Here is a 57,671-nt window from a genome sequence, read left to right as displayed (position 1 = left end):
AAATGGTAAGCAACTAAGCAGTAAGAAACAAAAGCTTTATCATTATAATGAAGATGGTGGAGAATCAACTTGGGAATTACCAAAAGGTTGGAACAGTAAGCATTTAAAATTATACCAATTAACTGAGCATGGTCGCCAATATGTTGAAAATGTTCGTGTTAAAGATGGTAAAGTTACATTAAGCAATGTTAAAGCGAGTACACCATATGTATTGTATAAATCAAAACAACATAAAGAGAAAGTGAAATACGGAGAAAATATGCACATTAAAGATCCAGGATTTAATGCAGAAAATCTTAAAGATTGGAAAATTAATGGATCTAAAAAAGATGTTTCTATTACGAAATCAAACAGTAGCGACAATATGTTAACGATTAACAATCCGAAGAAAAATGTTGAATTGAAACAAAAATTAACAGATTTGAAACCAGGTAAACAATATGCTGTATATGTAGGTGTGGATAATCGAAGTGATCATAAAGCACGTATTAGTGTAGATGCAGATGGTACAACACATCCAAATTATACTACTAAATCCATCGCTAAAAATTATGTTAAAGCTAACGCTCATAATACAACTAAAGAATCAGCAACTAAAGGTAACGATAGTTACTTCCAAAATATGTATGTGCACTTTAAAGCACCTAAAAATGGTAAAGCAATTTTAACAATTTCTAGAGATAAAGGCGAAGGTCTCACTTATTTTGATGACATTCGAATTTTCGAAAATGATCAACAATTATATTCACAAGATAAAGTGTTTAAACAAAATTTCGAAAAAGTACCTCAAGGCATATTCCCATTTGTTGTGTCTGATATTGAAGGCGTAGAAGATAATAGAACACACTTATCTGAAAAACATGCCCCATATACACAACGCGAATGGAATAATAAACGTATAAGTGATGTTATCGACGGTACATGGTCATTAAAAATTAATGGTCAAGTAGAAAAGAATAAACTTGCTTATCAAACGATACCGCAAAACTTTAGATTTGAATCAAATAAGACATATGAAGTTTCGTTTGATTATGAAGCAGGATCTGATGACACATATGCTTTTGCTACAGGTAGCGACAGTATTGGTAATCAAAAATACAAAGAAACACCATTGAAAGGTACTGTAGAAAGTAAGAAACATCGTCAATTTAAAACAAAAATTAAAGGTCATAAAAATGGTCAAACATGGATTGGCATAGCATCAACAGATAAAAAGGCAGACAATAAAGGTGTTAAAAATGAAGGTCAAGTGAACTTTGAAGGGACTAAAGATTTCGTTTTAGATAATTTAGTCATTAAAGAAGTAAAAGAGGATTAAGTTAAAAACGGGTCTGGGACAGAAATGTTCTAGACTCTTTTTCATATTTTTAGAAATAGGATAGGAGAATATTGCAAGTGGGACGTGACAAGCAATGTTGAGGACCTTGTATTTATCAAGACTGACCAAACAAGATAAATAGCCGCTTCGTATTTATCAAGACTGACCAAACAAGATAAATAGCCGCTTCGTATTTATCAAGACTGACCAAACAAGATAAATAGGAGCTTCGAATTTATCAAGACTGACCAAACAAGATAAATAGGAGCTTCGAATTTATCAAGACTGGCAAAACAAGATAAATAGGCGCTCTGTATGTTGCAAGACACACCAAACAAGCAATATAGAACTCCCGTATATTGCAAGACGCCACAAACAAGCAACATAGCATCTCACGTTCACCTTGATTTTTCCATATAAAAAAGACTGGTACATTTTTTGTGCCAGTCTTTTACAGCTATTACATTTCAATTGGTTCTCGTTCTATTGTATAGTTCCATTGATGTATATCAGGAAGCTTACCTTGCTGAATAGATGTATAAGTTGTAAATAAATGTTGTGTAATAGGTCCGATTTTATTGTTATGAATTGTTAAAATATTGTCTTTATATTTGATTTCACAAACAGGAGTGATGTCATTCAATGTACTCGTACTAAATACTTCTGTTAATAATCCATCTTTATATGATTGAAGAACTTCTTCAATGCTAATTTGTCTTTCTTCTATTTGATAGCCTAATTCTTTTGCTAAATCAATAACTGATTGTCGAGTTACACCTGGTACTGTAATACCATCTAAAGCTGGCGTAATCAGTGTATGATTGATAACAAAGAAAATGTTCATATTATTTAATTCTTCTATATAAGATCTCTCTGTTCCATCTAGCCATAGTACATGATCGTATCCAAATTGAGCTGCTTTAGATTTTGCAGCGTAAGAAGCGGCGTAGTTACCACCAAATTGTGTAAAACCGGCACCACCTGTAACAGATTTAACATATTCATCTTCTACGTGTGCTTTTATAAGTTCTGATGTTTGGCAATTCATTGTTGTAGTTAATGGAGATAGAAAAGTAATGAGTTCATATGTATCAGATTTACTAACGCCTAATTTATTCTCTGATGCAAACATGACTGTTCTAATGTTAACAGGGTGTTGTTCATGTAAATCGAATAGTTGACGTTCTTGATTAATAAGCTGTTGGATACCGAAAAGTAATGCGCTTTTATTTATAGCTGGCATTTCGATTCGGTTCAATGATTGATTGAACTTTTCAAAGTGTTCGAAAGGTTTAAAGATATGAATATTGTCATTGATTTGATAGGCAATCATATCTTCAAAAACAGTTTGACCATAATGAAGACATTGTGCACTTGGAGAAATAGTGATAGGTGCATAATCTTTAATGATAGGAGAAGACCATCCTTTTGATGCTTGATACGACATTGTTAACATTTTGCTACCAAAAGTGGATCCACATTCGTCCTTTGTTTGACTACTTGATGATTGATATTCCATATAAATTGCCTCCTATATTTAAGTAAGTAATGTGAAATAGTATATCAGCTATATTGACCTAATTCAATATTTATTTTGAAAATTCTGAAAATAATTTTATGTGTATATTGTCGGTTATGATGATATACTTTGATTGTGAAAATAATAGGCTAGGAGGTGACGATGATGTTTGTTACGTTAGCATTTTTAATTTTATTTATAATTAGTTATATAGTGGATTTTAGACAATATAAAAATGTCTTCTTATTAGGACTGTTCATTATCAGTTTAATGAGTACGATATTGATTGAAATCATTGTGCCAGCATTGGATTTAAATCTAAATATTAATTATATAATCATAGCTAATATTATTTACTGTTTAATTGTTATTGTGGTAATGCTCTTAGCCTTATTAAATACTAGAAAACGAATAGCAAATGAAGGAAAAATTGTAACAAACATGATTGTCATTGGTTACGGTTCTTTCATCTTAATTAATTTTTTAATCATTATTTTTAAACCAGATCTATTAGTAGAATTATGGAACGGATTAATATTAATTGCCATTTCAACTTTGTTTTACTATTTAAATTTAATATTTATATTGCATAACTTATATGCTTGGATTGTAAGTGGTATTTCAAAAAGAAAGAAACAAGATTTTATTATCGTATTAGGTGCAGGGATTATAGGCGAAAGAGTAACACCACTTTTGAAAGCGAGATTAGATAAAGCGATTAAATTAAAACGAAAAAGTTTAGATACTAAAATGATTGTAAGTGGTGGTCAAGGTTCGGATGAAGCAATCAGTGAAGCTGAAGCGATGAGACGATATTTAGTGGAACAAGGTATACGTAATGAAGAAATTATAATGGAAGACAAATCTACTAACACAGAAGAAAATTTAGTGTTCTCTATGAAGAAAATTGACACTTATAAAAAACATGCAATTGCAACAATTGTTTCTAATCATTTTCATATTTTAAGAGCAGCATTTTTATCCAAGAAAGTTAAAATGAACGCAAGCGTTACAGGTGGATCATCGAAATCTTATTTCTATCCAAATGCATACATTAGAGAATATTTAGCAATCATTTATATGTTTAAAAAGACGCATGCACTAATCATAATTATATTATTATTGGCAGTTACTTCCTACACATTGTGGGGAATATAAAGTACTAAAAGTCCCGTAGAGCGTAGACTCTACGGGACTTTTAGTACTTTATTTATCTGGTGTCCATATAACAATATCTTCACCGGATTGATTTTGTTGCTCGATATCTTGGAAACCGTGATTTAAGAAGAAATCTTTGGATTGATTACGGGCAATACATTTGATAGGTAAATCGAAGCTTTTAGCATAATCTAATAATTGTTTGCCGTATCCTCTATCTTGATAATCTCTTAATACTTCTAATTTCCATAAAATGTGGTAATCATTAAATGCTGGGAAGTATGTTTTTTCTACTTCATCTTGTTTAAATAAACACATTCTTGCAACTAATTTGTCGCCAATATAAATACCGTAAAATGGTGAATCTGAACTAGCATCGATCATTTTTCCTTTTAATTCTTCAACCATATATAAACCTTCGTTTCCGAAGTTACGAAATTGTTCGAATGCCTCTTCAGTTTTGTAATTAATTTGTAAATGTTCTACTTTAGCCATGATAATCCCCCTTGTTCTTTCCTTAATTATACTTCATTTGAATAAAATTTTAAATTATAAGCCGTTAGATTGTTTTATTTATCTACAATCTTTATACTATTGATAGTAATTAATTTCGAAGGAGAAAGACTCGTATGGACTGTAAGAAGACTGTAATTGATCAACAAAATAGTTTTATAGAGAGATATACAAATCATAATACTGAAATTATAAACTTTTATGGATATAAACCAGGGGACCAATCTGAATTCGAAAAACGCTCGAATTTATCAGCTAATGGCAGAGAAAAAGCACTTTCAAAAGTCATATATAATTATATGTCTCAATTAAATTTAACAGATAACCAACTTGAAAATATTGAAAATTTAAAACATGGTCACAAAGTCATTATAGGTGGTCAACAAGCCGGACTCTTTACTGGTCCTTTATATACATTCCATAAAATCATTTCGATTATCGTTTTAGCAAACGAACAAAGTGAAAAATTAAATACGCCAGTTATTCCTGTTTTTTGGATAGCAGGCGAAGATCATGATTTTGATGAAGTGAATCATACATATGCGTATGATCGAATTTCAAGACAGTTAAATAAAGTAAAATATAGTACGTTAGAACCACCAGAAAAGAGTGTTTCTCATTATCATTTTGATAAAGCATTGATCAAAGATGCTTTAAACGACATGTTCAGTTCTATCGGGGAGACTGTTCACTCTAAAGATATTCAATTATTGATTCATAAAGCAATCGAGTCTTCTGAATCATGGAGTGAAATTTTTAAGGTTATGACACATGAAGTATTTAAAGAATATGGTTTGTTATTAATTGATGCAAATGATCCAGAACTAAGAACATTAGAAGTACCATTCTTCAAGGAAATTATTGAAAATCATGAAGCAGTAGATTCAGCATTTAGAACTACACAAGACCAATTTGCTGAAGTTATTAAGAAGCGCATGATTTTAACCGATGGCAATGTTCACTTATTCTATGAGTATGACGATAAAAGACAGCTCATTATGTGTGAAAATGAAAAGTTCTATTTAAATAAAGATACAGATGTAACATTTACAAAAGATGAATTGCTCAGTCTTGTAGAAGAACATCCTGAACGATTTTCTAATAATGTCGTAACAAGACCGCTAATGGAGGAATATTTATTTAATACATTAAGTTTCATTGGTGGGCCAAGCGAAATTGTTTATTGGGGTGAACTGAAAGGTGTATTCAATTTATTTAATATTGAAATGCCTATAGTTACACCTCGTATGCGAATTAGTTATTTAACGCAAGAAGCAAAAAAATGTATCGATAACTATAACTTAGATCTAGATACTGTTTTAGTAGATGGTATTCAAAACGATAAAGAAAAATTTATTAGAGCAAAAGCTTCTGATGAAGTCTTAAGAGAAATTGAAGAAATGAAAGAAAGCCAATCTCAATTTCATCAAAAACTGATTAAAGAAATTGGCGATGATTATCAAAACAGAAAATTAGTCGAAAAAAATAATCAAATACATCAGCACCAATATCAATATTTAATAGATAGATATTTGTTAAATGTCGAAAGAGAAAATGAAATTAGTATGAGACATTTTGAAATAGTGGAGCATACATTACATCCTCACCACGGATTACAAGAAAGAGTGTGGAGTCCTATTCAAGTGATGAATCAATTTGGGATTACTATGTTCAGTCCCTCCACTTATCCACCACTTCGTTACACTTTTAAACATATAACGCTTGAACTATAGTCATAACAAGGATTAACACCCAATTTACGAAATCGTAAATTGGGTGTTTTTTTTACTATTTACACAAATTTTAAGAAATCTTGTATAAATAGTGGAGGATTGTGGGGGAATGTGGTAAATTATAAATAAGGTGAGGTGAGATAAAATGTTCATGGGTGAATACCAACATCAATTGGATACTAAAGGGCGTATGATTGTGCCTTCTAAATTCAGATATGATTTGAACGAACGTTTTATTATCACTAGAGGCCTAGATAAATGTTTGTTTGGCTACACACTTGAAGAGTGGGCGCGCATCGAAGAAAAACTCAAAACCTTACCTATAACAAAAAAAGATGCCCGTAAATTCATGAGAATGTTCTTCTCAGGTGCGATTGAAGTAGAACTAGACAAACAAGGACGTATTAACATCCCTCAAAATTTAAGAAGTTACGCTAATTTAAGTAAAGAATGTACTGTTATTGGTGTTTCTAACCGAATTGAAATATGGGATCGTTCTACGTGGAATGATTTTTATGATGAATCTGAAGACAATTTTGAGGACATTGCGGAAGATCTCATTGACTTTGATTTTTAGGAGTGAATTAAATGTTTCATCACGTATCCGTACTATTGAAAGAAACAGTAGATAAATTAGACATAAAACCAGATGGTACTTACGTTGATTGTACATTAGGTGGAGCTGGTCATAGTTTGTACCTAGTTGAACAATTGAATGACCAAGGCCGACTTATAGCAATCGATCAAGATGAAACAGCGATTGAACATGCTAAAGGTATCTTAAATGACCATATGCATAAAGTAATTTTTGTACAAAACAACTTTAGAAATTTAGAACATATATTAGAAGAACTACATATTAGTAAAGTAGATGGTGTACTTTATGACCTTGGTGTATCCAGTCCACAACTTGACACACCAGAACGAGGATTTAGTTACCATTATGATGCTAAGTTAGACATGAGAATGGATCAATCACAATCTTTATCAGCTTATGAAGTGGTAAATGAATGGTCATATGAACAACTTGTCAAAATCTTTTTTAGATATGGTGAAGAGAAATTTTCAAAACAAATAGCTAGAAAGATTGAAGCAAGAAGAGAACAAGCACCTATAGAAACGACTTTCGAACTAGTGGATTTAATTAAAGAAGGTATTCCAGCAGCTAAACGTAGAAAGGGTGGACACCCTGCTAAACGTGTCTTTCAAGCGATTAGAATAGCAGTTAATGATGAATTAGGTGCATTTGAAACATCTATTGAAGCAGCAATACAACACGTTAAAGTTGGCGGAAGAATTTCAGTTATTACATTCCATTCTTTAGAGGATCGTTTGTGTAAACAAGTCTTTCAAGAATATGAAAAAGGCCCAGATGTACCAAGGGGATTGCCGGTTATACCGGAAGCGTACAAGCCGAAGCTAAAACGAGTAAACAAAAAACCAATTATTTCTGATGAACAAGAACTTGAGCATAACAATAGAGCGAGAAGTGCAAAGTTAAGAGTTGCGGAAATTTTGAAGTAAACAGAGGAGTGGCAATTGAATGGCAGTAGAAAGAGTATATCCGAATTATAGACCTAATGAGTGGCAAGAGCCACAATTCGAACCACAGAAGAAAAAAGTAAAAAAGACCAAGGTAGTAGGAATATCGAGGATCGAAAAAGTCGTATACATATCATTAATAACTATGATTGCGTTGATAAGTATTTATATGCTATCTTTAAAAATGGATGCGTATAATAACAAGACACAAATCGCAGAATTAGACAGTAAAATTGAGCAACAACAAACAACAAACAGTGATTTGAAGACGGAATCAATGAAACAATCGTCATACGAACGCATCTACGAAAAAGCTGAAGACTACGGTCTAAAGTTGAATAATGACAATGTAAAGGTAGTGCGTAGTGATGCCCAAAATTAAAATAAAGAAAAATAAAATAGGAGCAGTCCTCTTAGTAAGTTTTTTCGGACTGCTCTTTTTTATATTGGCCGTAAGATATTCGTATTTAATGATCAGTGGTCACTCAGCTGGTGAAGATTTAGCGTACAGGGCAAGTGAAAAATATTTAAGACAAACAGTCGCAGAACCTGAACGTGGGAAAATTTATGATCGTAATGGTAAAGTGCTTGCCGAAGATACAGATAGTTATAAATTAGTGGCAATATTAGATAAAAAAATGAGCGAAGGTAGCGATAAGCCTCGACACGTAAAAGACAAGAAAAAAACAGCTAAAGCATTAGCTAAAATTCTTGATATGGATGAAGATGATATTTTAAGTAAACTTAAAACTAAAAATGCCTTTCAAGTTGAGTTTGGTCAAAAAGGTAAAGATTTAACTTATAAACAAAAAACACAAATTGAAAAGCTTAAATTACCTGGACTGACTTTTGAAACGGAGAAAAAAAGATTTTATCCTAATGGTAACTTTGCATCTCATCTTATCGGTTTAGCAGATAAAGATCCAGATACAAACAAATTAAAAGGTGTATCAGGTGCTGAAAAAGTATTTGATAGCTATTTAAAAGGAAAAACGGGTAAAAACTCTTATAAACAAGATATATGGGGTATGCTCGTGCCGAATAGTGAAGATAGTATTAAAGCTCAAAATGGTGATGATGTACATCTTACATTAGACTCTAATATTCAAGTCTTTGTTGAAAATGCACTCGACGAAATGGTAGATCGCTATGAACCTAAAGATTTATTTGCGGTTGTCATGGATGCAAAAACTGGTGAAATACTAGGTTACAGTCAGAGACCTACGTTTAATCCTGATACGAAAAAAGACTTCGGGAAAAAATGGGCGAATGATTTATATCAAAATACTTACGAACCAGGTTCAACATTCAAAACATATGGTCTAGCTGCAGCAATTGAAGAAGGTAAATTCGAACCAAACAAGAAATTTAAATCTGGTCATAGAGAAATAGATGGATTTAAAATTTATGATTGGAACGATGATGGTTGGGGAAATATTCCTATGACAACTGGATTTACATATTCAGCCAATACATTAATGATGAAACTTCAAGACTTAGTTGGTGCTGATAAAGCAAAGGCATATTATGAGAAATTTGGTTTCGGTAAAAAAACAGGTGGCTTATTTGATAGTGAAGCACCAGGGAATATTGCGTTTGATAATGAACTTCAAAGAAAGACATCTTCATTCGGTCAGTCTACTACTGTAACACCAGTCCAAATGTTGCAAGCTGAAACAGCTATTTTAAACCAAGGTAATATGCTCGAACCTTATTATGTAAAATCGATTCAAAACAAAGAAAGTAACGAAACGATTAAAAAAGGCGAGAAAAAAGTAGTTGGCAATCCGATATCTAAAGATACAGCTAAGAAGACAATGACTGAATTAGATAAAGTAGTAAATAGTAAAGAAAGTCATGCTACAAACTATAAAATAGATGGCTACCGAGTTGCAGGTAAAACTGGTACAGCTCAAGTGCCAGATACTAAAAACGGTGGTTATGTAGATGGTGCAAATCCGTATTTCGTAAGCTTTATGGGCTATGCGCCTGCCAAAGATCCTGAAGTGGTTGTATATGCAGGTATGTCTCTTGCACAAAAACGTGATCTAGAGGCTTATGAATATGGTGTGTCAAGAGGTTTCAATCCGATTATGGAAAATACATTAAAATATTTAGATGTAGAAGAAACTGAAGGCAAAGCTAAAACGAATGCTTCAAATGTGCCAGATGTTGTCAATATGAGTACTCAAAAAGCAACTGATGCAATAAAAGGTAAAAAACTTGAACCAATTGTAATTGGTAAAGGTGATAAAATTAAGAAACAAATACCGCTTAAAGGTAAAAATGTCCAAGATAAAGAAAGAATTTTACTCGTTACAGACGGTGAAATGACGATGCCTGATACTGAAAACTGGACGAAACGAGACTTATTAAAATTACAAGAAGCGACAGGTATTGAAGTAGAATCAGAAGGTTCTGGTTACGTTTCTGAGCAATCTGTCAGTCAGAACCAAACAATTAAATCTGGTACTAAAGTTAAGTTTACGCTTTCTAACAATCATCCGAATGGTGATGATTCAATAGGACAAGTGCCAGATGATGAAGAAACATCTAAAGATGAAAGCAAAAGTAAAGATGTTAAAAAAGATAGTAAAGAAGAAAAAACATCTAGTGAATCATAAATCACAGGATGATAGATAATATACAATAGAAAAGGTGAACAATTATGAATTTTACGCTACCTGTCATTGCGTTTTTATTGACTTTGATACTTGTACCCGTTTTAATTCCAACACTTAAAAAATTAAAATTTGGGCAAAGTATTCGAGAAGAAGGACCTAAGAGTCATATGAAGAAAACAGGAACACCAACTATGGGTGGATTAACGTTCTTATTAGCAACAATCGTTGTAACAATAATCGCGTTATTCTATGTTGAGCAAGTAGGTCCGCTCATTCTGTTATTATTTGTAACATTAGGATTTGGACTTATTGGTTTTATAGACGATTATATTATTGTCGTTAAGAAAAACAACCAAGGTTTAACAAGTAAACAAAAATTCTTAGCTCAAATTGCGATAGCCGTTGTATTCTACATCGTAAGTGTCATATTACCGAACTATGAATTTGAAACAGCGATCAACATACCGTTTACAGATTGGTCATTACCATTGTCTGTTTTCTACATTATATTCATAGTATTTTGGCAAGTTGGATTCAGTAATGCTGTCAATTTAACTGATGGATTAGATGGTCTTTCAACTGGATTATCAATCATTGCATTTGGTTTTTACGCGACACTATCATTTATTCTTGATAAACCAGAGATTGGGTTATTCTGTTTAGTGATGCTTGCAAGTTTATTTGGATTTTTAATTTACAACAAGTACCCAGCAAAAGTGTTCATGGGAGATACTGGTAGCTTAGCGCTTGGCGGTATTTTCGCAACGATTTCAATCATGCTTAACCAAGAAATAACATTATTATTGATCGGTTTAGTATTTGTAATTGAAACATTATCAGTTATGTTACAAGTAACGTCATTCAAGCTTACAGGAAAAAGAATATTTAAAATGAGCCCATTGCACCACCATTTCGAGTTAGTTGGTTGGAGTGAATGGAAAATAGTATTAGTATTCTGGGCTACAGGTATCGTTACTGGTGCAATTGGTTTATGGATAGGGGTAATGTAGTATGAAAGCATATGATGCATTAAAAGAGAAACCTGTTCTAATTTTAGGCTTAGCTAAAAGTGGATATGAAAGTGCAAAGTTATGCCATAAATTAGGTGCTGATGTAACGGTTAATGATGGTAAAGATTTATCATCTGATCCGCATGCGCTTGAACTAGAGCAACAAGGGATACGTGTGATCAGTGGTGAACACCCACTGTCATTACTTGATAATAAACCGTTAATCGTAAAAAACCCTGGTATACCTTACAACATTCCACTATTGCAAGAAGCGATGAATCAAGGATTGGATATCATTACAGAAGTTGAATTAAGTTATTACATTTCAGAAGCACCAATTATTGGTATTACAGGTACAAATGGTAAAACAACAGTGACTTCTTTAATAGGGGATATGTTTGGTAATAGTAAAGTAAATGGTCAAGTTTCAGGTAATATTGGTGTAGTTGCATCAAAAGTTGCACAAGAGGTTACGAAAGACGATTATCTTATTACAGAACTTTCTTCATTCCAACTTTTAGGAACAATCCATTATCGTCCGCATATCGCGATTGTTACAAATATTTATTCTGCACATTTGGATTATCACGGTAGTTTAGAAGAATACCAGAATGCTAAGAAAAATATTTTTAAGAATCAAACCGAAGACGATTATTTAATTTTTAACTATGAACAAAGACATTTAATCAATACAGATGATATTAAATCTAAAATATTATATTTCTCAACTAATCAAAAAGTGAATGGCATTTATATTGAAGATGATTATGTCGTATATAACGGTATAAGAATTATCAATACGCACGATATTGTATTACCTGGTAAACATAATTTAGAAAATGTACTTGTAGCTGTATTAGCTGCTTTATTATCTGGCGTTGATGTGAAGTCAGTTGTGCATACTTTAACAACATTCTCAGGTATTAAACATAGACTTCAATATGTTGGGAATAATAGAGGCAATAAGTATTACAATGATTCTAAAGCAACGAATACTTTAGCAACACGATTTGCCTTAAGTTCATTTAATTCTCCAATCATTTGGTTATGTGGTGGATTAGATAGAGGGAATGACTTTGATGATTTAATACCTTATATGGATAATGTCCGTTTGATGGTTACATTTGGTGAAACAAAAGATAAATTAAAAACGTTAGGTGCAAGTCAAGGAAAAGAAGTCTTGCAAGCAAATGACGTTAAAGATGCCGTTAATTTGATTCAAGATTATATACAGTCTAATGATGTTGTCTTACTATCACCAGCATGTGCGAGCTGGGATCAATATGATACATTTGAAGCACGTGGCGACGAATTTATTGAAAGTTTCCAAAAACATTTACCAACATTTTAGAAATTGTGAAAAAAAGGAGTGACAACCGTGAATAAAAATTCTGATAACAATGATGATATATTGCAATTTGAAACGACTACGGAAGATGAACGATTAGAAATTTTAAAGAAGAAAAGAAAACGTAGACGTCAAATTCAATTAGGTGTATTCATAGGTGTTATACTCCTTGTTATCTTGATTTTACTGTACATGTTTACAGACATCAGTAAAGTTGATCAAGTGGATATTAAAGGTGAAGAAATCGTATCTAAAAACGATATTGAAAAAGCTTTAGATATCAAAAAAGATTCTAGAATATACAATATCCCTGTGAGTGATATGAAATCGAAAATCGAAGAAATTGAAGGCGTTAAAAGTGTTGAAATTAAACGTCATTTTCCAAATGACTTAACTGTTAATGTAAATGAGTATGAAACAATTGGGTTAGTTAAAGAGAAAAAACATTACGTACCGTTATTAGAAAATGGGAAAACAATTAAAAATTTATCAACAGATTTACCAATTGATGTTCCGATTTTGAATGACTTTAGTTCTAAAAAGTTAAATAAAATGATTCCTGAATTGAAAAAGGTTAAACCTAAAGTTAAATCAATGATATCGGAAATAAATTATAAACCTGGTGAGAACAATCAGAATAGAATCCAACTATTTATGACAGATAATGTGGAAGTTGTTGGAGATATTCAAACTTTTGCGAATAAAATCAACTATTATCCGAGTATTTCTGATAAATTAGAGAGAGACAATTCTGGAGCGCTTAAAACACCTGGATTTTTAGATTTACAAGTTGGTGTGACATTCTTACCGTATGAAACAGAAGAACAGCAAAAAGAGCGTTCAGAAAAAGAAACAAAACAAGATGAAAGTAATAAAACAGAACAGAAAAAATTAGACCAAGCATTACAAGATTTATCTAAAGAATTGGATAAATCTGGAGAAGAACCAAAATCAACTGAGAAATCAGAAGAATAAGTAAAAAAATCAATAAATAAACCTATAATTAGTTCACATTAAATCAAGTATCATGTAAACTAATAATAGTTTAAATTTGATTATCATGTGTTAGAGGAGGTGCCTATCGATGGAGGAACATTATTATATTAGTTTAGATATAGGTTCATCGAGTGTAAAAGTAATAGTAGGAGAAAAATTTCATAATGGCATTAACGTGATAGGTACAGGGCAAACTTATACGAATGGTATAAGAAATGGTTGTATAGATGATTTTGATATCGCTAAACAAGCAATTAAAGATACAATCAAAAAAGCAGCAATTGCATCTGGAATAGATATTAAAGAAGTATTTTTAAAAATGCCTATCGTGAATACAGAGATTTACGACGAAAAATTTGAAATACCTTTTGATGGTACAGAAACTGAAATAAGTGGCAGTCATATAGAATCAGTATTAGAGGGCATTAGGGAATTAAATGATGTTCCTGAAACTGAAGTCATTGGTGTATTCCCAATGAAATTTATTGTAGATGACTTACATGAAGTTTCTGATCCTAAAGAGATGGTTGCAACGCAATCATTAAAAGTAGAAGCAGGTGTTATCGCAACATCAAAATCATTATTAATCAACATCATTAAATGTGTTGAATCTTGTGGAGTAGATGTATTAGAAGTATTTTCTGATGCTTATAACTATCAATCTATATTATCTCCAACAGAAGTTGAACTTGGTGCTTGCGTCATTGATATTGGTGAAGATTTAACGCAAGTAGGTTTTTATGAAAGAGGCAATTTAGTTGATGCTGATACGATTGAAATGGCAGGTAGAAGCATAACAACAGATATTGCAAAATCATTAAATACTACATATGACAATGCCGAGAAGATTAAACAACAATATGGACATGCATTCTACGACTCTGCATCAGATCAAGATGTCTTTAGTGTTGAACAAATTAACGAAGATGGTCACGCACAATTCACTCAAAAAGAATTAAGTGAAATTATTGAATCAAGAGTAGAAGAAATTTTCTTTGAAATATTTGATTTATTACAAGATATGGGTATTACAAATGTTAACGGTGGATTCATCGTAACAGGTGGTACTTCAAACCTACTCGGTATTAAAGAATTATTACAAGATATGGTTAATGAAAAAGTACGTGTACATACACCATCTCAAATGGGTATACGTAAACCTGAGTTTACTTCTAGTATATCTACTATATCTAGTGGAATTAACTTTGATGAGCTACTAGATTATGTTACAATGAATAATTATGACGTTGATAATGTCGAAGAAGAAACATACGAAGAAGAAACTCAAGAAACTAAAGCTAAACCGTATGAACAATGGTTTAAAAAGAAATCAAACAAAAACAATGACGCAAAAGCTTCAAATTCTGATCATGACAGAGTCTCCGAAACAGAATATGATTCGGAAAGTCAAGAAGAGAAGCCAAGTGTATTAAAAAAATTAATGAAATCGTTATTTGATTGATGGGTCATAAAGATTAGGAGGATAATAAATGTTAGAATTTGAGCAAGGGTTTAATCATTTAGCTACTTTAAAAGTAATTGGTGTTGGTGGCGGCGGTAATAACGCTGTTAACCGTATGATAGATCATGGAATGAACAATGTAGAATTTATTTCTATTAATACAGATGGTCAAGCTTTAAACTTATCTAAAGCTTCATCTAAAATTCAAATTGGTGAAAAATTAACACGTGGATTAGGTGCAGGTGCAAACCCAGAAATCGGTAAAAAAGCTGCTGAAGAATCACGTGAACAAATAGAAGATGCTATTCAAGGCGCTGACATGGTATTCGTTACTGCTGGTATGGGTGGCGGAACTGGTACAGGTGCTGCACCAGTTGTTGCTAAAATCGCAAAAGAGATGGGTGCATTAACTGTTGGTGTTGTTACTCGTCCATTTAGCTTTGAAGGACGTAAACGTCAAACTCAAGCTGCTGCCGGTGTAGAATCTATGAAAGCTGCAGTAGATACATTAATCGTTATTCCTAATGATCGTCTTTTAGATATCGTTGATAAATCAACACCTATGATGGAAGCATTCAAAGAAGCAGATAATGTATTACGTCAAGGTGTACAAGGTATCTCAGACTTAATCGCTGTTTCTGGTGAAGTTAACTTAGACTTTGCTGACGTTAAGACTATTATGTCTAACCAAGGTTCAGCATTAATGGGTATCGGTGTATCTTCTGGTGAAAATAGAGCAATCGAAGCTGCTAAAAAAGCTATTTCTTCACCATTATTAGAAACTTCAATCGTTGGCGCACAAGGTGTCTTAATGAACATTACAGGTGGAGAGTCACTTTCACTATTTGAAGCTCAAGAAGCAGCAGATATTGTTCAAGATGCAGCAGACGAAGATGTTAATATGATATTTGGTACAGTTATTAACCCAGAATTACAAGACGAATTAGTCGTTACAGTAATTGCTACTGGATTTAATGACAAACCTTCTAATGCTCGTAAACCACAAGGTGGCGGAGCATTTGGTGGAACTACAGAAGAACCTGCTTCTAAAAGAGAAGAAGGAGAATCACTAGGAAGAAAAGCTTCATTTGAAAATAAATCAACAAATGAATCAACTGATGATAGTGATATTCCAAGTTTCATTCGAAATAGAGAAGATAGACGTTCTAGACGCTCTAGACGATAAATGAACTTAAAAAGTCATCAGGCTCAGTCCTGATGACTTTTTTTGTTAGGAGAGATGAAATGAAAGAGATTTTTAATCAACATAATCATTATTTATCATATGAAGTCGATGACAGAAATGATTTAACAATAGGTATTACAACTCGTCAAGGTGGATATAGCCCGTATCCAGAGAATGCCTTTAATATGGCGCGATACATCAATGACGATCCAGATAATATTTCAAAGCATCAGCAAATATTAGCCAATGAAATTAACTTCAGTTGTGCCAATTGGGTATTTCCAATTCAAACACATGAGAATAAAGTTCGAGAAGTATCTTCAAAGGATAAAGGTACAAATATCAATGCATTAACTGAAGAATTTCATGGAATAGATGGACTTTATACTTATGAGTCTGACCTATTATTAACGATGTGCTTTGCAGATTGTGTACCAATCTATTTATATGATACGCAAAATGGTTATATTGGTCTTTGTCATGCCGGATGGAGAGGTACGCATTCCCAAATTATTAAAGAGATGATTGAACAATATAACGGCGACGTTGCTAATTTGAGAGTTGTTATAGGACCATCCACATCTGACAGTTACGAAATTAACGAAGACATTTATCAAAAGTTCAAAACATTACCGATAGACTCTGAAGCGTACATTGTACAAAGAGGACAAGATAGATACGGCATAGATTTAAAACAAGCAAATGCACTACTTGCCATACATTATGGTGTTAATCCTGAACATATCGTCAAGACGAATCATTGTACGGCTAGTGAAACAGATTTATTCTTCTCATATAGAGTAGAAAAAGGGCAAACTGGTAGAATGCTTGCATTTATAGGTAGAAAGTAGGTATAGATTTGAAATCAGTAAAAGAAAATTTAGTAGAAATCAATTCACAAATTTGTAATAGTAGCGAAGAATCAGAATTTAATACGGCGCCTCAAGTGATTGTTGTGACAAAATATGTTACAATAGACCGAGCTAAAGAAGCTTATGAAGCTGGCTTGAAAAACTTTGGAGAAAATCGTATTGAAGGATTTTTGGAAAAGAAAAAGCATCTTCCAGATGATGCTATCATGCATTTTATTGGATCATTACAAACAAGAAAAGTAAAAGACATCATTAATGAAATTGATTATTTACATGCATTAGATAGATTAAAATTAGCTAAAGAAATTGAAAAACGTGCAGAACATGTTGTAAAATGCTTTGTTCAAGTGAATGTTTCGGGAGAAGAATCAAAACATGGCATGTCGCCAGATGATGTTATCCCATTTATTCAAGAGCTTAAGGATTTTAAACATATTGAAATAGTTGGTTTAATGACTATGGCACCATTAACTGAAGACAAAATAAAATTAAGACAATATTTTAACCAACTAAGATTATTGAAAGAGAAAGTACAATCCTTAAACTTATCATATGCACCTTGCACTGAATTATCTATGGGCATGAGCAATGATTTTAATGAAGCAATACTAGAAGGTGCTTCTTATGTAAGAATTGGTACAAAATTAGTTGGCGAATAGGAGTGTAAATTATGGCAATTAAAGATGTATTTAAAGGCTTTTTCGTAGTCGATGAAGAAGAAGAAGTATACGAAGAGCCACAAAGAGAACAAACAAAAGCACCACAACAGGAATCATCTATACAAGAACAAAAACCAAAACCAAAACAACAATCTTTAAAAAGTGTACCAACACAAAAATCAAATACAACTAGATACCAATCACAACGTTCTCGTGATTTTAAAAAACCTGAAAGGAAAGAGGCCATGACTGAGAAACGTACAAATTCATCTCAAACGAATGTCGTTAGTATGAGCGGGAATATGGATTTTGCGCAAAGTTCAAAAATGTGCTTATTTGAACCAAGAGTATTTTCAGATACGCAGGATATCGCCGATGAACTTAAAAATAGACGTACAACATTAGTAAACTTACAACGCATTGACAAAGTATCAGCTAAAAGAATTATAGACTTCTTGAGTGGTACTGTATATGCGATAGGTGGAGATATAAGACGCGTTGGAACAGACATCTTCTTATGTACACCTGATAATGTTGAAGTAGCAGGATCAATTACTGAGCAACTAGAACAAGTTGAACCTTATCAAGAATAGAGGAATTTAAGATATGGATAGTGGACTATTAAGTACGATATTAGGATTTGTATTATTCGTCGTTAAAATTTATCAATATGGTATGATCGTTTATTTCCTTACATCATGGTTACCAGGCGTTAGGGAAGGCGCATTTGGACAATTTTTAGGGAAAATATATGAACCTTTTTTAGAACCATTTAGAAAAATTATCCCACCATTAGGTATGTTAGACATATCTTCATTAGTGGCGTTTATAACGTTAAGTTTATTCTATGTTGGTTTAGTTAATATATTTAATATGATTGTACCTGTAATGCCAATATTATAATTAAACGATAAATGACAGTAGGGTGAGACGTAATGTCACATCCTATTTTTTATTGAATTAGAGGTGTCAAAATGGATATATATCAACATTTTAGAAAAGAAGAAAAAGAGATTATTGATTTATTTTTAAATAGGTGTGAAGTTGCTGAACGAAATTATCAACCTGTATTAACAGAGTTTCTGGACCCTAGAGAACAATTTATATTACAAACAATCGTGGGTGGATTCGACGATTTAAATGTACATTACTTTGGTGGTAATGAAGCATCAGAAAGAAAACGTGCAATCGTCGCACCTGATTATTTTGAACCGACTAAAGCGGATTATGAGATGGTGCTTATTGAACTTAACTATCCTTCAAAATTTGTTAAATTGACGCATCGTAATGTATTAGGTACGATCATGTCGCTTGGGATTGATAGAAATCAACTAGGGGATATTATTGTTAATGACCGTATACAGTTTGTTTTGACAAAGAGATTTGAATCGTATATTATGATGGAATTAACAAAGATTAAAGGTGCCGGAATCAAATTGAGTTCTATTCCATTCCAAAATATGATACAATCAAGTGAGAATTGGCAGACACATGACGCAACTGTAAGTGCATTAAGATTGGATGTAATCATTAAACACCTTACAAATACGAGTAGAACAATTAGTAAGAAATTGATTGAAAGTAAACGCGTTAAAGTCAATCATAGAGAAATCGAACAAGTAGACTTTATAGTCGAAGAAAATGATTTGATCTCTATTAAAGGATATGGACGTGCGATGATCATTCAAAATAATGGAACTTCAAAAAAAGGTAAGATAAGAATAGCTTATCGAACATTGTTTAAATAGTGCTGAGGAGGAAAACTTATGGCATTTACCCCAGAGGAAATCAAACAAAAAGAATTTAGTAGAGTTCATAAAGGATTAGATGAAACTGAAGTACGTGGATATCTACAAACTTTAAGTGATGAAATTGAAAAATTAAAATCAGATAAAGCGCATTTACAAAGTATTATAGATGATAAAGAAGAGAATATTAGTCGATTCAAAGCAGTCGAAAATACAATCTCTGACGTATTATTACAAGCGCAAAAAACAAGTGAAGAAACGAAACATACTGCTGTTTTAAAAGCAGATGCTATTATTAAAGAAGCAGAAGGACGTTCTGATCAAATCGTTAATGATGCACTTCAAAAAGCGCGTCATATCAGTTTCCAAACTGAAGATATGAAACGTCAATCAAAAGTCTTTCGTTCACGTTTCCGCATGTTAGTTGAAGCGCAATTAGATTTATTGAAAAATGAAGATTGGGATTATTTACTTAACTATGATGTCGATCAACAAAAAGTTACTGAAGAAAATATTGACATTTTGAACAAAGAAGAAGAAAATAATCAAGAACAGATAAATAATCAAGCAGTTAAAAGTGAAGAGGACAAGTCTGAAGAATAAACGAATTGAGAAGCGAGTTAGGGATAGTGAGAGCCTAATAAATTCATTTCTTTAGGTATCACCTGTTTGCGAATATGATATATGTTTAATGAGTGAACTCTAAGTTGAGTTAATAAGGGTGGTACCGCGATGTATGTCGTCCCTATTATTTCAGCTTAGAGTTTTTTTATATTATTTTTATTAAGAAGGAGATTAAGACTTATGGATTACAAAGATACGTTACTTATGCCTAAAACAAGTTTTCCAATGAGAGGTGGTTTACCAAATAAAGAACCACAAATTCAAGAAGAGTGGAAAGAGAAAGATTTATACAATAAAATTTTAGAAAAAAATAAAGGTAATACACCATTTATTCTTCATGATGGTCCTCCATATGCTAATGGTAATTTACACATGGGTCACGCTTTAAATAAAATTTTAAAAGATATCATCGTTAGACAAAAAGCAATGTCTGGATATTATGCACCTTACGTGCCAGGTTGGGATACACATGGTTTACCAATTGAGCAAGCATTAACAAACAAAGGTGTTAAAAGAAAAGAAATGTCAGTTGCCGAATTCAGAGAAAAATGTAAAGAATTTGCATTAGAACAAATTGAATTACAAAAAGCTGATTTCAGACGTTTAGGTGTAAACGGTGATTGGGATAATCCATATATTACGTTAAAACCTGAGTTTGAAGCGGCACAAATTAGAGTATTTGGTGAAATGGCTGCTAAAGGTTTAATCTATAAAGGTAAAAAACCAGTTTACTGGTCTCCTTCAAGTGAATCTTCATTAGCTGAAGCTGAAATTGAATACCAAGATAAAAAATCACCTTCAATCTATGTAGCATTTAATGTAGTAGATGGTAAAGGCGTTGTAGATGAAGATGCAGCATTTATTATTTGGACAACAACTCCATGGACAATTCCATCAAACTTAGCAATCGCTGTTAATCCTAAATTGAACTACGTACAAGTAAATGTAGAAGGCAAAAAATACGTTGTTGCCCAAGCACTTCTTGATTCAGTTTGTGAAGCATTAGACTGGAATAAAGAAACAATTACAATTGATAAAGAATTCAGTGGAGCTGAATTAGAATATGCAACAGCTCAACATCCATTTATCGATCGTACTTCATTATTAATTTTAGGTGACCACGTTACTACTGATGCAGGTACAGGTTGTGTTCATACAGCACCAGGTCACGGTGAAGATGACTATATCGTTGGTCAAAAATATGGTCTAGGCGTGCTTAGTCCAATTAATGATAAAGGTGTATTCACTGAAGAAGCGGGAGAATTTGAAGGTCTATTCTATGATAAAGCTAATAAAAATATCACAGAAAAATTAGACGAAGTTGGCGCATTATTAAAACTTACATTCTTCAAACACTCATATCCACATGACTGGAGAACTAAAAAACCAGTTATTTTCAGAGCTACTGAACAATGGTTCGCATCAATCAGTAAAGTAAGACAAGATATTTTAGATGCAATTGATGATACGAAATTTAAAATCGATTGGGGTAAAACACGTCTTTACAATATGATCAGAGATAGAGGAGAATGGGTTATCTCTCGTCAAAGAGTATGGGGTGTACCTCTACCAGTTTTCTACGCTGAAAATGGCGATATTATCATGACTGAAGAAACAATTAATCATGTTGCAAATCTATTCGAACAACACGGTTCAAATATTTGGTTTGAAAGAGAAGCGAAAGACTTATTACCAGAAGGCTTTACGCATGAAGGTAGCCCAAATGGTGAATTCACTAAAGAAACAGATATTATGGACGTATGGTTCGATTCAGGTTCAACACATAGAGGTGTGTTAGAAACACGTCCAGAATTATCATACCCAGCTGATATTTACTTAGAAGGTAGTGACCAATACAGAGGTTGGTTTAACTCATCAATTACAACATCAGTAGCAACTAAAGGTATCTCACCATACAAAATGTTACTTTCTCACGGTTTCGTAATGGACGGAGAAGGTAAGAAAATGAGTAAATCATTAGGTAACGTTATCGTTCCTGATAAAATTGTTAAACAAATGGGTGCTGATATCGCAAGATTATGGGTAAGTAGTGTAGACTACTTAGCAGACGTACGTATCTCAAACGACATCTTAAAACAAACTTCTGATGTATATCGTAAAATTAGAAATACTTTCCGTTTCTTATTAGGTAATGTGAATGATTTCAATCCAGCAACAGATAGTGTGAAATACGAAGATATGCTTGAAATCGATCAGTATATGCACAATAGATTAAATCAATTTATTGGCCGTACATTATCTCACTATGAAGCATTCGACTATCTAGATATTTATCAAGATATTCAAAACTTCATTAACGTAGAATTAAGTAACTTCTACTTAGACTATGGTAAAGATATCCTTTATATCGAACAAGTAGATTCATTAAAACGTCGTAGTATGCAAACAGTACTTTATGAAACATTAGTTAAATTAACTAAAATCTTAGCACCAATCATTCCACATACAGCTGATGAAATTTGGGGACATATTCCACATGTTGAAGAAGAAAGTGTTCATTTAACAAATATGCCAAACCCACATGAAGTTGATACAGAATTAGTGGAAAAATGGTCTAAACTGATGAAATTAAGAGACGATGTTAACAGAGCATTAGAAGTTGCACGTAATGAAAAAGTAATCGGTAAATCATTAGAAGCACACATCACATTATCAAATTCAGAAGACTTTGATACAGTTGAATTCTTAAGTCAATTCCAAGACTTACAACAACTATTCATTGTATCTAAAGTAGATGTCGTTGATGAATTAACAGACGGTGAAGAATATGAATATGTGAAAGTTAAAGTGAAACACGCTGACGGAGAAAAATGTCAACGCTGTTGGAACTATTCAGACGAACTAGGCTCAGTAGGCGAATTAGATAACCTATGCCCACGCTGTCAAGCTGTTGTTAAAACTTTAGTATAAATTTAATAATCATAAAACGAACTCACGAGATAGATTTCTCGTGAGTTTTTTTGTAGAAAAAAGTATATCTAACGCATTTTATATCTGGCATAATTTAATACAATAAATGTAAAAAATATATTGAATGGTAAAAATTTACATTGTATAATATCCTTAATTAATCTGAGGTATAAATTTCTTGAATAAAGATAAAGTATAGGTGATAAAAAAATAAACCAAAATATAAGAAAGTTATATGAAGGTTAAAAATTTAAAATACTATATTTGTATTCAAAAGGGGAGAAATTTATGTTAAAGAAAATATTTTTATCAACATTATTATGTACAACACTATCAACACCTGTAATAGGTAAAGTAAATGCAGAAGAAGTGAAACATGACAAACCAGTGAAATATGTGTTCAAATCTGGTGGGAAAGCTAGTCCTATTTATATTAATTCTGATGGATCTATGACTATACCAGAAGAAACTGAATTAGAGGTCGTCGCACCAAAACCTAATGATTATTATGTATATAAAGATGGAGTTGAAACAAAAGAAGTTAATCCTAAATATAATCATATAAAAAATCAACGAGAATATATGAATTTTTATATATCAAAAGGTCGAACTGCTGATTTATTCGTTGGAGAGCATCCTAGACCATTAGATGGTGTAACGTTTATTCCTAAGTCTGATAAAACTTCTGATGATAACAATGTAAATAATCCAAAAGATGAACCTAAATCTGATCAAACTGAGCCTAATCAAAACAATACTGATAATAAATCTAAGTCAGACCAACCAAAACAAGATGTTCCTGCTAAAGTAGAACAACCGGCTAAAGTTGATAAAAAATCAAATAGTCAGGGTAATGTAGTTGATAAGAAGGATACTACTGATCAAAATAAATCTGATACAAATAAAGATAATAAAGCTGTAGCTAATAATAAATCTAATGATCAAAATAAAGTAGCAGTGAATAATCAAAAGTCTGAACCTCAATATTCTGATGTTTATAAAAAAGTTGATGTGAAAAAAGAAGATAATAATAAAGATGTAAAGACTAAGGATACTAGCAGTAAAGCTAAAGCTGCAGATAATAAATCAGATAAACAACAAAAAGAATTACCTAAAACGGGTGAAAGTGAAAATACATTATTCCGTACTTTGTTATTTACTTGTGTAGTTGTATTATTAGGTATATATAGATTTAAGCGAAAAGCTAACATTTAATATAAAAGCAACTCACGAGATAGAAATCTCGTGAGTTTTTTTGTGGGAAAAAGTATATCTAATAATTTTTCTATGAGGCATAATTTAATACAATAAATTTAAAAAATATATTGAATGGTAAAAATTTACATTGTATAATATCCTTAATTAATCTGAGGTATAAATTTCTTCAATAAAGATAAAGTATAGGCGATAAAAATATAAACCGAAATATAAGAAAGTTATATGAAGGTTAAAATTTGAAAAGGAGTGATAATTTAATTTTAAGTAACTAGAGAATCATAATTGTGGATTACATCAACATTTTACGTTTAATTTATTAAATTAGCTTTGCTTGATTATGTTTACCCCTAATATTAGATTAAAATTTTTTTGATTGTATTTTCTGAATATTGTGAAAAAAGAGGTGTATGATGAAGAAGTTTATTTTAATAATCACATTTTTGTTTTTAATCAACATCTCAATAATTAGTAATCAAGTTTTTGCAGAAGAAAGTAATCAATCAGATCAACAAATTTCAGATGGTAATTTAAAGGAAAGTAATATTTCTAATATTGATAAATATGAAAATGAAGACTTGAATACAAATTTAGAAACAGATAATAATACAAATGATGATGTTGAAAATGTTGAAGATGTTGAAGATGTTGAAAATGAAGAACCGAATATTAGTACAAGTGCCACAGCAGTGGAATCTGAAAATAATTATGATGTAAAGAACAATGAAAATAACGAGAATAATTCAGAAATACAAAATACACAACCAGAAAACAATTCAATCGAAAAAGCTAATGCCGAAATTGAAAATAGCGAAAGTTCATCAAGTGAGAATATAAGTAGTGGAGAAGAAAAATTCAATGATGAAAAAAGTAGTTTATCATTAGAAAAGATAGAAGTTAATCAAGGAAAAAATGAATCTATTAATAATGTAGATGAATCTATAATTGGCCAGGATGATAGGAAAATTGTAAAAGATATAAGTAAAATGCCTAACAGATCTATAGTATTTATTAAGTCCTATATAGATGATCGTCGTTACTACAGCGGTACTGGATTTATGTTAGATGATTATGCAGTATTGACAGCTGCGCATGTTATAACTAGTAAAAATAAGGAAGAAGAAATTAAAAATATACTTGTTCATGCTGGGTATAAAAATGACACTGCGATTTATGGAACTGCGAAGGTAATTAAGACATATGTACTATCAGAATGGGTAAAAAGTCCAAATATTTACTATGATATGACTTTATTAATATTAGATAAACCGCTAGGTAGTGTTACTGGAAAGTTAAAATTAAATGACAAAGTAAAATTAGATGATTATATTTCTACATCCGGATATCCAGGTGAAGAAAATAAAAATATAAAGATTGGTTATCAATATTACAGTTCTGGGAAAATTGTTAAAGTGACTAACAATAACATATTCTATGATTTAGATACTGAAGGTGGCCAAAGCGGTAGCCCTATATTTAATGAAAATAAAGAGGTAATTGCGATTCATACAAATGGTTTTGACAAACGAAATAGTTATAAATTTAATTTAGGGCTTAGATTAACAAGCAATAATATAGAAACTATAAATAAATGGAAAAATGAATTAAAGATTAAGAATTTTAATAAATATATTTATATCAATGAAAAAAATGCAAAAGTATGGAAAGATTTAAATTTCAATGAGCTATATAAAAATGATAAGGATATTTTAGACAGAGTATATAAAGCTGAAAATTTATATACAGATTCTCTAGGTGGTAAATATTTATTAATTAAAGATAAGAACTATCAATTTATTGGATTTATAAACATTAATGATATAACTGAAATTAATGCTACTGCAACTAATTTAAGCGTACAACTAAAAAAAGAAAATATAAAACATTTTAGAAACTTATTTGAAGATGTAAAAACAGATACTAAATTATCTTTCAACAGTTATTATAAAGTGAAATATACTTACCGATTACCAAATAATCGAATAATCAATTCTTTATATGATAAAAATGATAAATGGCAAGGATATGTATTAAACAAAGACGTTAATGAAATTAAATTTGAACCTTATGATGAACGTGTTGAAATTATAAAGAATAATTATACTGTATGGGGAGATTTCTTTGGTAAGAAAAATTTAGATACAAAATCTATTTATCACAAGGTATTTAATGCTAAAGGTATCTATAAAGATAAAAATAATAATCGAACGTATTTAAAAATTTATGATAGTAAGGATAATTATTTAGGGATTTTGAATATAAATGCTACTGAAAAAGTTGTACCACAAAGTTTCAATAAAGATGTAAAAATTATAAGTACTAAATATAATTTTTATAATTTCTTATTTGATACAATAAGGAACAAATCGCAGAATTATATAAACAAAAAACTACATTCTAAATGTTTATATAAATTAAGTAACGGAAAAATTTACTACTCATTATATGATAATAAAGACAAATGGATTGGTTATATCGAGAAGGAAGCAGTAAAAGTACTATAAATATTTAAGTAAGGAGCGAAAACTATGTTAAAGAAAATACTTTTATCAACATTGTTATGTACAACAGTAACAACACCTTTAATAGGTAAAGTTAATGCAGAAGAAATGAAACAAGACAAACCTGTGAAGTATGTGTTTCATAATGGAGGAATGAGATCCCCAATAGGTGTGAACTTTGACGGTTCAATGACTGTACCTGAACAGGGTGGTGAAATATTAGAAATTGATGCAAAACCAGTAGATTTTTTTATTTATAAGGATGGTGTGCCAACGAATGAATTAAATCCTAAATATAAGCACATTTGGGATCAATGGGGATATTATGATTTCTATAAATCTAAAGGTAAAGTAAATGACCTTTTCGTAGGCGAACACCCTAGACCATTAGATGGTGTAACATACGATCCTAAGTCTGATAATACATCTGATGATCAAAAAGCAGATGACCAAAAAGATGAACCTAAAAATGATCAAACAGAGCCTAATAAAAACACTACTGACAATCAGTCTACATCAGACCAACCAAAACAAGATGTTCCTACTAAAGTAGACCAACCGGCTAAAGATAATGCTAAGATTGATAAAAAATCTGATACTCAGAGTAATGTAGTTGATAAGAAAGATACTGCTGATCAAAATAAGGTCGTTTCAGATAATAAAGCTGTAGCTAATAATAAATCTAATGATCAAAATAAAGTAGCAGTGAATAATCAAAAGTCTGAACCTCAATCTTCTAATGTTTCTAAAAAAGTTGATGTGAAAAAAGAAGATAATAATAAAGATGTAAAGGCTAAGAGTACTGATAGTAAAGCTAAAGCTGCAGATAATAAATCAGATAAACAACAAAAAGAATTACCTAAGACGGGTGAAAGTGAAAATACATTATTCCGTACTTTGTTATTTACTTGTGTAGTTATATCATTATTAGGTATTTATAGAATAACTCGTATGTCTAATGTATAATTTAATTAATATAAGAGATTAAGCAATTTTTGTTGCTTGATCTCTTTTTATTTTGTTTATATTTTCTTGGTTATAAAAGAAAATATGTGTGATGAGGTGTTTGAATTAGATGTGTAATTTAAAAGATCATATTAACAATTAGGTCGTGTTATGTGGTAAAATAATCAAGATTGGAGTGGAAAGTAGATGCGTAAAGGTTACAATGTACCGATTTGGAGTACTTTTATTATTATATTAATCGCGCTTGATCAACTTACTAAATTTTTAATTGTTAAATCTTTAGAAGTGGGTGAGTCTATAAAGGTTATCAGTAATTTTTTATATATTACATCTCATAGAAACCAAGGTGCTGCTTGGGGGATTTTACAAGGAAAAATGTGGTTATTTTATATCGTAACAATTGTCGTGCTTGTTATTTTATTTATGTTCTTTAAGAATGAAGGATACGGACGACCTGATGTTCAACTTGGACTAAGTTTATTAATTGCAGGGTCAATTGGTAACTTTATAGATCGTTTGTTTAGAGGAGAAGTTGTTGATTTTGTTGATACATATATTTTCAGCTATAATTTCCCGATATTTAATGTAGCAGATGCTGCTTTAACGATAGGTGTCATTGTATTGATAATTGTGATTTTATTTGAGGGCAAGGAGGAAAAAGCTTGAATACATTTGAATTTAAGATAGAGACAGAAAATGAAATTGGTGTAAGAATTGATAAATTATTACCTGATTTGAATCCAGATTGGTCAAGAAATCAAATACAAGATTGGATTAAATTAGGTTTAGTTGAAGTAAATGGTAAAGTCATTAAAGCAAATTATAAGACGAAGCTTAATGATGTGATTGTTGCAACTGAAAAAGTAATAGAAGAAGTTGATATTGTCGCAGAAGATTTAGGTATTGAGGTTTATTATGAAGACAAAGATGTAGCGGTCGTTTATAAACCTAAAGGTATGGTTGTGCATCCAGCACCTGGCCATTATACAGGTACGTTAGTAAACGGATTAATGTATGTAATTAAAGATTTATCTGGTATTAACGGTGAAATTAGACCTGGTATTGTGCATCGTATAGATAAAGATACATCTGGTTTATTAATGATTGCTAAGAACGATATTGCACATAGAGGATTAGTTGAACAGTTAGTTGATAAAACTGTGACAAGAGAATATACAGCACTTGTACACGGTAATATACCTCACGAATTTGGAACAATTGAAGCGCCAATTGGTAGAAATCCTAAAGAACGTCAAGAAATGGCGATTGTGGATGATGGTAAAGAAGCTGTGACGCACTTTAATGTAATTGAAAAGTTCGAAAAATATACATTGGTTAAATGTCAGTTAGAAACTGGTCGTACTCACCAAATCAGAGTGCATATGAAACATATTGGTTTTCCTTTAGTAGGCGATCCTAAATATGGACCGAAGAAAACAATGAACATTGGTGGACAAGCTTTACATGCTGGATTATTAGGATTTGAACATCCAGTTACTGGTGAATATATTGAAAAAGAAGCACCACTACCAGAGTATTTTGAAACATTATTAGAGAAATTAAGAAATCGCGAAGATAAAAAATAAGTACAACGTGTAATAATACTTATTTAATTTTATTTAAACTTTGACATCATATGAAAAAAACGATATTATTGTTTTAACAATTAAAGCGTCTTTAACAGACAGTCCAGAGAGGCTGAGAAGACATAATATGAGCGTGTAGACCATCTTTGTATGGTACTAGTGTATACTCATGTCTTCTAAAGACGTGAGTATTTTTTTGTGGAAGGAGATTGAATATGGCTGAAAGGTTAATCATGGATGATGCTGCTGTAAACAGAGCATTAACAAGAATGTCACATGAAATACTTGAAAAGAACAAAGGTACTAAAGATATTGTCTTGTTAGGCGTAAAGACAAGAGGTGTATTTCTTGCTAACAGAATTGAGCAGAAAATCCAAGACATCGAGCAAGTTCAAGTACCAACTGGAGAAATTGATGTTACACATTATCGTGACGATGTTGAGAATCAGCAAGGTACGATTAAAGTGAAATCATTTAATATCGATGTAGATATTAATGATAAGCATGTCATTATTGTCGATGATGTCCTTTATACAGGTAGAACTGTTAGAGCTTCATTAGATGCTATATTAGATCACGCAAGACCACGAAAAATAAGTTTAGCCACTTTAGTTGATAGAGGTCATAGAGAACTTCCGATTAGAGCAGATTATGTAGGTAAGAACGTTCCAACATCATCTAATGAATCAGTTGTCGTTGAATTAGAAGAGTTCGACCAACAAACAGCAGTAAAATTAAATTAAATAAATCCTTTTAAATCAGTACGAGAGACTGGCAAAGGAACTTATATGGTTACAGGAGATAACTATACCTTTATAGGTATCACTGTATACATAGATCCCTTTGCATATCTTGTAAAGGGATCTTTTTTTGAATAGGAGAATGGAAATGTCACAAAATGAAGAAATGTTTAAACGAACAGTAGAACCCATACTAGATGTTAATGATAAACCTAAAGCATCACAATGGTTCTTCTTAAGCTCACAGCATTTATTTGCAATGTTCGGAGCAACGGTACTTGTACCATTTTTAACAGGCTTACCTGTTTCAGCAGCACTCATTGCGTCAGGTTTAGGAACGCTACTTTATATACTGATAACGAAAGGAAAGATACCAGCTTATCTCGGTTCGAGCTTTGCATTCATAACACCAATTATTGTCGGGCTCAAGACACATGACCTTGGTGAAATGCTTGTCGCATTATTTATGAGTGGTGTTCTTTACGTCATTATCGGATTGATTATAAAGGTTACTGGCACGAATTGGTTGCTTAATCTGTTACCTCCAGTCGTAGTTGGACCGGTTATCATGGTTATCGGACTTGGATTAGCACCGGTAGCAGTAAACATGGCGATGTACACAGATTCAAATGCAATGAAAGGCTATAGTGGCATTTACATTACAGTCGCACTCATCACATTAATTACTACAATTATCGTTTCAGTATTTTTCAAAGGATTCTTATCAATCATTCCTGTACTTATCGGAATTATTGTTGGATATATATCTTCATTATTATTTGGAATTGTGGACTTAGCGCCGATTTCAAAAGCAAAATGGATTCAAATGCCTGATATTTACTTACCGTTTCATGATTACACACCATCGCTACAATGGGGACTTATCTTAATCATGCTGCCAATCGTTTTTGTAACGGTTAGTGAGCATATCGGTCATCAAATCGTCATCAATAAAATTGTCGGTAAGAACTTCTTCAAAGATCCAGGTTTACACCGCTCATTAATCGGAGACGGGGTGTCAACGATGATGGCTTCAATTATTGGTGGGCCACCAAGTACGACATACGGCGAGAACATTGGAGTACTTGCCATAACAAGAATTTATAGTATATGGGTAATCGGTGGTGCAGCAGTACTTGCACTAATCTTAGGATTTGTTGGTAAATTCACAGCGATGATTTCAACAATTCCAACACCAGTTATGGGTGGTGTTTCCATACTATTATTCGGAATCATTGCTTCAAGTGGTTTGAGAATGTTGGTGGAGAACAATATCGACTTCGGTGACAACCGTAACTTGATCATTGCTTCTGTCATTCTCGTATTAGGAATCGGTAAAGCACATTTAGACTTCACAGGTATTGGCATACATTTAAACATTGAAGGTATGGCTTTAGCAGCAACAGTAGGTATCTTGCTCAATCTTATATTGCCAAAGAAAATAAAATAATTCTCAGGAGGCGTGTCATATGAAAAATTTATTAACAATGACTGATTTAACTAAAGACGACATCATGAAAATTATAACGAAAGCACAAGACATTAAAGAAAATGGTGCAGAAACTTTTGGTAAAGGCATGACGGTCGCAAACTTATTCTTTGAAAATTCAACACGAACAAAATGTAGTTTTGAAATGGCTGAAAGAAAATTAGGTTTAGAAGTCATTCCTTTTGAAATAAGTACTTCATCTGTTCAAAAAGGTGAATCTTTATATGATACTTGCAAAACTTTAGAATCTATTGGTGTAGACGCATTAGTCATTAGACATAGTGAAAATGCATATTATGACACATTACAAGGACTTAATATTCCAGTATTAAATGGTGGAGATGGAAGTGGCCACCACCCGACTCAAAGTCTTCTAGATATTATGACAATATATGAGGAGTACGGTTACTTCGAAGGATTAAAAATTTTAATCTCAGGCGATATAAAAAATTCAAGAGTAGCAAGAAGTAATGCAGATGCTTTAACGAAACTTGGTGCAGAAGTAATGTTCTCAGCACCGGAACAATGGAAATGTAATTTTTCAGATGTACCATATGTAGAAATTGATGATGTGATAGATGAAGTAGATGTATGTATGTTGTTAAGAGTGCAAAATGAAAGACATGATTCAGGTACAACGTTTAGTAAAGAAGACTATCACAATGCATACGGACTGACGATAGATAGATATAACAAACTTCATGACAATGCAATCGTCATGCATCCAGCACCAGTCAACCGAGGTGTTGAAATAGATACTTCACTTGTAGAAAGTTCGAAATCAAGAATTTTTAAACAAATGGAGAACGGCGTGTTCATTAGAATGGCATGTATACATGATGTACTTAATCACAAGGAGGAAAAAGTAAAATGTCACTTATAATCAAAAATGGAAAAATCTTATTAGAAGGTCAATTAGTTAACAAGGAAATTGAAATTGAAGATGGCAAAATTAAAAAAATAGATGATTATATAGAAGTAGAGAATCAAGAAGTTATTGATGCGAAAGGACATTTTATTTCAGCAGGATTTGTTGATGTACATGTACATTTAAGAGAACCTGGTGGCGAACATAAAGAAACAATTGAAACAGGTACTAAAGCAGCAGCAAGAGGTGGATTTACAACAGTTTGTCCAATGCCTAATACAAAGCCTGTCCCAGATTCAGTTGAACATTTAGATCGTCTTCACAAAATCATTGATGAGCATGCAGTGGTAAGAGTTTTACCTTATGCATCAATTACAGTAAGACAAGCTGGTAAAGAACATGTTGATTTCAAAGCATTAAAAGATAGAGGCATGTTCCAATTTACTGATGATGGTGTAGGTGTACAAACAGCTTCAATGATGTACGAAGCTATGAAAGAAGCGGCTAAAATTGATAAAGCAATCGTAGCACACTGCGAAGATAATTCATTAATTTATGGTGGTGCAATGCATGAAGGTAAACGAAGTGAAGAACTTGGCATTCCAGGTATTCCTTCAATTTGCGAAGCGGTACAAATTGCTAGAGACGTGTTATTAGCTGAAGCAGCAAATTGTCATTACCATGTATGTCACGTGTCTACAAAAGAAAGTGTACGTGTCATAAGAGATGCTAAAAAAGCAGGCATTAAAGTAACAGCTGAAGTTACACCACATCACTTATTACTTACAGAAGATGACGTACCAGGTGACGATGCGATATACAAAATGAATCCACCTTTAAGAGCGAAAGAAGATAGAGATGCTTTAATCGAAGGTTTAATAGATGGAACAATTGATTGCATCGCAACAGATCATGCACCACATGCTAAAGAAGAAAAAGAAGTGTCAATGATTGATGCACCATTCGGAATAGTAGGAAGCGAAACAGCATTCCAATTATTATATACGCACTTTGTGAAAACAGGTAAATTTACATTAGAACAACTTGTTGCATTTTTAACAACGAAGCCAAGTGAAACATTTAACTTACCTTATGGTCGATTAGAAGAAGGAAGCTACGCTGACTTAACTATTATAGACTTGGAAACAGAAAGACCGATACGAGCAGAAGAGTTTGCTTCTAAGAGTACAAACACACCATTTATAGGAGAAGTCGTTTCAGGATATCCAATTCTAACAATTTGTGATGGAGAAATTGTCTTCAAGGAGGAAGTATAAGATGAAAAATAAAAGATACTTAGTATTAGAAGATGGTACAACATATAAAGGTTATGCATTAGGTTCAGATGATTTAACAGTTGGAGAAATTGTTTTTAATACAGCAATGACAGGTTATCAAGAAACCATTTCAGACCCATCTTATACTGGACAAATTATTACATTTACTTACCCGCTTATTGGTAACTACGGGATAAACAGAGATGACTTTGAATCATTAACACCAACTTTAAATGGTGTTGTTGTGAGAGAAGCTTGTGATTACCCAAGTAACTTTAGATCAAGTAAGTCTTTAGATGAAACGTTAAAATTTTATCATATACCAGGTATTTCAGGTGTTGATACAAGAAGTTTAACACGTAAAATTAGAAAATTCGGTGTCCTTAAAGCTGGATTTACTGATAATGTTGATGAAATAGAAAGTCTTGTTCAGCGCTTAAATACTGAATCGTTAAGAACGGACGAAGTTGAACAAGTTTCATCAGTTAGACCATACATTTCAACAGGTGATGGCTATAAAGTTGTATTAATTGATTACGGTAAAAAAGAAAATATCGTGAGAGAACTTAATAGAAGAGGCTGTGATGTAACAGTCGTACCATATCAAACATCATTTGAAGAAATACTAAATATCTCACCAGATGGCATAATGGTTTCAAATGGACCAGGGAATCCTGAAAGTGTGCAAGAAACCATTCAAACAATTAAACAACTAGTCGGCAAAATACCATTCTTCGGCATTTGTTTAGGACATCAATTGTTCGCATTATCTCAAGGTGCAACATCTTATAAGATGAAATTTGGTCATAGAGGTGCCAATCATCCAGTACAAAATCTACAAACTGGAAAAGTAGATTTAACAAGTCAAAACCATGGTTATGCAATTGATGAAGCGTCTATTGCACAAACTGATTTAGAAGTGACGCATATCGCATTAAATGATAAATCAATTGAAGGATTAAGACATAAAAAATATCCAGCATTTTCAGTACAATATCATCCAGAAGCATCACCTGGACCGCACGACTCAAACTATTTATTCGATGAATTTATTGAAATAATTAAATTACATAAAGCGAAGGAGCGTACAATCAATGCCTAAACAAACTGATATAAAATCCATCTTAGTAATTGGTTCTGGCCCAATCATTATAGGTCAAGCTGCAGAATTTGATTATGCAGGCACTCAAGCATGCTTAGCATTAAAAGAAGAAGGTTATCGTGTAATACTCGTAAACTCTAATCCAGCAACAATTATGACGGACACTGAAATAGCAGATACAGTATATATTGAACCTTTAACTTTAGACTTTGTGAGTCGCATTATTCGTAAAGAACAACCAGACGCATTGTTACCAACTTTAGGTGGACAAACTGGTTTGAACATGGCAATTGAATTACACGAAAATGGTGTATTAGAAGAAAATAACGTACGTTTATTAGGTACACAACTATCTTCAATCGAACAAGCTGAAGATAGAGATTTATTCCGTACACTTATGAATGAATTAAATGAACCAGTACCTGAAAGTGATATCGTGAATGATATTGAAGGGGCTTTAAATTTCGCGAACGAAATTGGCTACCCGCTAATCGTGCGACCTGCGTTTACGATGGGTGGTACTGGTGGCGGAATTTGTCACGATGAAAAAGAACTAAGAGAAGTTGTTCAAAATGGCTTGAAATACAGCCCGGTAACACAATGTTTATTAGAAAAATCCATCGCAGGTTACAAAGAAATTGAATACGAAGTGATGAGAGATAAAAATGATAATGCCATTGTAGTTTGTAACATGGAGAACATCGATCCAGTTGGCATTCATACAGGTGACTCAATCGTAGTTGCACCAAGTCAAACATTATCAGACGTAGAATATCAAATGTTAAGAGATGTATCTCTCAAAATTATTCGTGCTTTAAAAATTGAAGGCGGATGTAACGTACAATTAGCACTTGATCCAAAATCACTCGATTACTACATAATAGAAGTTAATCCTCGTGTATCAAGGTCGTCAGCATTAGCTTCAAAAGCAACAGGTTATCCAATTGCGAAGTTAGCTGCCAAAATAGCAATCGGTATGACTTTAGATGAAATGTTAAATCCTGTAACAGGTACATCATATGCAGCATTTGAACCAGCACTAGACTATGTTGTTTCTAAAATACCAAGATTTCCTTTTGATAAATTCGAAAAAGGCGAACGTCATCTCGGTACACAAATGAAAGCAACTGGGGAAGTCATGGCAATAGGTAGAACGTATGAAGAATCATTATTAAAAGCGATTCGTTCATTAGAATATGGTGTGCATCATTTAGGTTTACCAAATGGCGATGAATTTGAATTAGATTTTATTGAAGAGAGAATTAAAGCACAAGATGATGAAAGATTATTCTTTATTGGCGAAGCAATTAGACGTGGTACATCACTTGAAAGAATACATGAATTAACTCAAATTGATTATTTCTTCTTGAATAAATTCAAACACATCATCGATATTGAACACGATTTAAAAGAGAAAAAAAGCGATTTAGACGCATTATTATGGGCGAAACAATACGGCTTTAGTGATAAAGTCATTGCACATAGATGGGAACAATCAGAGCGAGACATATATGATTTAAGACAAGAACATGGTATTAACCCAGTTTACAAAACAGTAGATACATGTGCGGCAGAATTCGAATCAGAAACACCATATTTCTACGGTACTTATGAAGAAGAAAATGAATCTATAGTCACTGAAAAAGAAAAAATCATCGTATTAGGATCAGGTCCAATTAGAATTGGACAAGGTGTGGAATTTGATTATGCTACTGTACATGCTGTATGGGCTATTCAAGAAGCGGGTTATGAAGCAATTATTATTAACAACAACCCTGAAACAGTTTCAACAGACTTCTCGATATCTGACAAGTTATACTTTGAGCCACTGACTGAAGAAGATGTGATGAGTATCATTAATCACGAACAACCTAAAGGCGTAGTCGTTCAATTTGGTGGGCAAACAGCAATCAATTTAGCAGATAAAATTGCACAAAAAGGTATTCAAATATTAGGTACGACGCTTGAAAATCTTAACAGAGCTGAAGATAGAAAAGAATTTGAAGCTTTATTACAAAAAATTGATGTACCACAACCATTAGGTAAAACAGCGACTTCAGTTCAAGAAGCGATAGATAACGCAAATGAAATTGGTTATCCGGTTGTTGTAAGACCTTCATATGTACTAGGTGGAAGAGCGATGGAAATTGTATATGCTGAACCTGAATTGAGAAATTATATGGAACAAGCAGTTAAAGCAAGCCCAGAGCATCCAGTACTGATTGACCGTTATTTAACAGGTAAAGAAATTGAAGTAGACGCAATTTCAGATGGTGAAACTGTTGTCATCCCAGGTATTATGGAACATATTGAAAGAGCGGGTGTCCATTCAGGTGATTCAATTGCCGTATATCCACCTCAAACGTTAACGGATGCAGAAATTGATTTACTAGTTGATTACACAACGAAATTGGCAAAAGGCTTAAACATAGTAGGACTTATCAATATTCAGTTTGTGCTTTCTAAAGGAGAAGTATTTGTACTGGAAGTTAATCCAAGAGCAAGTCGTACAGTACCATTCTTAAGTAAAATTACTGAAATTCCAATGGCTAAGATTGCTACTAAAGCAATTGCAGGCATCACGTTGAAAGAACAAGGATATGAAAGTGGATTAGCACCATATAAAGAAGGTGTATATGTTAAAGCACCAGTATTCAGCTTTAATAAACTTAAAAATGTTGATATCACATTAGGACCTGAAATGAAATCGACAGGTGAAGTAATGGGTAAAGACAGTACTTTAGAAAAAGCATTATATAAAGGTTTAACAGCAAGTGGTTTAAAAGTACAAGATCAAGGTACAGCATTATTTACTGTAAGTGATAAAGATAAAGCAGAAGCATTAACAATCGCTAAGAGATTTCATGAGATTGGTTATAGAATTTTTGCAACTGAAGGTACTGCACAATACTTTAAAGAACATGACATCCCAGTGTATACGGTTGGTAAAATAGGCGGCGAACATGACTTGCTATCTGTAATACAAAAAGGTGAAGTACAACTTGTGGTCAACACAATGACAAAAGGTAAAGTATACGAAAGAGACGGATTCCAAATTAGACGTGAATCAGTAGAAAATGGTATACCATGTTTAACATCACTCGATACGGCAAATGCTTTAGCAGATGTAGTGGAAAGTATGACATTTAGAACTGAACAAATGTAGTGGGGGGATTATAATGTCCGAGATAATGACAGTTGTATCAAATAATCAAATAGCAGATGCTATTTTTGAATTAAAAGTACGTGGAAATCTTACGAAAATTATGAAAAAACCTGGACAGTTTGTTCATATTAAAGCTGGTACAGGAACTGAACATATGTTGAGAAGACCAATTTCAATTTGTGAAGTGAACCGTGAAGAAGAAACATTTACAATGCTTTTTAGAAGAGAAGGACACGGTACAGAATTGATTTCACAATTAAAACAAGGCGATCCAATTGATGTGATTGCACCTTTAGGGAACGGATTCCCAGTTGATGAAGCGCAAAATACTGCCTTACTAGTCGGAGGTGGTATTGGCGTGCCACCTATGTATGAATTGTCTAAACAGCTCAATGCTAGAGGTATAAAGACAATTCACGTATTAGGTTTTCAAAGTGCTAAAGATGCATTTTATATAGACGAATTTAGTGCGCTAGGTGATACGTATGTTGCAACTGCAGATGGAACGCTTGGTACTAAAGGATTTGTTACAACTGTTATTGAAAATTTAGACACACCCTTCGATATTTTTTACAGCTGTGGACCAAAAGCAATGTTGAAAGCTTTAACACTTCAATTAAGTGATGTGAAAGGTTATATTTCACTCGAGGAACGTATGGGTTGTGGCATCGGTGCTTGCTATGCATGTGTTTGCCATACTGATAATGAAGCGGGTTATGTCAAAGTTTGTACAGACGGTCCCGTATTTGAAAAAGGAGCTGTCATCATATGAGTCGATTAAATATTTCGCTACCAGGATTAAATTTGAAAAATCCAATCATGCCAGCAAGTGGATGCTTTGCTTTCGGACAAGAATTCAGTCAGTTTTATGATTTATCAGAACTTGGCGCAATCATGATTAAAGCGGCAACTCAATTTGCAAGATACGGTAATGAAGCGCCACGTGTGGCTGAAACTGCAAGTGGTATGATTAATGCGATTGGCCTTCAAAATCCAGGTGTTCACCATATTATGGAACACGAATTGAAATACCTTGAACAATATGATGTACCCATTATTGCTAATGTAGCAGGTTCTACTGAAGAAGAATATGTTTACGTAGCCAAACATATCTCACAAGCATCAAACGTTCATGCACTAGAATTGAATATTTCATGTCCAAATGTTAAAGAAGGTGGAATTCAATTCGGTACTGTACCTGAAGTGGCTAAAGAACTGACGAGAAAAGTAAAAGCTGTTTCAGAAGTACCAGTGTATGTAAAGTTATCTCCTAATGTAACAAACATTGTAGAAATGGCGAAAGCTATTGCAGAATACGCTGATGGTATTACGATGATCAACACTTTAGTAGGATTAAGAATCGATGCGAAGACTGGAAAACCAATCATAAGCAATGTTATAGGCGGACTAAGTGGTCCAGCAATCAAGCCAGTTGCATTAAGAATGGTATATGAAGTCAGTCAGCATGTTGATATTCCAATTATCGCAATGGGTGGCGTGAGAACGGCTCAAGATGTCATTGATTATATTTCAGTTGGTGCTGATGCAGTAGCAGTTGGAACAGCAAACTTTGAAAATCCAACAGTATGTAAAGATATTATTGATGAATTACCTACATTACTCGACAAATTAGGTATTGAACATATTACAGAACTTAAAGGTAGAACTTATAACCAACAAGGAGTTGTCAAATAACATGAAGAATACACCGATAATTGCATTAGACTTTGCAACTCTAGATGAAGTTAATCAATTTTTAGATTTATTTAATGAACCCCTATTTGTAAAAGTAGGTATGGAACTTTATTTGCAAAATGGTCCTGATACATTCAATCGAATTAAACAAAGAGGTCATGATATCTTTTTAGATTTAAAGTTACATGACATTCCAAACACTGTTAAAGGCGCATTAAAAGGATTAGGTAAACTCAATATCGACTTAATTAATGTGCATGCAGCAGGTGGTAAAAACATGATGGCTGCTGGACTTGAAGGCTTACGTGAGACAAATCCTAATGCTAAGTTAATAGCTGTAACTCAGTTAACTTCTACTACAGAACAACAAATGAAAGATGAACAAAATATTCAATCATCCATCAATGAATCAGTCGTGCACTATGCAAAAATGGCACATGAAGCAGGACTTGATGGTGTCGTTTGTTCACCATTAGAATCTACTTTAATTCAAGACCATATCGGTGAAGGATTCTTGAAAGTGACACCAGGTATACGTTTAGAATCTGATAAGACACATGATCAACAACGTGTGACAACGCCAGAAGATGCTAAAAAATTAGGCTCAACACATATAGTAGTAGGTCGTTCAATTACGCAACATGAAGATCCAGTAGCAAGATATCACGAAATATTACAAAGATGGGAAGGATAATTCATATGACTCAAAATATTGCACAATCATTATTAGAAATTAAAGCTGTAACACTTTCACCTGAGGACCCATATACATGGAGTTCAGGCATAAAATCACCGATTTATTGTGATAATAGAGTGACATTAGCATATCCTGAAATTAGAGAAAATATTTATCAAGGTTTAATTCAATTAATTAAAGAACATGCTCAAGATGTTGAAATTATTTCTGGTACGGCAACAGCAGGTATTCCACATGCAGCATTTGTTGCTGATCAACTAAAATTACCGATGAGCTATGTGAGATCTAAAAGTAAAGGTCATGGTAAAGGCAATCAAATCGAAGGTGCTTTAAGCAAAGGGAAAAAAGTAGTTGTAATTGAAGATTTAATTTCAACAGGTGGTTCATCAATTAATGCTGTGGAAGCTTTAATTGAAGATGGCGCGGAAGTATTAGGGGTATTTGCAATCTTTACATATGGTATTAACAAAGCAGAAGAAGCTTTCAAAGAAATCAATGTTCCATTCTATACTTTGTCTAATTATGATGAACTGATTTCAGTAGCTGAAAAAGAAGGTTATATCGAAAACAAAGATATAAAAACTTTAAAAGCATGGAAAGATACTTTATAATAAAGTCAAGATAAGGGGGGTCTTTATGGAAAGCCAACATAAATTATCTGCAGCCGAAGAACAAGAGCAGATAAAAAAATGGGGACATATTAATGATTTTCTTAAAAAAGATTCTAATGCGAAACCTGACTTTAATCACTATGAAGTAAGAGACGAAAATATGTACGAACGTACAGGTTATTCAAATAACACAAACGTGAATAGACAGAGAAGATATGATTTAGGCGACAAAAATATATTCAAAAGTATCAAAAAAGAATTAGAAACAAAAGGATTCTTTGATGATCAACATGAAGAAAAGTAAAAAACTGCTGAAAAATTGATATTCAATTTTTCAGCAGTTTTTTATATATAACCATGAATATTCAGAAAATTGTATGAATTGCAGAAAACCTTTGTTAAAATGTAAACGTATACACTTTTAAAGGGGGCGAAAATTATGAATAAACATGACAATAAGTTGACGAATCAACTTTGGAAAGAAAGTGGACGTACGAAAGAAATGTTAAAATTCTTTTCTGCGGATGCAATGAAAAATCAAAATAAGCCAGATCCTGAATTAAAAGCTTACAATACTGCACAATTAATCGGGTTAATACTAGGGCCATTACTATTTTTAGTTGTGTTATTATTTTTTAAAGCAGATGGATTAAGTCAAAATGGTGTCTACGTTATGGCAGCTACTTTATGGATTGCTGTATGGTGGATTACTGAAGCGATTCCTATTCCAGCAACAAGCTTAATGCCTTTATTCCTTTTTCCTTTAGGCGGAATTATGGATAGCGCGACCGTTTCAAGTGCATATGGAGATGATATTGTATTCCTATTCTTAGGAGGTTTCATTATTGCTATTGCGATGGAAAGATGGAATTTACATACAAGAATTGCACTCGTCATTATTAAAAGTATTGGTACGAGTACAGGTAGAATTTTATTAGGATTTATGATTGCAACGGGTGCTTTATCGATGTTTGTTTCAAACACAGCAGCCGTAATGATCATGATTCCAATCGGTATGGCAATTATTAAAGAAGCGAATGAATTAACAGCTGAAGGCAATGACAATCACAATTTATCACAATTTGAAAAATCACTCGTACTTGGTATCGGTTATGCAGGTACAATCGGAGGATTGGGAACTTTAATTGGGACACCGCCACTAATTATTTTGAAAGGTCAATACGAGAAGATTTTCGGAGAAGAAATTGGATTTGGTCAATGGATGGTTATGGGTGTGCCAACAGTCATTATCTTACTTGCAATAACTTGGGCATATTTAAATTATGTAAAGTTTAAACATGATATGAAAGAACTCCCAGGTGGAAGAGCGATCATTACGAGAGAATTAGATGCTTTAGGTAAGACGAGCTATGAAGAAAAAGTTGTATTTACGCTATTCTGTTTAGCAGCATTTTTGTGGGTATCAAGAGAATTCTTATTAACACAATTACCTTTCACAGAATTAGTTAAAGATGGGACCATTTCAATGTTCGTAGCAGTCATTCTGTTCTTAATTCCGGCAAGACGTAAATTTGCTAGAATACTTGATTGGTCAATTGCTAAAGATTTACCGTGGGGGATTTTATTACTATTCGGTGGTGGTTTAGCAGTAGCTTCTGCCATCACAGAAAGTGGATTAGATAAATGGATGGGTAAACAAATTTCAGGATTAGATGGTGTGAATGTTATTTTAATCATCGGAATTGTCACGATGTTTGTATTATTCTTAACTGAAATTACATCTAATACTGCAACAGCTACAATGATTTTACCAATTTTAGCTACAATTGCAGTTGGTATTCATGTTCATCCACTAGCATTAATGATTCCGGCAGCAATGGCTGCAAACTGTGCATTTATGTTACCAGTTGGTACTCCACCAAATGCGATTGTATTTGGTACAGACAAAGTAACCATTCGAGAAATGGCGACAGCCGGATTTTGGTTAAACTTAATCAGCTGTGTAATTATCGTCGGATTTGTATGGTTCATGGTTCCATGGTTATTTGGAATAGATTTAGTAGCAAGTAAATAATTGAAATATAATAAAAAAGAAATGCTTGGACATTGTTCCAAGCATTTCTTTATGTAGTATTTTAATCCATAAATAGTTTAATAAATATATATCCGATAATGATGATGGCTAACATAATAACGATCGGTAACAATAATGAAAGTGACATAAAATCTCTCCTTTGTCTTTAAAGCTTAATAAGATTATACTAAATAATATACGATTTAAAAAATGATTAAAATCTGTTGATGGAGTGTTTATTCAATGATACCAAAAATTACGACATTTTTAATGTTTAACGGTGAAGCTGAAGAAGCGATTAATTTTTATACGTCTATTTTTAAAGATAGTGAAATATTGACATTAGTTAAGTATGGTGAAGAAGGACCTGGTGAACCTGGGACTGTTCAACATTCTATATTTAAAATAAATGGACAAATATTTATGGGAATCGATCAAACAAATGGTTAGTCCTGTTACTACATATTAGATATTAAAGTTTACTTTCATTGAATCATTATATATGCGTATGTCTTTAATCAGTATGTGTAGCGTGTTCTTTAATGCCTCACGGTCATCTACCCAGTCGATATCTTTGAAATTACTTAGGTGTTTTAACACAACTTCTTTATTAACATCCACTTTATAATCACACATCGTTTTTTCAATAAGACGTTTTTCATCTTCTAATTCTTTATGCTTAACATCTAATGTCTTTTTATCAATATTGCTATCAATGTATAAATTCATCAACTTTTCAATCTTAGCGTCAATATCCTTAATTTGTTTTTCGTATATGATATGGTCGTCATTTTTCGATTCGTAATCACGTATAATCTTCGTTGAATCTAAATTCATCACTTCACTAATCACTTTATCCTCAACTAATTGTGCAGTGTGATAGACTGATTCACATTCAAGACTGAAGTTGCTATCAACGTGTTTTTTTCTACGTTTAATTTCTTTAGAGTAACAGCAATAATACGTGTAGTAAGTTCCGTCTTTTTTCTTAGATCCCGTCTTACCAATCATATTCTCGCCACAATATCCACACTTCAAAAGTTTAGGTAATAGGTAACGTGTGATGCTCATATCCCTATTAACCGTCCTAGTTCGTCTTAACTTCTGTACGGTATTAAATGTATGTTCATCAATGATAGGCTCGTGTATGCCTTTATACGTTTCCCCGTTGTAATCTATCATGCCAATATACACTGGGTTTTTGAGTAGCTTACTAATGTTGCTAGGCTCTTTGATAATACCTGGCATTTCCTTGCTCAACTTTTTATATATATTGAAGTAGCCTTCGCCTTCTACATACAACTGAAACATACGTCTGACGAACAATGCTTCATATTCGTTAATAACAAGTTTACCGTCTTTATAATCATATCCCGCCACCTTACCTGAGCCACCACCAGCACCATGCCATAAGCCTTTTTTAAGTCTTTGTTCTCTACCCATTATCATACGTTCTTTGATATTCTCGCGCTCTAATTGAGCAAATACAGATAGCATACCGACCATCGCTCGACCAAATGGGGTAGACGTATCAAACGATTCCGATAAACTAATAAGTGGCACGTCATTTTTCAAAAACTTTTCTTCGATAAGGTACAGTGTATCTTTTTGTGATCTACTCAACCTATCCAACTTGTAAATCAATATATTAGATATTTTACCCTGTTCAACTTCTTTGATTAATAACTCAAGCGCTGGTCTTTTGGTATTAGACCCACTATAACCAGCGTCAGTAAATACTTTGATATTACCGAACCCTTTAGCCTTAGCATACGCTCGTAGCTTATCCTCTTGACCTGTGATGCTATATCCAGTAGTAGCCTGTTCTTGCGTAGATACTCTTAAATACAATGCGGTTTTCAAGTTTATTCCTCCTTAATTGCTATTCTGGTACTGTTAAGGCATCACGTTCTTGTTGTACTCTACTTTGATAGTCATTAAATGACTCTCCAGTAGGGGAAGTCATACCTGGACCACCACCAACACCATTCTGATGTTTACCTTGTTCTAATTCTTGTGTGAATTGTTGTGCTTGTTTATATTGCTCATATTCTGGATTGCCTACTTGTGATTCATCGTGCGTTGTCGTTTTAGTACGATCATATTCTTCTTTGTTTATACCTTCTTGCTTACTAGAAGATTGGTTGTTACTATCAGCGTTTTGTTTTGGACTTGTCTGTTCATTACTAACCACTTCTTGATTAGGTTCGATAGAGTTTTGTTCATCTTCGTTTACTGTAACATTGTCTTGAGTTTCATCTGTTACTTGTTCTTTGTCTGCTTTGTTATCCTCTGACTTGTCTTTCTTATCAGTTTTTTCTTTACTTGCTACTTTTTTCTTATCCTCTTTAAATGTTGTTATTTTGTCTCCGTTTAATACCTTTTCAATAGTTTTAGTGTATTTATCAAATGTTTTCTTTTTAATTTCACCATTCATCTGTATCAATACTTTATCTTTGGCGTATGTGTGTGAATACAACATTGCGCTTTCTTCACTCATTTTGTCGTAATACTCTTTCATTTCTTTCAAATCTTTTTCATTATCGTAAACAAAAACTCTACCGTTTTTATCATCTTCTACATTAAAAACTCTAGCATCTTTAGTTTTATATGGTCCTATGCCAAAATCTTCATGCGTCATTTTCTTTTCATTTTTTACAGATAAACCAGCCTTTTCAAACCCTTTAATCAAATCCTTGCTTTCTACTTTTTGACCACATGCACCTAATACTAATAACGTTGCAAATAATAATACGATTAACTTTTTCATTTCTTTTCCCCATTTCAATTTTATTTTTATATTAAGCACCGCCGAAACGGTGCGAATAACTATTTGTTTTGTGATTTCAAAAACTTCACATATTCTAATACTTTTTGCATTTCGTCTTCATTTAGATCGTCAACTTCCCCATCAAGATGTGCAGCGATTGTTGTGGGTTTGTAAGTTTCTTCGTTGCCTTTACTTAAATCTTTATTCATCAAATCATCTATATTAACATTAAACAAATTAGCAATATCAGATAAAACTTTTAATTTAGGAGTATATTTGCCTTTTTCCCATTCACTAATACTAGATGCACTTTTTCTGCCTAATTTATGTGCTAGATCAATTTGTTCCATATTGTGTTTATGACGCAAATATTTTAGATTCTCACTGAACATTTTCATCACTCCTAAATAGTTTATACCTATATTATACACGAAAACATGAAAAAGAAAACAGATTTACCGAAAAAATATTTCGGAAAAAATGATTTAAAACTCTTGACTTCGGAAAATCCGTAGTGTAAAGTAGTAATCAAGACGAGCGAGGTGATACAAAAATGGATAAGGAAACTGTTTTAACTTTAAGACAATGGAGAGCATTAAGAGGTTACAGCCAAAGAGAATTATCAGAAATGACGGGCGTTAACGAACGTACAATTATAAACTACGAAAGAGACGTAACTAATTTACACAATGCTAAATATTCCACAGTTGAAAAGTTAGCAATTGCTTTAGATGTGAAAGTAGCAAATATTTTTTTAGGTTCCACTTCGGAAAAACCGAATTATATTAACAAATAAGTTAAGGAGGAAACGATATGAAAGAGTTACAAGTATTCCAAAGTTCTCAATTTGGAAATTTAGAAATATTAACTATCGAAGGAAAAGAATGGTTTCCAGCAACTGATGTGGCTAAGAAGTTAGGTTACTCAAATCCACATAAAGCAATTAGAGACCACACAAAAGACAAGGGGGTAACGATTCGTTCAGTCATCGATTCTCTAGGACGTAATCAAGATAAAAAGTTTATTGACGAAGGAAATTTATACAGACTAATTACTAAATCAAAATTACCACAAGCAGAACAATTTGAAGAATGGGTGTTTGATGAGGTCTTACCAGCAATACGAAAACACGGTATATATGCAACTAACAATGTCATTGAACAAACAATTCAAGACCCAGATTACATTATCACAGTATTGACTGAATTTAAGAAAGAGAAAGAACAAAGAATGTTACTTCAACAACAAGTAGGCGAATTGAAACCTAAAGCTGACTATTATGACCAAATACTTAAAAGTACAAAACTTATTACTGTAAATGCAATAGCTAAAGATTATGGTATGTCGGCTCAAGCTTTAAATAAAATCTTACATGATCTAAAAGTTCAATTCAAACAGTCTGGACAGTGGTTATTGTATGCGAAGTATCACGATAAAGGTTATACACATTCTGAACCACATAGATATGTGAAGAAAGATGGTACAGAGGATTTTAGTTTGCATACAAAATGGACGCAAAAAGGTCGTATTTTCCTGTATTACTTACTGAAAGAAAATGGCATATTACCAAAGATTGAAAAAAATTAAATATAAGGAGTGATTACCATGAAAGATTACAAAGTCGAATGTTTTCGCAAAGACGGCACACCGTTTGAAACAAAAGGTTTTGTCGTAACGGATAAAGAAATCATCGAGCAAGTGTTACTAATCTGGAATACAAGGAGGGATAAGAAATGACAGCAACTTGGAACATATTAAAATACCCGATGCTTACATTGTTGGTAGTAGTCGAGTTCTTTATCATAGCGAGTTTCTCGGTTAGTCCTATCGAACATTCTTTACTGATGTGGTTAGTAACAGGCGTAGCGTTTGCAATGTATGACGAGAGCGTGAAAGAGGACGAAAAAAAGAACCATAGCGCCAACTAAGGTTCGAAGAAATAAAAAAATATACAACTAAACAATACAACTAAACAAGGAGTGTGACAAGCATGCATAATACGCATCCTTTAAATATTTTGCATCAAATTGATATCGAAGTATTCCAACATCTTCATGAACATGGAATTACATTCGATTTCAAAGTCGAAAATTATTTCAGCGATATGACATTGAAATATAGTATCGATTTTCTAAATGGAACAGAAAGAGGTCAAGTCATGCTCGATAAAGAAGGCAAAAAGCAATTTATCAGTCGTATGAACTATTGCTTTATGTTAGAACCCGAGAGGTATGACAGACCGAGAAATACATTAATCATGCAGGAGGGAAAACATGTCTACTTTATTTAATCTATCTGATCAATACAAGCAAGTGTTAGAACTTATACAAGACAGTGAGGATGACAAAGCGTTAAAAGACACATTAGATTCAATTAACGATGCCATAGAAGATAAAGCGGATGGCTATTATGTAGTTGTTAAAACGTTAGAGTCAGAGAATGAAGCAATTGATCGCGAAGTAAAAAGATTACAAGAACGTAAGAAAAAGAATAATAACGGTATAGAACGCTTAAAAAATACTTTATTAGAGGCAATGGAATTTACAGGTAAAACTAAATTCAAAACTGAATTACACAACTACAGCATTAGAAATAACGCACCATCATTACAAATTAATGATGATACTAAAATACCTAAACAGTTTTATGTTGAACAAAAACCAAAATTAGATAAACGAGAATTACTTAAATTCGTAAAAGATAATGGCGAATTTGAGGGAGTAGAACTAAAACGCAGTAAGTCATTGGGGGTTAGATAAGTATGCCACTAGATATTATAAGTGCAAACGAAATCACTGAACCTAGCCACACGTTTTTAATATATGCCAATCCTGGTATGGGAAAAACAACTGCTTTGAAATTTATTCCAGGTAAAAAGTTAGTTATTGATGTTGATAAATCTTCGTCAGTTTTAGAAGGAGAAGAAAATATCGGTATCGCTAAGGTAGACACATACAATGCGTGGGAAGATTGGATGAACAAAGTAAAAACATTATTAACCGAACCTGAGACGCATAAAGATTATGACGTGATCGTTATTGATAATATTTCAGAACTGTTTAGAGCGACACTTACCAATTTAGGTCGTATGGGTAATAACAATCGCGTACCTTCACAAGCTGATTATCAACGTGTTGATTTTACGATATTAGATAGTTTAAGAGCATTACAAAACTTGAACAAAACACTCGTATTTACTGCATGGGAAACGACTGATAATTACCAACATGAAAGTGGTCAAACATTTACACGTAGTATGCCAGACATTAGACCAAAAATTTTAAATAACTTTTTAGGACTATGCGATGTAGTCGGACAATTAGTAATTATAACTGATGCCGAAGGAAATGAAAAGCGTGGCTTTATTCTACAACCTAACAATAGTATTTATGCAAAAAACAGATTAAGTAATGCTAAAGGCTGCAAAGTTGAAGAACTGTTTAAAAGTACAGTTGGTGATGCTGATTGACCTTTCAATTACATGACTATCAAACAGAAATTGTGGATAAAGCTAGAAATAAAATCGCAGAAGGTAATAAAGGTGTACTCATACAGAGTCCACCTGGTAGCGGGAAGTCGGTCATTATCGCAGACATTATCAAAAAGGCGAGTTTACGTAAGAACAAAGTATTGTTTCTAGTACACAGAAAAGAGTTAGCTGACCAAATTACAGACACATTAAAATTTCATGGTACAGACATGAATGAAGTAAACGTCATGACTGTAGGTAAAGCAAAAAACAGGTTAGATCAGTTACCAATACCAAAGATAATCGTAACAGACGAATCACATCACAGTAGAGCGAGTACTTACCAAGCAATTTACGATTACTTTCCACAATCAATTTTACTAGGGTTTACAGCTACTCCGTGGAGAATGAATGGTTCAGGTTTTACAGATTTATATGATGATGCCATTTTTGGTAAATCAGTTAAATGGCTAATAGATAATGAAAAACTAGCACCATTCAGATATCTAAGTGTGAAGTTATTGAATGAAAGTAACTTAAAAAAACAACGTGGTGAGTATACGAGTAAATCGATAGACGAATCGTTTGAGAAAGGTATATACGGTGATGTTGTTGAGAACTATATCAAACATGCCAATGGTCAAAAAGCTATCTTGTATGCGCATAAGGTGGACGCTAGTAAAGAGTTTGCAGATACCTTTAATGAAAACGGGATAAACGCAGTTCATGCAGACGCTAAAACACCTAAAGTTGAACGAGATAAATTAATGAAAGATTTTAAAGAAGGCAAAATTCAAGTTCTATGTAACGTAGATCTCATTTCGGAAGGTTTTGATGTACCAGATTGCACATGCGTTATACAGGCTAGACCTACATCATCTTTAGTTTTATACATGCAGCAAGCAATGAGGTCAATGAGATATCAACCTAACAAAGTAGCAACTATTATCGACCACGTAGGTAACTACACTAGGCACGGTTTACCTGACCAAGAACATGATTGGGAGAAGTATTTCAAAGGTGGATATAAGAAGAAAAAGAATAACAGTAATATAAGCGGTCCGAACATAAAGGATTGTGATGTGTGTTTTTCGGTATTCGAGGTGACACCAACAACTAAATCATGTCCGTTCTGTGGTCATGAAATCGAGAAGAAAGAAAATGAACTACAAAAGATTGACGCAGAATTAGAAGAAATAACAAGTTTCAAAATTGATTACACATTAGTCAATTATAGCCAAAAAGAACAATCAGAATTAGAAACGCTAGAAGATTATTATTTATTCGCTAAAGCTAAGAATTTTAAAGAATCATGGATTAAATTTGCTAATCCTCAATTTAAAAATATGAGCTGGCCACAGTTCTATGCAGAACTTAAACCACTTAAACAAAAATACAATTATTAAAGGAGAAATTAATTATGACATTATTTACAACTAACTATACAGACGTACAAGAAGGTGGTAGCTATTCACCACTACCAACTGGAGAATACGAAATGATTATTGCGAAAGTATCAGAAAAAGCTACACCAAATGGTAAGGAATCAATGCAATTCGATTTAATCGTAAGAAATGACTTGAAAGCAGTTAAAGGATTAGAAAATACAAACGCACAATATGCTGACAGACATGTATTCCACGATGAATGGAAACGTAATATGAAAGACGGATCATACAGATATGAACAAAACAATTTTATGTACTACTTAAAAGCTGCAGGTATTCCAGAAGGTACTGCAATCAACAGTTTAGAACAATTATTCCAACTATTAACGAACAAGCCAGTAAGAGTATATGTGAAGAAAGAAACGAACGTATATAAAGGTGAGGAACAAGAACAAAACAAAGTAGCACCATGGGGCTTTAAAGCTTCTGAGTATCAACAAGTAAATCACCAATTCAAAGAAAAGCAAGAGCAAGCACAACCACAAGCACAAAATATTCAACCTGCAGAGGAAATTGACTACGGATTCTAGGAGATGTTTATAAATGGTAAACAAACAATCATTTCCTGATGAATTAAAACAAATTAATAACTGGTGTGTGTGGAAGTATGAACAACGTGGAAATCGTAAACCTACTAAAGTACCATACAATGCTGAAACTGGGGAACGTGCTAAATCTAACGATTCCAGTACATGGTGTTCATTCGAAACTGCATACGGAAGTTATGTAAATAACAATGCTGATGGCATAGGGTTCTTTTTTAAAGAACCTTATGTAGGCATTGATTTAGATGATATCGAAGACGCAGTTCATAGATTTAAGAAGAATGATCACACAGATAACATTGTTTCAGAATTTTACGAAGCATTTAAAAGTTATACAGAATTAAGTCCATCTGGTACAGGCATACACATCATTGTTAAAGGTAAAATTCCTGGTGAAAGAAGACGTAAAGGCGATATTGAAATGTATGAGAATGGTCGTTTCTTCACAATGACAGGTAATTCATTAGGTAAATATTCAGAAGTAACAGAAGTATCACATCAAATATTTCAATCAATATATGATAAGTATTTAAAAACAAATGTTGTAAATTATCCAACAAAAACGAAAACAATTAATTTCCACACATTGAATGAATCGGAAATTATCAACGAAATATTAAATTCAAAACAATCTACTAAATTCCAAGACTTCATGCGCGGAGATTGGCATAAGTATTACTCATCACAATCAGAAGCAGACATGGGGTTTGCTAACTTATTAGCTTTCTGGTGTGCGAAAGATTATTCGCAAATGGATAGCATATTCAGACAATCAGGCATGTACCGTGAAAAATGGGACGCTAAGCGTAAAGATTCCACATACGGAGAACAAACACTGTTTAAAGCGATACATGAAACTGCTGACGTCTATACACCTAAAACAGAGGTAGAAGTTAAACCTTTAGAGTATGCACTAAACTTCATAGGAGAAACTAAAAAAGAAAAACCTAAAGAGTTTCCACCTAGAAGTTGGGACGATACAGGTAACGCTGACAGATTTATTGATAGATACGGTGATTTATACAAGTACAGTTATACGAAAAAGAATTTCTATGTATATGACGGTGCTAAGTGGAGAGAAGACACTGCAGGATCTATCAGAACATTAATTGATAAATTGGTCGAAGATTTAAAAAACGAAAAGTTAGTCGTACCCGATGACTTAAAAGGTGAAGAAGAAGAAAAAATACAATCAGAATTCGCAAAATTCAGAAAAAAGACAAGAGGTACAACAGCTAAAAAGAACATTGTTGATGAACTCAAACACAGAAGACCTATTCAACAAGACGAGTTCGATAAGGACGATATGCTACTCAACATCTTAGACGGATATTTAAATCTAACGAGTGGAGAGCATAAAAAACACGATATAAAGAAAATGTTTAGTTTACAAGCCAACACAGAGTATTCAGAGAAGATGGAACCAACTGTTTGGCTTTCTTTTTTAGATGATATTTTTGCAGGCGATAAAGACGTCATTAAATTTATTCAAAAAGCATTAGGTTATTCGCTCACAGGTAGTATCAGAGAGCAAGTAATGTTCATTCTACATGGTAAAGGTCGTAATGGTAAAAGTATCTTTGTAGAAACGATTTCAGAGATATTAGGGGACTATTCAAGCAACATCCAAGCTGATTCCTTAATGGTTAAACAAAACAAAGGTGCTGCAAACTCAGATATTGCACGATTGAATAACGTCAGATTTGTCACATCTTCTGAACCTAATGAAGGTTTTAGATTCGATGAAGGGTTAGTTAAGCAATTAACTGGTGGAGATAAAATCACTGCTCGATTTTTATATGGTACAGAGTTTGAATATACACCTAACTTCAAAATATGGATAAGTACAAACCACAAACCAATTATCAGAGGTACTGACGACGGTATTTGGAGAAGATTAATGCTTATCCCATTCGATGTAAAAATTCCAGATCATAAAGTTGATAAGGACTTGAAATATAAATTGTTGAGAGAGAGTCCTGCAATACTTAATTGGATGGTAGAAGGTACGTATTTATGGATGAAAGAAGGCTTAACGATACCAGAGAAAATCGCAAATGCTAGTAAGGATTATCGTACAGAAATGGATGTACTCGAACACTTTATCGAAGATACATGCAGGAGAAATGAAAATTCAACTGCCAACGCTAAAGAGTTATTTGATGCCTATAAAAAATGGGCTGATGAGAGTGGAGAATACAAAATGAATAAAAATCAATTTGGTAAGAAAATGAAAGAAAAATTTGAAGCCAAACGAACAAAACATGGAATCGTTTATAAAGATTTAGAAATTATACAACATTTTCCAGGTATACAAGGTATTTTATAAAAGTGTAAAAAGTAACTGAAAAGGGTGTATACCTAAGCCTATTGGTGTATACCTGGTGTATACCTATAAAATTCTTCAAACCCTTGATATGACTGCTTTTATATACCTTTTTTATTATTGGTGTATACCTATTAAAAATAAAGTATATATAGAAAAAGTAGTAATTATATATAAAGAAAGAAGATAATTTTTAGTAGGTATACACCAGACGAAAAATAATGCTTGAAACACTGATAATAAAGGCTTTTTGGTCATATTTAGGTATACACCACAGGTATACACCCTTTGATTAAGGAGGAAATTGAATGGTAAGACAAATTTATTATTTAAGAAGAGAAAAATATAAAAGTTCACGAGAATGTGTGGATGATTTTTATGAAAAGAAACGTTGTGTATTGAAACCCAAAAGATTGACTGATTTTGAAAAAGGCATAACACGGTTGAGTGATTTATTTGAAATTAAATTAGCAGAACTATTCGAAGTAGATAGAGAAACTTTAATTCAAGATGATGGTATTGATTGGTTGGAATTAAGAAGAAAGTTTAAACATAAGCCATGACCAATCCAGAAACGATTATTCAAAATAATATCATTCTTGAATTAAACAAAAGAGGTCATAGATTGTGGAGAGCAAATGCTGGGCGTGTAAAAACTGAACAGGGTGCATGGATTAAATTATTACCTAAAGGTTTTCCAGATACGCTAGGTTTTCGAAATAGTGACGGTAAGTTTATCGCGATTGAAATCAAAACACAAAGTGGAAAGTTACGAGAAGAACAAAAACGGTTTAGAGATTTTGCAATCAATCAACCAATTATATATGGTGTCGCGCGAAGTATCGAGGACGCTATCGATATAGTTGAGAACGGAAAAGAGATGATCACATGAAGATACAAGTTAAAGCTAAGTATACAGCGATAGCAACAGTTGAAGTCGACGCTCATGACTGGGATAGCGCAGTTAACGAAGTAGGGAAACTTGAAAAAGATTATCCTTATGAATTTTTAGACACTCGAAATATAAAACTAGAAGAAGTTGAACCTATAAATATTGTGGAGGGTATGAGATATGGCAATTAAATATACAAAGTACGCACCAGTCATTTACTGGCATGAAAGTAAACCAAAGAAGAAAGTTAATTATAAGAAAGCAGAAAATAAACCAGTTAAGAGAGATATATATTACAACATATTATTCTATGAATACTTCAAGGGGTGGGAGTAATGGCTAGAAAAGAACGTGCAGGCAAGACAGTTTACTTGTACGAGCCACTGTACAACAAACTGACGCCGACAACTTATAAAGAGATAGCAAAGATGCTTAGTGTAGAGCATAGCACAGCGAAATCATACGGTGCTAAAGGGCTATATCATCATAAATTAGGTGCTTATATTCTTAAAGATAAACCGACTATAACAAAAAAGAGAGAGATGAATGAAAACATTGTTGTAGATGATGAAGTGTGGAAAGAAACCAAGATTAAAGGTTTGTTAGTAAGTAACTACGGAAGATTTAAAGGTATGAAACCAAATGGAAAGTATAGTTGGATATTAACTCAAAGACTTAATAAAAGTTATTACATTTATTATAACACCAAAATGTATAGTGCCAGATATTTGGTCTATGAAACTTTTATTGGAAAGATAAAGGACGGCAATAAGCTATATTTTAAAAATAAAAACGATAAATCTTTAAAACCAGAAAACTTAATACAAACTACATTCGTAGAGTATGCGAAGAAGATAAATTCAAAAACAAAAGGGAGACCAGTTGTATTTTTGAGTGAAGATGGAGAGTTGATAGATGAATATAGGAGTATAAGTCAGGCATCTAAAGAAAATTATGTTGATCGCAGAACGGTTGCCGATACGTGTAACAAGAAAATTAAAAAATCGTTGGCTATCGGTTACGCAAACGCATTTATGTGGGCAGATGAATATTATGAGAAAGAAGGTATATGCTAATGGAATTCAAAGCAGGCGATAGAGTGCATGTAACTAGATTAAATGGGGATAATGTAGAATTTTACGCGACATTAAAAGAAACGAGAACAGATGGTGTGTTTTGTTTAATTGATTGTACATATCATAGATACGAGACTGTACAAGTATATACACCAAAAACAAAAGATTTTGGTCCAGATAAAACAGATTACTACACATTATCAACAGACGAAAACAAAGGGTTGAGATGGTCTAACGGAAGTTCAGCAGAAGGTACACCTATTATGTGTGACGAAGAAGATACAGAAGAACCAGTTATTCAGCGCACGACAGACAACGTCAACCACCCATCACATTACAACTACGGTGACATTGAAGTGATTGATTACTGTGACCAAGTATGTAAACAATATCCGTCAGATTTAGCGCCATATGTTTTTAATGCTATTAAGTATTTAAGTAGGTCAGAATATAAAAATGGTAAAGAAGATGTAGCGAAAGCAAAATTTTATATACAACGACTGTTTGACAAATGGGATGATTCACATGAGTAAAGAAATATGGAAAGACATAAAAGGTTATGAGGGTTTATATTTAATCTCTAATAAAGGAAGAGTAAAAAGATTAGCTAGAGACAGGGTAATAGCAACTGGCGTAAATAAGCCCTTAAAGGAAAAAGAATTAAAAGTATTCAAAGGAAAAACCGGATATCTTCATGTCAACTTATATAAAAATGGTGAAATGAAACAATTCAAATTACACAGATTGATAATGTTAGCTTTTGTTGAAAAACCAAAGGGTAAAAATATAGTCAATCATATTGACGGAAATAAAACTAACAACACATTACGAAATTTGGAGTGGTGTACATTAAAAGAAAATTCTTCACATGCATATTTAACAGGTCTTGCAAGAGGTAAAAAAGGTAGTGAAAATCCACGAGCTAAACTAACTGAAGAGGAAGTCCTAAAAATTAGAAAAATGTATGCTACTAAAATGTACACTCAAAAAGAACTAAGTGATCTTTTTGGAATTAGTAGAAGACAAGTAGGAGATATAGTGAATAAAAAATGTTGGTCATGGCTAACGGAGGAAATTTCATAAATGAGAGCGCCAGAGAAGAATGGGTTAGAAGATATTAAGAAAGCACGTAAATGCTTAGACTTCGCTATTGAGAATTGGGAGTGAAGATATGGGACTACTTGATAAATACGAACTATACAATTCAGAAGGTAAAAAGATGTTTACAGTGATACCTGGTAAAGAAATCAATACTTTACTAGGTATGCCACATACGCCATTTGTAAATCAAGAACATAAATTAACTGATAGTGAGTTAAGACAATTCAAAGCAGCACACGATTTGAAGTTAGAAGAAGAGTTAGGAATGCAGTTAAGTATATTTGATTTTTAAGGAGGACTAAAACATGCCAACAATAAAAAAAGAGAAAACAATGATAGCGCGTGAGTTTATTAATTTTGGGCTTGAGAAAAATATTAAAAATTTGATTACACATGCTATAAGTGGGAAGTATCGGGAAAATGCAATAATTCATTTTAATAGCGACGGTATACCTATTGTGTCGGAAAATGTACGTACATACCATATGTACAAAGTAGAAATTGAAGAGCCTATCACAGAACGCACCAACTTAGACACACTAATTGAAGTTAGAGAAAGTGGTACTGTTCATATACATTACGATACTTCTATCAGAAAAGAAGAACGCGACAGTACAGTAGAATTCCACACGTTAATAGAAGGTAAGTTAGTTCTCATATGGGATAGAGAAGAAGGGTTGGTGGAGTAGATGGCTAAACCTTCTCGTGAAGAAGTAATTGATTGGGCAAAAAAGCAAAATTTAGATGTCGACAATTTTATCGATGAACTTGATCAATACAAAACAGCACATGACAAATTAACTGCTGGATTAAAAGAAGCAGTCGCAGAAAGCATTAAATATAAGCGTCAACG

At 32.8% G+C, this 57,671-nt stretch carries 60 protein-coding genes and 1 pseudogene (1 of these 61 running past the window's edge); 56 read left to right on the top strand and 5 right to left on the bottom strand.

Annotated features, from left to right (window positions below):
• Positions 1 to 1,318: the end of an endo-alpha-N-acetylgalactosaminidase family protein gene (locus LQ694_RS13815; protein ID WP_231493030.1), read on the top strand. It extends 2,030 nt beyond the left edge of the window; 1,318 of the gene's 3,348 nt are visible here — the last part of the coding sequence; its start codon lies beyond the left edge, outside the window; it ends in the stop codon at positions 1,316 to 1,318.
• Positions 1,319 to 1,778: 460 nt separating this feature from the next.
• Here the strand turns inward: LQ694_RS13815 and LQ694_RS13810 are convergent, their stop codons facing one another.
• Entirely contained in the window at positions 1,779 to 2,837 is a 1,059-nt protein-coding gene (locus LQ694_RS13810) for an aminotransferase class IV (RefSeq protein ID WP_096791309.1), read from the bottom strand.
• Positions 2,838 to 2,999: 162 nt separating this feature from the next.
• Between LQ694_RS13810 and LQ694_RS13805 the strand changes: the two genes are divergently transcribed.
• Positions 3,000 to 3,995 carry a YdcF family protein gene (locus tag LQ694_RS13805; RefSeq protein ID WP_239772143.1) on the top strand — a complete coding sequence of 332 codons (996 nt, stop codon included), beginning with the start codon at positions 3,000 to 3,002 and terminating at the stop codon, positions 3,993 to 3,995.
• A 48-nt stretch (positions 3,996 to 4,043) separates the two neighbouring features.
• On the opposite strand, the gene LQ694_RS13800 is transcribed toward LQ694_RS13805, so the two are convergent.
• Positions 4,044 to 4,490 carry an N-acetyltransferase gene (locus LQ694_RS13800; protein WP_058612427.1) on the bottom strand — a complete coding sequence of 149 codons (447 nt, stop codon included), beginning with the start codon at positions 4,488 to 4,490 and terminating at the stop codon, positions 4,044 to 4,046.
• Between the two features lie 134 nt (positions 4,491 to 4,624).
• Here LQ694_RS13800 and bshC point away from each other — a divergent pair, with 134 nt between their 5' ends.
• From bshC to LQ694_RS13625, 35 genes and pseudogenes are all read left to right on the top strand, one after another.
• The gene (gene bshC / locus LQ694_RS13795) at positions 4,625 to 6,241 is read left to right on the top strand and encodes a bacillithiol biosynthesis cysteine-adding enzyme BshC (RefSeq protein WP_231493033.1); all 1,617 of its coding nucleotides are present in this window, start codon (positions 4,625 to 4,627) and stop codon (positions 6,239 to 6,241) included.
• Positions 6,242 to 6,386: 145 nt separating this feature from the next.
• Positions 6,387 to 6,818, top strand: a complete 432-nt coding sequence (gene mraZ / locus LQ694_RS13790) for a division/cell wall cluster transcriptional repressor MraZ (RefSeq protein ID WP_025904608.1) — start codon at positions 6,387 to 6,389, stop codon at positions 6,816 to 6,818.
• Between the two features lie 11 nt (positions 6,819 to 6,829).
• The gene (gene rsmH / locus LQ694_RS13785) at positions 6,830 to 7,765 is read left to right on the top strand and encodes a 16S rRNA (cytosine(1402)-N(4))-methyltransferase RsmH (RefSeq protein ID WP_096791312.1); all 936 of its coding nucleotides are present in this window, start codon (positions 6,830 to 6,832) and stop codon (positions 7,763 to 7,765) included.
• Between the two features lie 19 nt (positions 7,766 to 7,784).
• The gene (gene ftsL / locus LQ694_RS13780) at positions 7,785 to 8,165 is read left to right on the top strand and encodes a cell division protein FtsL (RefSeq protein ID WP_231493034.1); all 381 of its coding nucleotides are present in this window, start codon (positions 7,785 to 7,787) and stop codon (positions 8,163 to 8,165) included.
• Complete coding sequence (locus LQ694_RS13775; protein WP_065381101.1) at positions 8,152 to 10,407, top strand: penicillin-binding protein; 2,256 nt, start codon at positions 8,152 to 8,154, stop codon at positions 10,405 to 10,407. Before ftsL ends, LQ694_RS13775 begins: the two co-directional genes overlap by 14 nt.
• A gap of 44 nt (positions 10,408 to 10,451) precedes the next feature.
• A complete protein-coding gene (gene mraY, locus LQ694_RS13770) occupies positions 10,452 to 11,417 on the top strand; it encodes a phospho-N-acetylmuramoyl-pentapeptide-transferase (protein WP_049319198.1) in 966 nt (321 codons plus the stop codon).
• Position 11,418: 1 nt separating this feature from the next.
• A complete protein-coding gene (murD, locus tag LQ694_RS13765) occupies positions 11,419 to 12,768 on the top strand; it encodes a UDP-N-acetylmuramoyl-L-alanine--D-glutamate ligase (protein ID WP_218696703.1) in 1,350 nt (449 codons plus the stop codon).
• 27 nt (positions 12,769 to 12,795) lie between these two features.
• Positions 12,796 to 13,740 carry a cell division protein FtsQ/DivIB gene (locus LQ694_RS13760; protein ID WP_077152204.1) on the top strand — a complete coding sequence of 315 codons (945 nt, stop codon included), beginning with the start codon at positions 12,796 to 12,798 and terminating at the stop codon, positions 13,738 to 13,740.
• Between the two features lie 109 nt (positions 13,741 to 13,849).
• Positions 13,850 to 15,223, top strand: coding sequence for a cell division protein FtsA (ftsA, locus tag LQ694_RS13755; protein WP_049319194.1), 1,374 nt, complete (start codon positions 13,850 to 13,852; stop codon positions 15,221 to 15,223).
• Between the two features lie 28 nt (positions 15,224 to 15,251).
• Complete coding sequence (gene ftsZ / locus LQ694_RS13750; protein WP_025904600.1) at positions 15,252 to 16,409, top strand: cell division protein FtsZ; 1,158 nt, start codon at positions 15,252 to 15,254, stop codon at positions 16,407 to 16,409.
• Positions 16,410 to 16,468: 59 nt separating this feature from the next.
• Complete coding sequence (gene pgeF, locus LQ694_RS13745; RefSeq protein WP_218696702.1) at positions 16,469 to 17,260, top strand: peptidoglycan editing factor PgeF; 792 nt, start codon at positions 16,469 to 16,471, stop codon at positions 17,258 to 17,260.
• An 8-nt stretch (positions 17,261 to 17,268) separates the two neighbouring features.
• Entirely contained in the window at positions 17,269 to 17,940 is a 672-nt protein-coding gene (locus tag LQ694_RS13740; RefSeq protein ID WP_025904598.1) for a YggS family pyridoxal phosphate-dependent enzyme, read from the top strand.
• An 11-nt stretch (positions 17,941 to 17,951) separates the two neighbouring features.
• Positions 17,952 to 18,533, top strand: coding sequence for a cell division protein SepF (locus tag LQ694_RS13735; RefSeq protein WP_107601779.1), 582 nt, complete (start codon positions 17,952 to 17,954; stop codon positions 18,531 to 18,533).
• Between the two features lie 13 nt (positions 18,534 to 18,546).
• Entirely contained in the window at positions 18,547 to 18,843 is a 297-nt protein-coding gene (locus LQ694_RS13730; protein ID WP_037587547.1) for a YggT family protein, read from the top strand.
• A gap of 71 nt (positions 18,844 to 18,914) precedes the next feature.
• A complete protein-coding gene (locus LQ694_RS13725; protein WP_196968189.1) occupies positions 18,915 to 19,688 on the top strand; it encodes a YlmH family RNA-binding protein in 774 nt (257 codons plus the stop codon).
• A gap of 18 nt (positions 19,689 to 19,706) precedes the next feature.
• Positions 19,707 to 20,291: a DivIVA domain-containing protein gene (locus tag LQ694_RS13720; protein WP_025904594.1), complete on the top strand. Its 585-nt coding sequence runs from the start codon at positions 19,707 to 19,709 to the stop codon at positions 20,289 to 20,291.
• A 201-nt stretch (positions 20,292 to 20,492) separates the two neighbouring features.
• Complete coding sequence (ileS, locus tag LQ694_RS13715) at positions 20,493 to 23,243, top strand: isoleucine--tRNA ligase (protein ID WP_058612435.1); 2,751 nt, start codon at positions 20,493 to 20,495, stop codon at positions 23,241 to 23,243.
• A 288-nt stretch (positions 23,244 to 23,531) separates the two neighbouring features.
• Positions 23,532 to 24,458, top strand: coding sequence for an LPXTG cell wall anchor domain-containing protein (locus tag LQ694_RS13710; RefSeq protein ID WP_218696701.1), 927 nt, complete (start codon positions 23,532 to 23,534; stop codon positions 24,456 to 24,458).
• Between the two features lie 413 nt (positions 24,459 to 24,871).
• On the top strand, positions 24,872 to 26,962 hold the full coding sequence (locus tag LQ694_RS13705) for a trypsin-like serine peptidase (protein WP_218696700.1): 2,091 nt from the start codon (positions 24,872 to 24,874) through the stop codon (positions 26,960 to 26,962).
• 24 nt (positions 26,963 to 26,986) lie between these two features.
• Positions 26,987 to 27,925, top strand: coding sequence for a hypothetical protein (locus LQ694_RS13700; protein WP_096791318.1), 939 nt, complete (start codon positions 26,987 to 26,989; stop codon positions 27,923 to 27,925).
• 186 nt (positions 27,926 to 28,111) lie between these two features.
• The gene (lspA, locus tag LQ694_RS13695) at positions 28,112 to 28,591 is read left to right on the top strand and encodes a signal peptidase II (protein WP_037587555.1); all 480 of its coding nucleotides are present in this window, start codon (positions 28,112 to 28,114) and stop codon (positions 28,589 to 28,591) included.
• Positions 28,588 to 29,511 carry an RluA family pseudouridine synthase gene (locus LQ694_RS13690; RefSeq protein ID WP_049319184.1) on the top strand — a complete coding sequence of 308 codons (924 nt, stop codon included), beginning with the start codon at positions 28,588 to 28,590 and terminating at the stop codon, positions 29,509 to 29,511. Before lspA ends, LQ694_RS13690 begins: the two co-directional genes overlap by 4 nt.
• Before the next feature lie 215 nt (positions 29,512 to 29,726).
• Positions 29,727 to 30,254, top strand: a complete 528-nt coding sequence (gene pyrR / locus LQ694_RS13685) for a bifunctional pyr operon transcriptional regulator/uracil phosphoribosyltransferase PyrR (protein ID WP_196968191.1) — start codon at positions 29,727 to 29,729, stop codon at positions 30,252 to 30,254.
• Positions 30,255 to 30,399: 145 nt separating this feature from the next.
• Entirely contained in the window at positions 30,400 to 31,701 is a 1,302-nt protein-coding gene (locus LQ694_RS13680) for a solute carrier family 23 protein (protein ID WP_048542456.1), read from the top strand.
• A 19-nt stretch (positions 31,702 to 31,720) separates the two neighbouring features.
• Positions 31,721 to 32,623: an aspartate carbamoyltransferase catalytic subunit gene (locus LQ694_RS13675; RefSeq protein WP_096791320.1), complete on the top strand. Its 903-nt coding sequence runs from the start codon at positions 31,721 to 31,723 to the stop codon at positions 32,621 to 32,623.
• Positions 32,611 to 33,885: a dihydroorotase gene (locus LQ694_RS13670; RefSeq protein ID WP_048542460.1), complete on the top strand. Its 1,275-nt coding sequence runs from the start codon at positions 32,611 to 32,613 to the stop codon at positions 33,883 to 33,885. The genes LQ694_RS13675 and LQ694_RS13670 overlap by 13 nt, the downstream gene beginning before the upstream one ends.
• A 1-nt stretch (position 33,886) precedes the next feature.
• Positions 33,887 to 34,987 carry a carbamoyl phosphate synthase small subunit gene (locus LQ694_RS13665; protein WP_231493036.1) on the top strand — a complete coding sequence of 367 codons (1,101 nt, stop codon included), beginning with the start codon at positions 33,887 to 33,889 and terminating at the stop codon, positions 34,985 to 34,987.
• Complete coding sequence (gene carB, locus LQ694_RS13660; RefSeq protein ID WP_159314573.1) at positions 34,980 to 38,153, top strand: carbamoyl-phosphate synthase large subunit; 3,174 nt, start codon at positions 34,980 to 34,982, stop codon at positions 38,151 to 38,153. The genes LQ694_RS13665 and carB overlap by 8 nt, the downstream gene beginning before the upstream one ends.
• A 13-nt stretch (positions 38,154 to 38,166) precedes the next feature.
• The gene (locus tag LQ694_RS13655; protein ID WP_096791323.1) at positions 38,167 to 38,925 is read left to right on the top strand and encodes a dihydroorotate dehydrogenase electron transfer subunit; all 759 of its coding nucleotides are present in this window, start codon (positions 38,167 to 38,169) and stop codon (positions 38,923 to 38,925) included.
• Positions 38,922 to 39,848 (top strand): dihydroorotate dehydrogenase, encoded by a 927-nt coding sequence (locus LQ694_RS13650; RefSeq protein WP_049319174.1) that lies wholly within the window; start codon positions 38,922 to 38,924, stop codon positions 39,846 to 39,848. The genes LQ694_RS13655 and LQ694_RS13650 overlap by 4 nt, the downstream gene beginning before the upstream one ends.
• Before the next feature lies 1 nt (position 39,849).
• A complete protein-coding gene (gene pyrF, locus LQ694_RS13645; protein ID WP_218696699.1) occupies positions 39,850 to 40,542 on the top strand; it encodes an orotidine-5'-phosphate decarboxylase in 693 nt (230 codons plus the stop codon).
• A gap of 5 nt (positions 40,543 to 40,547) precedes the next feature.
• Complete coding sequence (gene pyrE / locus LQ694_RS13640) at positions 40,548 to 41,156, top strand: orotate phosphoribosyltransferase (RefSeq protein ID WP_058612445.1); 609 nt, start codon at positions 40,548 to 40,550, stop codon at positions 41,154 to 41,156.
• A 25-nt stretch (positions 41,157 to 41,181) separates the two neighbouring features.
• On the top strand, positions 41,182 to 41,460 hold the full coding sequence (locus LQ694_RS13635; protein WP_164960679.1) for a hypothetical protein: 279 nt from the start codon (positions 41,182 to 41,184) through the stop codon (positions 41,458 to 41,460).
• A gap of 135 nt (positions 41,461 to 41,595) precedes the next feature.
• Positions 41,596 to 43,191 carry an SLC13 family permease gene (locus tag LQ694_RS13630; protein WP_371131714.1) on the top strand — a complete coding sequence of 532 codons (1,596 nt, stop codon included), beginning with the start codon at positions 41,596 to 41,598 and terminating at the stop codon, positions 43,189 to 43,191.
• A gap of 243 nt (positions 43,192 to 43,434) precedes the next feature.
• Positions 43,435 to 43,638, top strand: a pseudogene (locus LQ694_RS13625) (VOC family protein); the annotation flags it as partial.
• Between the two features lie 18 nt (positions 43,639 to 43,656).
• Here the strand turns inward: LQ694_RS13625 and LQ694_RS13620 are convergent.
• From LQ694_RS13620 to LQ694_RS13610, 3 genes are read right to left on the bottom strand one after another with little or no spacing between them, the layout of a single operon-like run.
• Positions 43,657 to 45,054 carry a recombinase family protein gene (locus LQ694_RS13620; RefSeq protein ID WP_239772141.1) on the bottom strand — a complete coding sequence of 466 codons (1,398 nt, stop codon included), beginning with the start codon at positions 45,052 to 45,054 and terminating at the stop codon, positions 43,657 to 43,659.
• 19 nt (positions 45,055 to 45,073) lie between these two features.
• The gene (locus tag LQ694_RS13615; protein WP_239772139.1) at positions 45,074 to 45,961 is read right to left on the bottom strand and encodes a hypothetical protein; all 888 of its coding nucleotides are present in this window, start codon (positions 45,959 to 45,961) and stop codon (positions 45,074 to 45,076) included.
• Between the two features lie 59 nt (positions 45,962 to 46,020).
• Positions 46,021 to 46,353, bottom strand: coding sequence for a helix-turn-helix transcriptional regulator (locus LQ694_RS13610; protein ID WP_239772137.1), 333 nt, complete (start codon positions 46,351 to 46,353; stop codon positions 46,021 to 46,023).
• Between the two features lie 161 nt (positions 46,354 to 46,514).
• Between LQ694_RS13610 and LQ694_RS13605 the strand changes: the two genes are divergently transcribed.
• The 19 genes from LQ694_RS13605 to LQ694_RS13520 all read left to right on the top strand — a co-directional run bounded on the left by LQ694_RS13605 (position 46,515) and on the right by LQ694_RS13520 (position 57,507).
• A complete protein-coding gene (locus LQ694_RS13605) occupies positions 46,515 to 46,757 on the top strand; it encodes a helix-turn-helix domain-containing protein (RefSeq protein ID WP_239772135.1) in 243 nt (80 codons plus the stop codon).
• Positions 46,758 to 46,774: 17 nt separating this feature from the next.
• Positions 46,775 to 47,548: a phage antirepressor gene (locus LQ694_RS13600; RefSeq protein ID WP_239772133.1), complete on the top strand. Its 774-nt coding sequence runs from the start codon at positions 46,775 to 46,777 to the stop codon at positions 47,546 to 47,548.
• An 18-nt stretch (positions 47,549 to 47,566) separates the two neighbouring features.
• Positions 47,567 to 47,698 carry a hypothetical protein gene (locus LQ694_RS15570; RefSeq protein ID WP_256933982.1) on the top strand — a complete coding sequence of 44 codons (132 nt, stop codon included), beginning with the start codon at positions 47,567 to 47,569 and terminating at the stop codon, positions 47,696 to 47,698.
• Positions 47,695 to 47,889, top strand: coding sequence for a hypothetical protein (locus tag LQ694_RS13595; RefSeq protein ID WP_239772131.1), 195 nt, complete (start codon positions 47,695 to 47,697; stop codon positions 47,887 to 47,889). Before LQ694_RS15570 ends, LQ694_RS13595 begins: the two co-directional genes overlap by 4 nt.
• A gap of 62 nt (positions 47,890 to 47,951) precedes the next feature.
• Positions 47,952 to 48,251, top strand: coding sequence for a hypothetical protein (locus LQ694_RS13590; RefSeq protein ID WP_239740747.1), 300 nt, complete (start codon positions 47,952 to 47,954; stop codon positions 48,249 to 48,251).
• The gene (locus LQ694_RS13585) at positions 48,235 to 48,720 is read left to right on the top strand and encodes a siphovirus Gp157 family protein (RefSeq protein WP_239740748.1); all 486 of its coding nucleotides are present in this window, start codon (positions 48,235 to 48,237) and stop codon (positions 48,718 to 48,720) included. Before LQ694_RS13590 ends, LQ694_RS13585 begins: the two co-directional genes overlap by 17 nt.
• A 2-nt stretch (positions 48,721 to 48,722) precedes the next feature.
• Positions 48,723 to 49,430: an AAA family ATPase gene (locus tag LQ694_RS13580; RefSeq protein ID WP_239772129.1), complete on the top strand. Its 708-nt coding sequence runs from the start codon at positions 48,723 to 48,725 to the stop codon at positions 49,428 to 49,430.
• Complete coding sequence (locus LQ694_RS13575) at positions 49,427 to 50,836, top strand: DEAD/DEAH box helicase (protein WP_239772126.1); 1,410 nt, start codon at positions 49,427 to 49,429, stop codon at positions 50,834 to 50,836. The genes LQ694_RS13580 and LQ694_RS13575 overlap by 4 nt, the downstream gene beginning before the upstream one ends.
• 14 nt (positions 50,837 to 50,850) lie before the next feature.
• Entirely contained in the window at positions 50,851 to 51,408 is a 558-nt protein-coding gene (locus LQ694_RS13570; protein WP_239772124.1) for a DUF669 domain-containing protein, read from the top strand.
• 13 nt (positions 51,409 to 51,421) lie between these two features.
• On the top strand, positions 51,422 to 53,752 hold the full coding sequence (locus tag LQ694_RS13565) for a phage/plasmid primase, P4 family (protein ID WP_239772121.1): 2,331 nt from the start codon (positions 51,422 to 51,424) through the stop codon (positions 53,750 to 53,752).
• Positions 53,753 to 54,057: 305 nt separating this feature from the next.
• Entirely contained in the window at positions 54,058 to 54,312 is a 255-nt protein-coding gene (locus LQ694_RS13560; RefSeq protein ID WP_239772118.1) for a hypothetical protein, read from the top strand.
• Entirely contained in the window at positions 54,309 to 54,641 is a 333-nt protein-coding gene (locus LQ694_RS13555; RefSeq protein ID WP_204187309.1) for a VRR-NUC domain-containing protein, read from the top strand. The genes LQ694_RS13560 and LQ694_RS13555 overlap by 4 nt, the downstream gene beginning before the upstream one ends.
• Positions 54,638 to 54,832: a hypothetical protein gene (locus LQ694_RS13550; RefSeq protein WP_239772116.1), complete on the top strand. Its 195-nt coding sequence runs from the start codon at positions 54,638 to 54,640 to the stop codon at positions 54,830 to 54,832. The genes LQ694_RS13555 and LQ694_RS13550 overlap by 4 nt, the downstream gene beginning before the upstream one ends.
• A complete protein-coding gene (locus tag LQ694_RS13545) occupies positions 54,822 to 54,977 on the top strand; it encodes a hypothetical protein (protein ID WP_239772114.1) in 156 nt (51 codons plus the stop codon). Before LQ694_RS13550 ends, LQ694_RS13545 begins: the two co-directional genes overlap by 11 nt.
• Positions 54,977 to 55,717 carry a hypothetical protein gene (locus tag LQ694_RS13540; protein ID WP_239772112.1) on the top strand — a complete coding sequence of 247 codons (741 nt, stop codon included), beginning with the start codon at positions 54,977 to 54,979 and terminating at the stop codon, positions 55,715 to 55,717. The genes LQ694_RS13545 and LQ694_RS13540 overlap by 1 nt, the downstream gene beginning before the upstream one ends.
• Positions 55,717 to 56,250 (top strand): DUF3310 domain-containing protein, encoded by a 534-nt coding sequence (locus tag LQ694_RS13535; RefSeq protein ID WP_239772109.1) that lies wholly within the window; start codon positions 55,717 to 55,719, stop codon positions 56,248 to 56,250. Before LQ694_RS13540 ends, LQ694_RS13535 begins: the two co-directional genes overlap by 1 nt.
• Complete coding sequence (locus LQ694_RS13530) at positions 56,243 to 56,800, top strand: NUMOD4 motif-containing HNH endonuclease (RefSeq protein ID WP_239772107.1); 558 nt, start codon at positions 56,243 to 56,245, stop codon at positions 56,798 to 56,800. Before LQ694_RS13535 ends, LQ694_RS13530 begins: the two co-directional genes overlap by 8 nt.
• Before the next feature lie 88 nt (positions 56,801 to 56,888).
• Entirely contained in the window at positions 56,889 to 57,110 is a 222-nt protein-coding gene (locus tag LQ694_RS13525) for a DUF3269 family protein (protein ID WP_239772105.1), read from the top strand.
• A gap of 13 nt (positions 57,111 to 57,123) precedes the next feature.
• Complete coding sequence (locus LQ694_RS13520) at positions 57,124 to 57,507, top strand: hypothetical protein (protein WP_239772103.1); 384 nt, start codon at positions 57,124 to 57,126, stop codon at positions 57,505 to 57,507.
• Positions 57,508 to 57,671: the final 164 nt, after the last annotated feature.

This window comes from Mammaliicoccus sp. P-M58, assembly GCF_022386165.1.
Lineage (GTDB): Bacteria > Bacillota > Bacilli > Staphylococcales > Staphylococcaceae > Mammaliicoccus > Mammaliicoccus sciuri.
This window is presented reverse-complemented; position numbering and strand designations above follow the sequence as displayed.

Bases quoted from the DNA above. Each gene is read 5' to 3' on its own strand.
- LQ694_RS13810 (WP_096791309.1), bottom strand. From the start codon at position 2,837: ATGGAATATCAATCATCAAGTAGTCAAACAAAGGACGAATGTGGATCC.
- LQ694_RS13805 (WP_239772143.1), top strand. From the start codon at position 3,000: ATGATGTTTGTTACGTTAGCATTTTTAATTTTATTTATAATTAGTTAT.
- LQ694_RS13800 (WP_058612427.1), bottom strand. From the start codon at position 4,490: ATGGCTAAAGTAGAACATTTACAAATTAATTACAAAACTGAAGAGGCA.
- bshC (WP_231493033.1), top strand. From the start codon at position 4,625: ATGGACTGTAAGAAGACTGTAATTGATCAACAAAATAGTTTTATAGAG.
- mraZ (WP_025904608.1), top strand. From the start codon at position 6,387: ATGTTCATGGGTGAATACCAACATCAATTGGATACTAAAGGGCGTATG.
- rsmH (WP_096791312.1), top strand. From the start codon at position 6,830: ATGTTTCATCACGTATCCGTACTATTGAAAGAAACAGTAGATAAATTA.
- ftsL (WP_231493034.1), top strand. From the start codon at position 7,785: ATGGCAGTAGAAAGAGTATATCCGAATTATAGACCTAATGAGTGGCAA.
- LQ694_RS13775 (WP_065381101.1), top strand. From the start codon at position 8,152: ATGCCCAAAATTAAAATAAAGAAAAATAAAATAGGAGCAGTCCTCTTA.
- mraY (WP_049319198.1), top strand. From the start codon at position 10,452: ATGAATTTTACGCTACCTGTCATTGCGTTTTTATTGACTTTGATACTT.
- murD (WP_218696703.1), top strand. From the start codon at position 11,419: ATGAAAGCATATGATGCATTAAAAGAGAAACCTGTTCTAATTTTAGGC.
- ftsA (WP_049319194.1), top strand. From the start codon at position 13,850: ATGGAGGAACATTATTATATTAGTTTAGATATAGGTTCATCGAGTGTA.
- ftsZ (WP_025904600.1), top strand. From the start codon at position 15,252: ATGTTAGAATTTGAGCAAGGGTTTAATCATTTAGCTACTTTAAAAGTA.
- pgeF (WP_218696702.1), top strand. From the start codon at position 16,469: ATGAAAGAGATTTTTAATCAACATAATCATTATTTATCATATGAAGTC.
- LQ694_RS13735 (WP_107601779.1), top strand. From the start codon at position 17,952: ATGGCAATTAAAGATGTATTTAAAGGCTTTTTCGTAGTCGATGAAGAA.
- LQ694_RS13730 (WP_037587547.1), top strand. From the start codon at position 18,547: ATGGATAGTGGACTATTAAGTACGATATTAGGATTTGTATTATTCGTC.
- LQ694_RS13725 (WP_196968189.1), top strand. From the start codon at position 18,915: ATGGATATATATCAACATTTTAGAAAAGAAGAAAAAGAGATTATTGAT.
- LQ694_RS13720 (WP_025904594.1), top strand. From the start codon at position 19,707: ATGGCATTTACCCCAGAGGAAATCAAACAAAAAGAATTTAGTAGAGTT.
- ileS (WP_058612435.1), top strand. From the start codon at position 20,493: ATGGATTACAAAGATACGTTACTTATGCCTAAAACAAGTTTTCCAATG.
- LQ694_RS13710 (WP_218696701.1), top strand. From the start codon at position 23,532: ATGTTAAAGAAAATATTTTTATCAACATTATTATGTACAACACTATCA.
- LQ694_RS13705 (WP_218696700.1), top strand. From the start codon at position 24,872: ATGAAGAAGTTTATTTTAATAATCACATTTTTGTTTTTAATCAACATC.
- LQ694_RS13700 (WP_096791318.1), top strand. From the start codon at position 26,987: ATGTTAAAGAAAATACTTTTATCAACATTGTTATGTACAACAGTAACA.
- lspA (WP_037587555.1), top strand. From the start codon at position 28,112: ATGCGTAAAGGTTACAATGTACCGATTTGGAGTACTTTTATTATTATA.
- pyrR (WP_196968191.1), top strand. From the start codon at position 29,727: ATGGCTGAAAGGTTAATCATGGATGATGCTGCTGTAAACAGAGCATTA.
- LQ694_RS13680 (WP_048542456.1), top strand. From the start codon at position 30,400: ATGTCACAAAATGAAGAAATGTTTAAACGAACAGTAGAACCCATACTA.
- LQ694_RS13675 (WP_096791320.1), top strand. From the start codon at position 31,721: ATGAAAAATTTATTAACAATGACTGATTTAACTAAAGACGACATCATG.
- LQ694_RS13670 (WP_048542460.1), top strand. From the start codon at position 32,611: ATGTCACTTATAATCAAAAATGGAAAAATCTTATTAGAAGGTCAATTA.
- LQ694_RS13665 (WP_231493036.1), top strand. From the start codon at position 33,887: ATGAAAAATAAAAGATACTTAGTATTAGAAGATGGTACAACATATAAA.
- carB (WP_159314573.1), top strand. From the start codon at position 34,980: ATGCCTAAACAAACTGATATAAAATCCATCTTAGTAATTGGTTCTGGC.
- LQ694_RS13655 (WP_096791323.1), top strand. From the start codon at position 38,167: ATGTCCGAGATAATGACAGTTGTATCAAATAATCAAATAGCAGATGCT.
- LQ694_RS13650 (WP_049319174.1), top strand. From the start codon at position 38,922: ATGAGTCGATTAAATATTTCGCTACCAGGATTAAATTTGAAAAATCCA.
- pyrF (WP_218696699.1), top strand. From the start codon at position 39,850: ATGAAGAATACACCGATAATTGCATTAGACTTTGCAACTCTAGATGAA.
- pyrE (WP_058612445.1), top strand. From the start codon at position 40,548: ATGACTCAAAATATTGCACAATCATTATTAGAAATTAAAGCTGTAACA.
- LQ694_RS13635 (WP_164960679.1), top strand. From the start codon at position 41,182: ATGGAAAGCCAACATAAATTATCTGCAGCCGAAGAACAAGAGCAGATA.
- LQ694_RS13630 (WP_371131714.1), top strand. From the start codon at position 41,596: ATGAATAAACATGACAATAAGTTGACGAATCAACTTTGGAAAGAAAGT.
- LQ694_RS13615 (WP_239772139.1), bottom strand. From the start codon at position 45,961: ATGAAAAAGTTAATCGTATTATTATTTGCAACGTTATTAGTATTAGGT.
- LQ694_RS13610 (WP_239772137.1), bottom strand. From the start codon at position 46,353: ATGTTCAGTGAGAATCTAAAATATTTGCGTCATAAACACAATATGGAA.
- LQ694_RS13605 (WP_239772135.1), top strand. From the start codon at position 46,515: ATGGATAAGGAAACTGTTTTAACTTTAAGACAATGGAGAGCATTAAGA.
- LQ694_RS13600 (WP_239772133.1), top strand. From the start codon at position 46,775: ATGAAAGAGTTACAAGTATTCCAAAGTTCTCAATTTGGAAATTTAGAA.
- LQ694_RS15570 (WP_256933982.1), top strand. From the start codon at position 47,567: ATGAAAGATTACAAAGTCGAATGTTTTCGCAAAGACGGCACACCGTTT.
- LQ694_RS13595 (WP_239772131.1), top strand. From the start codon at position 47,695: ATGACAGCAACTTGGAACATATTAAAATACCCGATGCTTACATTGTTG.
- LQ694_RS13590 (WP_239740747.1), top strand. From the start codon at position 47,952: ATGCATAATACGCATCCTTTAAATATTTTGCATCAAATTGATATCGAA.
- LQ694_RS13585 (WP_239740748.1), top strand. From the start codon at position 48,235: ATGTCTACTTTATTTAATCTATCTGATCAATACAAGCAAGTGTTAGAA.
- LQ694_RS13580 (WP_239772129.1), top strand. From the start codon at position 48,723: ATGCCACTAGATATTATAAGTGCAAACGAAATCACTGAACCTAGCCAC.
- LQ694_RS13570 (WP_239772124.1), top strand. From the start codon at position 50,851: ATGACATTATTTACAACTAACTATACAGACGTACAAGAAGGTGGTAGC.
- LQ694_RS13565 (WP_239772121.1), top strand. From the start codon at position 51,422: ATGGTAAACAAACAATCATTTCCTGATGAATTAAAACAAATTAATAAC.
- LQ694_RS13560 (WP_239772118.1), top strand. From the start codon at position 54,058: ATGGTAAGACAAATTTATTATTTAAGAAGAGAAAAATATAAAAGTTCA.
- LQ694_RS13555 (WP_204187309.1), top strand. From the start codon at position 54,309: ATGACCAATCCAGAAACGATTATTCAAAATAATATCATTCTTGAATTA.
- LQ694_RS13550 (WP_239772116.1), top strand. From the start codon at position 54,638: ATGAAGATACAAGTTAAAGCTAAGTATACAGCGATAGCAACAGTTGAA.
- LQ694_RS13545 (WP_239772114.1), top strand. From the start codon at position 54,822: ATGGCAATTAAATATACAAAGTACGCACCAGTCATTTACTGGCATGAA.
- LQ694_RS13540 (WP_239772112.1), top strand. From the start codon at position 54,977: ATGGCTAGAAAAGAACGTGCAGGCAAGACAGTTTACTTGTACGAGCCA.
- LQ694_RS13535 (WP_239772109.1), top strand. From the start codon at position 55,717: ATGGAATTCAAAGCAGGCGATAGAGTGCATGTAACTAGATTAAATGGG.
- LQ694_RS13530 (WP_239772107.1), top strand. From the start codon at position 56,243: ATGAGTAAAGAAATATGGAAAGACATAAAAGGTTATGAGGGTTTATAT.
- LQ694_RS13525 (WP_239772105.1), top strand. From the start codon at position 56,889: ATGGGACTACTTGATAAATACGAACTATACAATTCAGAAGGTAAAAAG.
- LQ694_RS13520 (WP_239772103.1), top strand. From the start codon at position 57,124: ATGCCAACAATAAAAAAAGAGAAAACAATGATAGCGCGTGAGTTTATT.